We start from the raw sequence: 55,004 nt of genomic DNA on the forward strand, positions 1-55,004 counted from the left end.
CCAGCCGACATGGCTGACGGCGTAGGCACCCGGGTCGCCCCAGGCAGCCAGGTGCTCCCGCATCAGGATGGCGTCGAGTCCCTCGCCTTCCACCGCCACCACATGGTCGTCGCGCAGCACCAGCCGCACCGGCGCTTCGACATACCGCTTGAAGGTCAGGTTCGCGTCGCCCGGCGCCAGCACCAGCGTGCCGTTCACGCTGCCCGCGGCGGGGAAGGACACCACCACGCCGCCCGGCCAATGCGCGATGGTGCCGGGCCGGTCGGTCCAGCCCCAGACGCCGGCACTTGTCGCCCCCGCCATCTCCACCGTCAGGTCGGTGCCGGCGGCGCTGGTCACGCGCATCCGGCGCGCGGCACGCAGGCGCTTCACCGCGGCCTTCACCGGCGCGGCATCCTCCGGCCGCGGCACCAGGCGTTCCAGGATGTCCGGGTGCTCGTCGCTGACCATCAGCACGCGCGCGCCGCTGCCCAGGATCCCCTTCAATTCCGGCGCATGCAGCAGCCCCTCGCAGGTCAGGTCGACGACCAGCGAGGACGCCCCCAGTGCCGCCAAGACCGAAGGATGCCCGGCCAGCGCCCGCGACGCGCCGGTGGAGCGCACCGGCACTGGCGCCGCCTGCCGCGGGGTCGGTACTTCCAGCCGGAAGGGCCGGCAGCCGAGGCGATGGGCGGCGAGTTCCGCCAGGTCGATGTTCAGCCGCCGCGACTGGCTCTCGGACAGCAGGCAGACCGTCTCCCCCCGCTGCGCGGCACACAGCCGCAGCACGGCCTCGAAGGCCTCGATCCAGTGCGGCTCGATCCGGTCATCTCGCATGGGATCGAGCCTAGCGCTGGCACCTATCCATGAAAAGTCATATGTTCGGCCATGGCCGCGCCGCCGCCCTTTGTCGAGGATTATCTTCTCGCCCTGCTGGCGCGCGCCTCGCACGCCGCGTCCTTGGATTTCCACGCGCGGCTGAAGGCACGCGGCGTCGCCGTGCCTGCCTGGCGTGTCCTCGCCAGCCTGTCCGGCCAGCCGAGGCCGGTGGGTGAATTGGCCAAGATCTGCCTGATGCAACAGCCCACCATGTCCAAGCTGCTGGACCGCATGGCGGCCGACGGCCTGGTGCAGCGCGCCCGCGCCGGCCGCGAAACCCGCATCGCGCTGACCGACCAGGGCCAGGCGCTGTCCGACGAGTTGATCGCCGAGGCCCGCGCGCATGAGGCTGCGCTGCTGTCCCGCCATGCGGCCACGGCGCCCGCGCTCAAGGCATTGCTGTGGGACTTGATCCCGACTTCGCCATAGCCACCTGCGGCCGATGCCCCCGATGTCCACTCTCTCCCGCATCGTCATGGTCCTGCTGGTGGTCTCCGCCCTGGTGCAGATCCTGGTGCTCGTCTTGCGCTGAGCCGCCCATCCGGCCAGCGTGTCGAGACGGTGGAGGATGCAACGATGCGCGTGGCAGTGATCGGCCTTGGGGCCATGGGTATGGGGGTGGCGCTGTCCTGCCTGCGCGCGGGGCTGGCGACCTCCGGCTGTGATTTCTCCGACAAGGCGCGCGCCGACTTCACCGCCGCCGGCGGCCAAGCCTTCGGCAGCGGCGCCGAATTGCCGCAGGGCACGGAGGCCGTGCAGATCCTGGTGGTGAATGCCGCGCAGACCGAGGCCGTGCTGTTCGGACCGCAGGGCTGCGCGCCGCGCCTCGCGCCCGGCGCCGTCATCATCGCCTCCGCCACCATGGGACCGGACGACGCGCGGCGGCTGGCGGCGCGGGCGGAGGAAGCGGGCTTCCTCTACCTTGATGCGCCGGTATCCGGCGGCGCCGCCAAGGCGGCCTTGGGTGAGATGACCGTCATGGCCTCCGGCAGCGCCGCCGCCTTCGCCAAGGCGAAGCCGCTGCTGGATGCCGTCGCCACGAAAGTATGGGAATTGGGCGAGGCACCCGGCATCGGCGCCACGGTGAAGGTCGTGCACCAGCTTCTGGCCGGGGTGCATATCGCCGTGGCGGCGGAGGCCATGGCCCTCGGCATCCGCGCCGGCGCGGACCCGCAGAAGCTGTATGACGTGGTAACCAGCGCTGCCGGCAATTCCTGGATGTTCGAGAACCGCATGGCGCGCGTGCTGACCGGGGACGATGCGCCGCGCAGCGCCGTCGACATCTTCGTCAAGGACCTCGGCCTGGTGGCGCAGATGGCGCGCGGGCTGGACCATCCTGTGCCGCTGGCCAGCCAGGCGCAGCAACTGTTCACCGCGGCCAGCGCCATGGGCCATGGCCGTGCGGACGATGGCTTCGTCATCCGCGTCTGGCAGGCTCTGACCGGCATCAAGCTGCCCGGCGACGCGCCCGGCTAGCTGAAGGCAGTGATGACCACCGCGATCAGGATGAACAGGGCCATCAGCATGCCGCCGGCCCGCACGAGTTCGCCGGCCTTCTCCCGGTCCACCAGCGGCCCCGCCTTCGGGCGCGGCGCAGCCTGGGCGTCAGGCTCCGGCGCGCGATAGGGGTCGTGCAGCCCCAGGAATTCGGATCGCGGCTGCCGGTCTTGCGACATGATTCTTTCGCGGATGCAACCATTCAGGTCTACGCCGCCGTCGCCCTACGCAAAAGACACCGCAGGTTGCGTGAAACCGCGCGAAACACATCCTTGGGTTCATTCCTGGCGTGGATAGCTCTCCGCCCGCACTTCCTCCAGGTAGGGCGCGCGCAGGCCGGGCGGGCTTACCAGCTCCGTCTCCACATGGTCGGCATGCAGCGTGTGCCGCAGGAAGCCGCCGATGCGGTCACCCGCCGGCACGCCCGGCTGGATCTCCGGCTCGCAGACGAACGAGGCCGGCGGGCACCAGGCGAACACCACCTCGCCTCGCCGTTCCATGCGGTGCATGTGCAGGTGGCCCGAGGCGACGAGGCGCAGGGCCGGATGCGCCAGCAGCGGCGCCAGCGCGAAGCGGCCCTCCGGCGGTACGGACCAGTAGTCGAAGGGGTCGTCCATCCCGCCGATGAAGGCGGGCTTGTGCAGGAAGGCGGCGATGCGGCGCCGGCCCAGCCCTTCCAGCGCCTGCGCCAGCCATTCCGCCTGCGCGCCTTCCTCCGCCATGCCGGTGCCCATGATCTCGGTGTTCAGGCCGACCAGGCGCCAGGCCTCGCCGCCCGGGCCATCAAGGTCCAGCACGAAGCGGTCCAGCCCGAACTCCGCGGCCCAGCGCGCCATGCGCGCGGCGTCCACCGGCTGGGTGGGCATGCTGCGGGCGTCGCTGCCGACATCGTGGTTGCCCGGCAGCACCAACAGCGGCACCGCCCCGGCCATGCGGCGCAGGGCGGCGGCGGCGAAGGACAGGTCCGCATCCCGGTCGGCGCCATCCAGGGATACGTCGCCGCTGGCCACCAGCGCCTGCGGCGGCGCCGCGTGCAGCACGGCCTCGATCCGGGCCATGTTGGCCTGGAACACGGTGGTGCGCGGGCCGAGGTGCGAGTCGGAAATCTGCGCGACGATCAGCGGCATGCGGAATCCTGTGCAGGGAGAGGCGGCGCCCCATCCTGCCCTGCCGGCCCGGTTTCCGCCACGCCACCAGACATGCGATCCTGCGGAACACTTTCCCGAAGGGCGCCGCCGGCATGTTGTTCCTGATCCAATGCACCCAGGTCGCCGAGGGCGCCGGCATCCGCGCCGCGCATTACGACGCCCACCGCGCCTACCTCCGCGCCAGCCCCGTCGACCTCAAGCTGTCCGGCCCCATGGTGACGGATGAGGAGGAGACGCCGATCGGCTCCGTCTTCATCGTCGACGTGCCGGACCGCGCCGCGGCCGAGGCCTTCGCGGCCGGCGACCCCTTTGCAAAGGCCGGCTTGTTCGAGAAGGTGACGGTCACGCGCTTTCTCGACATCACGCGCGGCAAGCCCGCTTTCGGGCGAAAGGGAGATTAACAAGATGCGCCGCAAGGTCATGCTCACCTGCGCCGTCACCGGCAACATCACCACACCGGAACAGACGCCGCACCTTCCGATCACGCCGGAGCAGATCGCCAACGCCGCCATCGACTGCGCCAAGGCCGGCGCCGCCATCGCGCACATCCATGTGCGCAACCCCGAGACCGGCCGCCCCAGCATGGAAATCCCGCTGTACCGGGAGGTGATGGACCGCATCCGGTCCTCCGGCACCGACGTGGTCATCAACCTGACGACAGGCCCCGGCGGCCGATTCGTGCCCTCCCGCGACGACCCGCGCCAGGCGGCGGAGGGCAGCACGCTGATCTCGCCCGAAGGCCGCGTCGCGCACATCGTGGAACTTAAGCCGGAAATCGCCACGCTCGACATGAACACCATGTGGTCCGGCAGCGGCGTCGTCATCAACGCGCCCTGGTCGATCACCCGGATGGCGGAGCTGATCTATTCCGTCGGCACCATCCCCGAACTGGAAGTCTTCGATTCCGGCGATATCGCATTGGCAAAAAACCTGATGCAGCAGGGCGTGCTGAAGGGGCCCTGCCTGTTCCAGGTCTGCATGGGCATCCGCTGGGGCTTCGACTGGAGCCCGGAGACGCTGCACTACGCGAAGTCCATCATCCCCCAGGGCAGCCCCTGGGCCGCCTTTGCGATCGGCCGGATGGAATTCCCCATGCTGGCGCAGGCCTGGCTGCTCGGCGGCCATGTCCGCGTCGGGCTGGAGGACAACATCTACCTGAACAAGGGCGAACTCGCGGTCTCCAACACCGTGCTGGTGGAACGCGCCGTGCGCATCCTGCGCGAGTTCGGCATCGAGACGATGACGGCCGCCGAGGCACGGGCGGAACTGTCGCAGGTCGGCGGCTGGAGCCGGTAGGCTTCTACCGCCCAGCCGAGAAGCTGTATTTCAGCGCGACGCGCAGCCGGTAGCGGGGCGAATCATCGTTCAGCCCCGCGCCGGCGGCGACTCCCAGCGTGGTATTCTCCCACAGGGCGCGGGAAAAGCCGGCCTCGACCAGGCGCCGCGCCTGTTCCCCGCGGTCCTGGCTTTCCTCGACATAGCCGGCGACCAGCACGGTCTCCGGCGTCACCACATGGCTGATCGCGGCGCCGAGCACATGGCCGTGGCGCCGCTCCCCCTCCTCCGGGTCGGGCCGCGCCACCCAGGCGCCGGTCAGGTGCAGCCCGAAGGCGCCCGGGCCGCGGCCGGTAATCCAGCTCGCGGTGGCGCCGAGATCCGTGGCGATGCTGCCATGGCCGGGCCCGAAGGGCAGGTCCACCCCGGCGACAACGGCCACGCTTGGAATCCAGCCGCTCTGGTCCAGCAGCCGGTAGGTCACGCCCGGCGCCACGCTGCCCTGGTTGGTGCCGCTGGCATCGCCGAAGCCGTAGACGCCGCCGAGGCTGAGCTCCAGCCGGTCCGTCACGCCGTATTTCAGCGTCGGCCCGGCCTCGAACAGGTCGCGGCCCTGGCGTGTGCGCTCGAAGCCGCCTTCCAACTCGAGCTGGAAGTCGCCGCGGCTTTCGGTGAAGGCGTCACCGACCGAAAACGGCGCGCCGGTGTCGGGCGCCGCGGCCTCCTCCTGCGCCTGGGCCGGCGCCAGGCCCAACAACAGCAACGCCGCGCACAGGCCATGCCTTCTAATGCTCATCCACCAATCCCCCCGCTGCGCCGGCACGGCCGGGCTGCGGCGGGCAACGCGCGGTGGTGGCGCCGGTTCGGTCACCACCTCGGCAGCCGTTCGGTCAGCCCTCGCAGCGCAGCAGCACGGTGGCGCGGTTCGCGATGTCCCCGACATCGGCGGCGCTGAGGTCCGCGCCGCGGCTCTCGGCGGTGCGGAAGGAGATCCCAGCGCGGCGCAGGAAGGCCTGCGCGGCCTCCCCCCGCACCGCGAAGTTCACGTTGTCCACGTTCTGCACGCGGCGGCTGTCCAGCTTCGCCACCACCACGCCCACCACATGGCCCTGCATGTCCAGCAGCGGCCCACCGGAATTGCCCGGCTGTACTTCCGCGCTGATCTGGATGGTGTTGGGGTCGTTGCGGATACCGGCCAGGCCGTTGACCTCGCCACGGGTCAGCTTCGGGTCGGCCGAGAGCAGGTTGCTCAGCGGAAAGCCGTAGGCCACCACCCCCTCGCCGCGGCGCAACGTCGGCGCGTTGCGGAACTCCAGCGCCGGGCCGTTGGCGCCCGGGATGCTGAGCACGGACAGGTCCAGCGCCCGGTCCACCCGCGCCGGCGGCACCGCGGCCAGCCAGGCGCCACCCGGCATCCGCGCCAGGATGCGGTCGCAGCCGCCCACCACATGCTGGTTGGTCATCACCAGGCCCGGTGCCACCAGGAAGCCGGTGCCGGTGCTGACGCGGCGGGCATTGGCGTTCGGCCGCGCGGCGGCCACCTGCGGCGCGGCCGGCGGCGTCGGGGCCGCCGCCGGTGCCGCGGCGGTGTAAAGCTCCACCCGCGGCGTCGCGCAGATGTCCTGGTTCCGCGTCACGGCCTCACGCCCATCGGCCAGCACCAGGCGGATGTCGAAGCGGCAGCCGGCCTCGGCGCCGGGGCGCATGGCGAAGGCCGCATTCGTGGGCAGCGGGCCGCGGTTCAGCAGGTTGCCGCCCCAGTCGGTGCGCCCGCTGCGCACCGCATGCAGCGCCGTGGCCGGCTGGCCGGTGCGGTTGACGATGCGCACCGGCTCCGCCGCTTCCGGTGCGGCCTGGGCCCAGGCGGCACCCGGGAGCGGGTTCGGGAGGGGCGCGAGCGCCAGGGCGGGAAGCAGCAGCAGGGCGCGCAGGGTTCGATTCATGATGCTGGCGATGTCGGGCCGCGCCGGGCGCAGGTCAACGGGCGCAGGTCAACCGGCCTGCCTGAAACCTGCGCTGGATCAATGAATTTGCCGGCCGCTCGGGCATTCTCCGGGTCGCCTGAGGCACCCCTTGACGTTCCCATTGTGGGAAACCCCATCTGCCTCGACATGGAAAGCACCACCCTGATGCCCGAGGCGCCCGTCGCCGCCCCTACCCGCCTCACTCTGCCCATCGAGGGCATGACCTGCGCCAGCTGCGCCGGCCGGGTGGAACGCGCGCTGGAAGGCGTGCCGGGCGTGACGGAAGCACGGGTGAATCTGGCCGCCGAGCAGGTCCGCGTCACCGGCACCGCTCCGCCCGAGGCGCTCGCCGTCGCCATCCAGGCCGCCGGCTACGCGGTGCCGCAGACGCGGCGCGAGATCGGCGTGGAGGGCATGACCTGCGCCAGCTGCGCCGGCCGCGTGGAACGCGCGCTGCGGGCGGTGCCGGGGGTGGCGGAAGCTTCGGTGAACCTCGCCTCGGAACGCGCCAGCCTGCGCCTGCTGCTGCCGGTGGAGGATGCGACGCTGGCCGCGGCGCTGTCCCGCGCCGGCTACCGTCTCGCCGCCGTGCAGACGGAGGACCGTTCCGAGGCCGCGGAGGATGCCGCGGCGGCGAAGCTGCGGCGTGAAAAGCGGGACCTGCTGGTCGCCGGGCTGCTGGCGGCGCCCTTCCTGGTCGGCATGCTCGGCATGCCGCTGGGTCAGGACTGGATGCCGAATGGCTGGCTGCAACTGGCGCTCGCCCTGCCGGTGCAGTTCTGGTTCGGTGCCCGCTTCTACCGCGCCGCCTGGGGGGCGCTGCGCGCCCGCACCGGCAACATGGACCTGCTGGTCGCCATCGGCACCACCAGCGCCTTCCTGCTGTCGCTGGTCCTGCTGGTGCAGCACGGTGGCGAACATGCGCACGCGCTGTATTTCGAGGCGGCGGTGGTCGTCATCCTGTTCGTCATGCTCGGCAAGCACCTGGAAGCCCGCGCCCGGCGCGGCACCGGCGCCGCCCTGCGCGCCCTGCTCGACCTGCGCCCCCGCACCGCGCGCCTGCTGGCCGACGATGGCACGGAGCGCGAGGTGCCGGCCGGGTCCGTCATGCCGGGCGACCTCGTCGTGCTGCGCCCGGGCGAGCGCGTGCCGGTGGATGGCATTGTGGAACAGGGCGAGGCCGGGCTCGATGAAAGCGCGCTGACCGGGGAAAGCCGGCCGGTCGAGAAGACACCGGGCAGCAGGCTGGCCACCGGCACCGTGGTGCTGGACGGAAGGCTGGTGCTGCGGACCACGGCGGTGGGCGCGGAAACCACGCTGGCCCGGGTCGCCGCCCTGGTCTCCGCCGCGCAAGCCAGCCGGGCGCCGGTGCAGAAGCTGGTCGACCGCATCTCCGCGATCTTCGTGCCGGTGGTCATCGCCATCGCCCTGGCCGCGCTGGGCGGCTGGCTGCTGGCCGGCGCAGGGTTCGAGACGGCGCTGCTGAACGCGGTCGCCGTGCTGGTCATCGCCTGCCCCTGCGCGCTGGGCCTGGCGACGCCAGCCGCCATCATGGCCGGCACCGGCGCCGCCGCCCGCGCCGGCATCCTGGTGCGCGACGCCGAGGCGATCGAGCGCGGCCAGCGCATCACCCTGGTGGCCTTCGACAAGACCGGCACGCTGAGCGAGGGCCGCCCGCGCCTCGCCGCGCTGCACCCGGCGCCCGGCGTGACGGCGGAGGCCGCGCTGGCACGCGCCGCCGCCCTGCAATCCGGCAGCGAGCACCCGCTGGCCCGCGCGGTGCTGGAGGCCGGCACGGACAAGGGCCCCGCCGCCGAAGGCTTCCGCGCCCTGCCCGGCCGCGGCGTCGAAGGCGTGGTGCACGGCCGCCGCCTGGCACTCGGCAGCCCGCGCCTGCTGGCCGAATCCGGCGCCGAGCCGCGCGAACTCGCGTCGCGTGCGGCGACGGAGGCCGCGTCCGGCCGCAGCCTCGCCTGGCTGCTAGACACCGAGGCGCGGGAAGTCCTGGCGCTGCTGGCCTTCGAGGATGCGCTGAAGCCGGGCGCCGCCGGCGCCGTCGCCGCGTTGGGCGCCATGGGGCTGCAGGTCGCGCTGCTGAGCGGCGACAACCAGCCGGCCGCCGAGGCCGCCGGCCGCGCCGTCGGTATCACCCGCGTCGCCGCCGAGGTCCTGCCGCAGGACAAGCTGGAGCACATCCAGGCCTGGCGGCGGGAGGGATCCCGCATCGCCATGGTCGGCGACGGTGTGAACGACGCCCCTGCGCTGGCCGCGGCCGACCTTGGCATCGCCATGGGCACCGGCACCGATGTCGCCATGGCGGCGGCCGGGATCACGCTGATGCGCGGCGACCCGGCGCTGGTGCCGGCCGCGCTCGACATCACCCGCAAGACCTACCGCAAGCTGAAGGAGAATCTGGCATGGGCCTTCGCATACAACCTGATCGGGATCCCGCTGGCGGCCTTCGGCCTGCTGTCGCCGGCCTTGGCGGGGGGAGCCATGGCGCTGTCCTCGGTTTCGGTGCTGGCGAACGCCCTGCTGCTGGCCCGATGGCGCGTCCCCGCCACGCCGGAGCGAGCGGCATGAACATCGGCGAGGCCGCGGCACAGTCCGGCGTGTCCGCCAAGATGATCCGCCACTACGAGGCGATCGGGCTGATCGACGCGCAGCGTCGGCCGAACGGCTACCGCGCCTATGGCCCGCAGGATGTCGCGGTGCTGCGCTTCATCCGCCACGCCCGCGACCTCGCCTTCCCGCTGGAGGATATCCGCCGCCTGCTGGCGCTGTGGCGCGACCGGTCCCGCGCCAGCGCCGACGTCAAGCGCATGGCGATGGACCATGTGACGGCGCTGGAGACCAAGGCTGCCTCGCTGCAGGCCGTGGCCGAGAGCCTGCGCCACCTGGCGCAGCATTGCAGCGGCGACGACCGGCCGGACTGCCCGATCCTCGCCCAGCTGGAAGGCACGCGCCGATGACCCAGGACCTGCGCGTCAGCGGCATGACCTGCGGCCATTGCGCTCGCGCCGTCACCACGGCGATCCGGGCGCGCGACCCGGCGGCGAAGGTCGAGGTGGACCTGGCGGCCGGCCTGGTGAAGGCCGAGACCAGCCTGAGCCGCGAGGTTCTCGCCGCCGCCATCACCGCCGAGGGCTACGCCGTCACCGGCTGAGGCCGGAAACGCCGCGCTCTCCCCGGCGTTCGCCCCCCGTACCGGAAGGGATGGGCGAATGGCGTTGTTCGGGGCCGGGGCGGCCGACATGTTCAAGTGGCTGGCGACCGGCTGCACCATCCTCGGCGCCGGGATGACCGCGGCCGATCTCGGGCGGCGCGCCACCGGCTGGGGGTTTGCCGTACTGGCCACCGGCTCCGCCTGCTGGCTGGCGGCGGCGCAGATGGAACAGGAAAGCCAGCTCGGCCTGACCAACCTGGTTCTGCTGGTACTGAACGCCGCCGGGGTCTGGCGCTGGTTGGTGCGCAAGGCGCCCGGCCATGCTGCGCCTCAAGGTGCAGGCGATGGGGGGGCCAAGCTGCGCCCGGCCGAATAGGCCGCCGGCACCGCCAGCAGACGGCGGTACAGCCGCACCAGCCGCGCCGCTTCCGGCCCCCAGCCGAAGCGCCGCAGCGCCGCATCGCGGCCACGCGCGCCCATGGCGGCGCGCAGTGCGGGGTCGGTCAGCGATTGCACCGCCGCCGCCAGTGCCCCGGCATCGGCCACGTCCACCGCCAGGCCGCAGCCGGCCTCCGCCACCACCGCCGCCACCTCCTCGGCGAAGTCGGGCACGATGACGGGCAGGCCGGCCAGCATGCAGTCGAACAGCTTGTGCGGCAGCGCCAGCCGATGGTTCTCGACCCCCGGCTGGAACAGCACCAGGCCGATGTCGCACGCCGCCGCCAGGGCCACCGCCGCCTCGCGGTCCATCCAGCCATGCTGCGCGATGCGCCCGGCAACTCCCAGCGCCTGCGCCCGCGCCCGGATTTCCGGCTCGCTGGCATCGGTGAAGCGGCCGACCAGGCAAAGCCGCGCGCCGGGCAGGCCGGACAGCAGCGCCGGCATCAGCAGCGCCCCGCGGGATGCGCCGAGCGCGCCGAGATGCACCAGCGTCACCGGCCCGGCAGTGTGCCGCCGCGGCGCCACGTCCACCGGCGTCGCATAGTTGCGCACCGGCGTGCAGCGCGCCGCGCCGCCGAAATCCCCCGCCAGCCCATCCTTCGCCACCACCACCGCATCCGCCTGCGTCGCCAGCACCCGGCAGGCGCCGCGCAGCGCCGCACGCACCAGCGGCCGCAGCGGCGCCGGCAGCCTTGTGTCGAGGCGGGAGGGGTAGTGCTCGTGCACGTCCAGTACCAGACGTGCGCCGCAGCGCCGCGCCGCCAGCAGCCCGGCGAGCCAGCTATCCGGCTCATGCGCGTGGATCACCGCCGGCCGCGCCGCCGCCGCCCGCCGCGCCAGGGCCGGGATGCCCCGCAGGCGGCCGAGCCAGCCGCGCGGCGGCGCGAAGGTCTCGAGCCCGACGCCATGCAGGCTTTCCGGCACCGTATCACCCGGTGCGAGGTGCCGCACCCGGAAGCCGGCCGCCACCAGCGCCGCACCCTCCTTGGCCACGATCCGCACATCGGTGGGCGGGTGCGCGGCCGAGAGCATCAGGACCAGGCTCAACCGCCCAGGCTTCCCGGGCCCGGCCCGGCCGCAGCGACCCTGCGCGGCACGTGCCCGGCCACCGCCTCCACCACCGCGACCAGCCGCGCGGCGATCCGGCGGCTGTCGAGCCGGCGTTCGGCGACGATGCGGGCGGCGCGCCCCATCGCCGCCCGTCGCGGCGGGTCCGTCGCCATCGCCAGCAGCGCCGCCGCCAGCGAATCCGCATCGCCCGGCGGCACCGAGAGGCCGCAGCCATTTTCCGCCAGCAGCCGGGCAGCACGGCCGGGCACGTTGGCCACCACCGGCAGCCCGGAGGCAAGGGCTTCGGCCAGCTTGTTCGGCGCCGTCCATTCGGCGAATTCCGGCACCGGTGCCAGGCACAGCAGCCCGATATCGGCGCCGGCCAGCAGCCTGGCCAGGTGCGGCTTGGGCAGCGGGTCGAGGAAGCTCACCGGCAGGCGTTCCGCGGCGGCACGAGCCATCAGCGCCGGCTTCTCCGCCCCCTCCCCCACCAGCACCAGCCGCAGCCCGCTGCCGCGCAGGCGGGCTGCGGCATCCAGCAACTGGCCGAGCCCGTTCGCCGGGCCATGTGCGCCGGCATAGACCGCAAGCACCTCCGCCGGCCCGATCTCGGGTGGGCGCCAGGGCGGCGTCGCCGGGTGGAACAGCACCAGGTCGGCGCCCTGCGGCACCACCCGCACGCGGTCCGGATCGGCGCCGCGGTCGAGTGCCGTGCGCGCCATGCCCTCCGTCAGGGCCACCACCGTGGCGGCGCGCCGGCAGGCGGCATCGGCCAGCAGGCCGAGCGCCGACAGCACCGCGCCGGGCACGCCACGTCCGCCCTGCGCCGCGGCACCGCGGGACAGCGCATCGGGCAGTTCCGGCCAGGGGTCGCGGATCTCGAAGATGAAGGGCGTTCCGCGCAGCCGGCGGGCGAGAAGCGCCGGGATGGCGACGGTGGACGGGGTGGAGGAGGCGAGCACAAGATCCCAGCCGCGCCCCCCCGGACGCTCCAGCGCCAGCCGCGTGGCACGGGCGGCGAAGCGCAGGAAGGCCTGCGCGCGGGCTGGCAGGCGCTGGGCGTTGCCGCAGGGAATGTCGAACTCCACCACCTCGAACCCCGCGACCGACCCGCTGCGGCGACCGCGGGCGAAGGGGCCGGACAGGCCGCTGACCGCTCCCGCATAGCGCCCGCAGGCCAGCGTCACCGCATGCCCGGCGGCGGCCAGCGCGGCGGCGTGGTGGTAGGCGCGGGTCGCGGTGGCACCGGCGGGTGTAGAGAAATGCTGGTGCAGGTACAGGATGCGCAGGCTGCCGGCAGGCTCCGGCCCGGTTCGCCTCTCGGTCGCGGTGGTGGCGCCTTCAGGCTCGCGCACAGTGACGCACCGCCTCGATGACGCGGTCCTGGTCCGCGGTGGTCATGGCGCTGCCGGAGGGCAGGCACAGTCCACGCTCGAACAGGGAAGCGGCGACCGCGCCGCCGGCCTGCGGTGCGTCCCGGAACGCCGGCTGCAGGTGCAGCGGCTTCCAGGCCGGTCGGCTTTCCACGCCGGCGGCCTCCAGCGCCCGGCGCAGATGTTCGCGATCCGCGCCAAAAGCGGCCGGGTCGACCAGCGCCACGCTCAGCCAGCGATTGGCGCGGCCCCAGGCTGGCTCGGCGATGAAGCCGAGGCCCGGCAGGTCGCCCAGCCCCTCCGCATAGGCCTCGAAGATCGCGCGGCGACGCGCGACGCGGGCCGGCAGCACGGCCATTTGCGCCAGACCCAGCGCCGCGAGCACGGAGGACAGGCCGTAGGCGTAGCCCGTGGTCTCATGCTGGTAATGCGCCCCAGGCTCCCGCGCCTGGCCCGCCAGGTGGCGGGCGCGGGCGATCAGCGCGGGATCCTCGCTGGCCAAGGCGCCGCCGCCGCCGGCGGTGACGATCTTGTTGCCGTTGAAGGAGAACACCGCGAGCAGCGCGCCGCGCCCGGCATGGCGCCCGCCGCGCTGGGTCGCGCCCATCGCGGCGGCGCTGTCGCACATCACCGGCACGCCCCAGCGATCGCAGGCGGCGATGATGGCATCGAGGTCGCAGCACTGGCCGTACAGATCCACCGGCACCACCACCCGCGGCAGCCGGCCCCGGCGCGCGGCGCGCGCCAGCTCCTCCGCCAGCAGCCCCGGGTCCATGCTCCAGCCGGTCGGCGTCACGTCGAGGAAGCGCGGGGTCGCGCCCATCTGCACCGCCGGAGCCACCGTGGCGACGAAGGTCATCGCCGGCGCCCAGACCTCGTCGCCCGGCGCCACGCCCAGCAGGCGGTAGCCCAGGTGCAGCGCCGCGGTGCCGGAGGTGGTGGCGAGGATATGCGGGAAGCCGGTGGCAGTGGCGATGCCGGCCTCGAAGGCGGCGGGGGCGGGCCCGGCCGGGGCCAGCCAGCCGGAGGCCAGCGTCTGGCGCACCGCCTCCAGCTCGCTGCCCGCCAGATGCGGCGGCGACAGCAGAAGGCGCGGCTGCGGCAGGCGGGCCGGGAAGGGCAGGATGGAGGCCAAAGCCTGCTGATGCGCCGCGGGATGAACCATGGGGTTGATCATTACCGTGCTGGTTCAGCATTTAAGTTGAATTAGTAACGAATGCGCAAGCTTTCCATGTGCAGCGACCGCGGATTGCGGCTGTTTCAGGTCCCAGGACGCTTGGATTCACCACCGGGTGGCAGCGGGCCTTCTTCCAACGGTGGCATGGTTGCATGACCGGGTGCGGCATGTCCCTGCCCGCGCAGCAGCACCAGCAGGCTTCGCGCGGCCAGCACCAAGTCGCGTCCAAGACCCAATGGACCGGCCGCATAGTCGGCGCCGAGTTCCAGACGCTGCGGCCAGGCCACCGCGTTTCGGCCGGCGGCGACTCCCGGCCCGAGCAAGCCCGGCCGCACCCGCAGCCGCTGTGCCTGCCGCGCGGAATAGAAGGCGAGGTAGCCCAGCGGCAGAGGCCGTGGCCCGACCAGGCTCATCTCGCCCCGCAGCACGTTGACCAGCTGCGGCAGTTCATCGAGGCCACTGGCGCGCAGCGCGCGGCCGAAGCCGGTCAGGCGTTCCGCATCGGGCGCCGCGCCCGGTGCCATGGACCGGAACTTCAACAGGGTGAAGGGCCGGCCCCGCCGGCCGGCGCGCGGCTGCACGAACAGCAGCGGCCGGCCGAGCCGCAGCCACACCGCCAGCGCCACCAGCACGAAGACCGGCGTCAGCAGCGGCAGCAGCAGCAAGGCCGCCACCACGTCCAACGCCCGCTTGCCGAAGCGTTCATACATGGGCGGCATGCCCTGGCCATGCCGGCCGCGGTGGGCGCGCCACCACCGCGAGGCTCAGTGCCAGCCCAAGGGCAAACCAAGCCATGCGGTTGCCGAGGTCGGTCGAGACCATGATGGTCAGCGCCACCGGCAGCACCAGCGCCACGATGCGCGCCAGACGCGCCGGCGCCACCACGGCGGCCAGCCGGAACATCACCAGGACAGCGCCGCCGAAGGCACCGAGCCACAGCAGCAGCCCGGGCAGGCCGGCCTCGGCCAGCGCCTCCAGCGCATGGTTGTGCGGATAGCGGCCGCGCCATTCGCCGTATCCCGCGGCAATGCCGAAGCCGCCGGTGCCGAGGCCGAAGGGCGCTGCCTCACCGCCCCAGCGCAGCGCCTCCGCCCACAGGGCACGGCGCGCCTCCAGCCCGGCAGGCTCGGCGGTCAGGCGTTCCAGCGTTCGCAGACCCTCGGCCAGTTCCGGGTGCAGCAGCAGCCAGAGCCCACCAAGCGCCACGAGGGTCGGGACAGCCAGCACCCAGGCCAGCCCCGCGCCGCCGCGCAACCGCAGCGCGGGCGCGACGGCGACGCCGGCAAGCAGCGCCAGCAGCGCCGTGCGCCCCCCCGGAAGCAGCGCCGCCAGCGCCAGCGCCACCACCGCCAGCCACCAGCCAAGGCGCCCCAGCCAGCCCCGCGCCTCCACCGCCGCGACCGCCGCCAGCGCCGCCGCCGTAGCCAGCGCCAGTCCCGCCAACTGGTGGTGCACCGAGCCGCGGACCAGGTCGCGCGCCAGTGCGGCCCAGCCGGCCGAGGCGCCCCAGGCGATCAGCGCCGCCAGCAGCAGGCCGATGCCCAGGCAGAAGCGGCAAAAGCCGCGCCGCGCCGTGTCCTCCGCGCCCACCAGAAGGCCGGCGGCAAGCATTGCGGGGGCAAGGAGCGCGACCTCCGGCAGCTTGGCCTCCGCCACCAGGCTGGAGGATGACCAGGCGCCGGCCAGCACCAGCCACAGCCAGAGCAGCGCCGCCGCCGTGACGGGCAGGGCGAGCGCCGGGGAAACGGTCCAGCGCCGCGTCGCGCCAACCACCGCCAGGGCCGGCAGCAGCAGCGCCAGGCTGGCGGTGGTGAGGTCGAAGGGCAGCGAGTCCAGAAGCGGCGCAGTCTTCAAGGCCCCGGACATCTGCAGCACCGCGGCCAGGCCACCCGCCGCGCCAGCCAACAGGGTGGAGGCGCCCATCACTCGGCCGGCTCCGGATGCAGCGGCTGTCGCCACGGCATGGGCGCCAGCCGCAGCAGCACGCCGGTCGCCACCAGCGCAACGGCAGCCATCGGCACCGTCACCAGCAGGAGCAGCGCCAGCAGCGGCCGGTTCGGCTGCGACGGCCGCAATTCCACCCGGGGGGCGGAGACGATGCGCGCCGCCACCGCCTCATCCGCTGCCACCACCAGCCCGACGCGCTGCTGCTGGGCCAGCATCTCGTAAAGGGACTGGCGCAGGTACAGGTCGGATTCACGGGCCAGCCGCAGTTCCAGCGCGGCGATGCGGCGCTGCGCCAACTCCTCCAGGTCCGCGCGCACCTTGGCCTCGGCGAAGCCGTGCAGGCGCCGCAGCATGTCCAGCGCCTGGTCGCGGTCGGGATGGGCGAGCGCCAGGGTCCAGGTGACGGCGCCCAGCGTCTGCGTCACCGCCAGGTTGCGCTCCAGCCAGAGGCCGGCGTCGTCGAGGTCGGCGGTGATGCGCCATGCCAGCGCCTCGCGCAGAAATCCGAACAGGCCCTCCGCCCGGCGTGCCGTCAGCCCCGCCAGCAGCGGCGTCGCCTCGGCCAGCATCGCCGCCGCCTCGGCGGATCGCAGGGCACCCAGGTAGATCGCGAAGTTGCCGGTCGGCCGCGGGTCGAGCAGCCCGGAGAAGGCCGGGGAGGGCGAGAGCAGGGAGGAGGTGGCGATGCCCGTGGTCTCCGACGGCGCGACCAGCGCCTCCGCCACAAAGCTGCGCGGCAGGGACAGCAACAGCAGGAGTCCCGCGGTGAACAGGGTGGCCGCAAGCAAGACCACGCGCCAGCGGCGTCCCCAAAGCTGAGCGACGAGCATCTCCAGCGGCATGCACGGCCTCCCCAGGACCGCATGATGTTAAACAATTCCAACGAAATCAACCTGGGGTTATGAAGACAGCGTCACGCGCGTCACGATGGTCGAAACGCCGCTGCCGGCATCGATCCGCAATAGGGTCGCGCCGCGGATCTGCCCGTAGGCTTGGCTTTCCCAGCCACGCTCCAGCCCGAGCGTGAGCGGCGCACCCGATGGTTCGGCGAGGACCGCGACGCGGATGGTGCCATCGGTCACGCCGTCTGCCAGCAATCGCCAGGGCCCGGACGGCAGCCTCCAGCACAGCGTGGCGCGGGCGAAGCGGCCGGACAGGCAATCCGTGACGGTCCAGCATCGCCCCGCCACCGCCACCTGCCGCGACTGGCCCGGCCCGGCCGCATCGCGCCGCGCCGCGCCATCCGGCAGCGGTGACAGAAGCGGCCAGCGGGCGAACAGGAAGCGGCCGAGGCGCGGCATCGGCTCTCGGCCATCGAACACCACGGCGTTATGCGCGGCGGCGGAGGCCAGGGCAGCCGGCCACCAAGGCTCGGGCGGGTTGTAGGACCCGGTGCCGGCATCGCGCAGGATGGCGCGCGGGCCATCGCGCAGGGTCAGGTGCAGCAGGTCCGACTGCGCCGGGCGAAATCGCAATCCGCCGCGGAGGTCATCGGTGCCGGTCCGCAGCACGGCGCTGGCGCCGGCCGCCGACCAGCCCATGCTGCCGGCGGACCGCCAGTGCGCAGGGCGGTCCAGCCGGCCCGCCGGCCCAGCCAGGCCAAGCCAGCCAGCGCCCGCATCTTGCGGCAGGTCCGCGCCACATCCGGCGAACAGCCGGGCGGCGCGTTCAACACTGCCGCGCGCATCGGCCGGGCCATACAGGCCGAGATCGGCGAAGGCCGAGCCATCCTCCACCCCCAGATGCGGCGTCGAGCCGTCCTCCAACGCCACCAGCCGGTGCAGCCAGGCGGCCAGGGCAGCGGCGCGGTCGGTGAGTGGCTCCGGAAAGGCTGGCGCAGCGTGCCGTCGGCGCAGCACCTCCGCCACCGACAGCACATCGAGCGCCAGCCGCGCATAGCCCGGCGAGACCTGCGCGAAGCCGCCATCCGGCGCCACGAGCCGCGCCACCGCCGCCGCCAGCTGCCGCGCCGCCCGCGCCGCCACGCGTGCCTCGCCCAGCAGCAGCGCGCAGGCGAAGGCGCCGGCGGGCTCGGACAGGCTGTGGTTGTTGTCCTGCGCCGCGGCATAGGCGGGCGTCGCGGCGATACGGCGGGCGCACAGCCGCAACAGGGCGCGGGCCGCCGGGGGAAGGGATCGGGGCGGGTCGCGGTCCGCGTCCAGCAGCGCCAGCGCCAGCGCAAGTGACAGCGCCCGCAGCGCCGCCTCCTGCCCGCAGGCCCAGGCCGGGCCGCGGAAGGCGGGGTTGGCGGCGCACCAGGCCTGCAGCCGGGCCTCGGCCCGGTCGAGATGGCCGCCGGCAGGGTCGAGGCGCGCCGCCTGCGCCAGCAGCAGGATGTCGGCGAAGCGGCTGGCCTCCCACACCGGGCGGACATCGCCCCGGGCGAACAGGTCCATCCCGAGCGCCGGCGCCAGTGGATCGTAGCGACCGTGCCAGTCTGGTCGTTCCGGCAGCGCCGCCGCCGCGGCCAGGACAGCGTCCGCCGCGCCGTCCGCCAGTGATGGTGCGGCAGGGGCGGACGCTGGCAGGAAGCGGCCGGCCAACGGATGCGTGCCCGCCAATGCCCACTGCGGCAGGCCGGCGGCAAGGCGTGTGCGGTGCAGCAGGATCAGGGCCACCGGGCGGGGACCCAGGCGCCAGGCCGCATCCAGCATCAGCCGCAGCCGCCGCGGGCTGGTGCCGCGCGGCGCCTTCGCGGGTGGGGCATCGGCGGGCTGATCCGGAAACGAGGGCGGCATGGTCATGCGAAGCCACCTGTAGCCGTGAAGTTGGCCGGATGTCGCGCGACAAAACCTGAGGTTGATCCACCTGGGACGCGGTGGCGGGGCCTGCTGTCCAAGGGTCAGCAATGGCAAATTGGGCTGTTGCCAGAACGCCAATCGGCATGCCAACTTGCATACAGATGAGGACACAATACTGGATACCGTAGCCCCCGCCCTGTCGATGGTCGCCTACAGCCGCATCCGCCACATGATCATGGAGGGGTTGCTGAAGCCGGGCGAAATGATCTCCGAGGGCCAGCTCGCGGAGCGGCTGGAGGTCAGCCGCACCCCGGTGCGCGAGGCGGTGCGGCGCCTGGGCGAGCAGGGGCTGATCCAGACGACGCCCCGTGGCCTGCGCATCTTCCGCCCGAGCGCGGAGGACGTCGCGGAGGTCTATTTCCTGCGTGCCGCCATCGAAGGCGCCATCGCCCGCACCGCGGCCGAACTGCTGTCACCGGCAGAGCTGGACCAGCTTCGCGGCTTCCACCGGGACAGCGAGAGGGCCGCCGCGAAGGGCGACATCGCCGAGCTGGTGGACCTCAACGGACGCTTCCACGGCGTCCTCGCCGCCTCCTGCCGCAGCGCCCGGGCGACGGCGACGCTGGCCTCGCTGGAGCCGCTGGTCGCGTCCTACCGCCGGCTTTCGCTGTTGTCGCGCGACCACCAGCTGGGCTCCATCGCCGACCATGCGCGCCTGATCGACCTGCTGGCCGCCGCCGATGGCGAGGCGGCGGAAGCGCTGATGCGCGACCACATCGCCCGTGCCGGACGCCGGGTGGTGGAGGCCGCGCGCCAGATGGAGCCGGCGCAGGGTCCGGGCGAGCCGGACCACCTGCGCAACCTGGACATCCTGGCGGGACGCAAGAACCCGCCCGGCTGACGGCGGCGGATGCCGCCTGGACTGACGGCGGCGGATGCCGCCTGGACTGACGGCGGCGGATGCCGCCGAATAGGAGGAAACTGCATGAACGACCTGACCTATGACGTGGTGGTGGTGGGTGGCGGCGTCACCGGCGTCGCCGCCGGCATCGCCGCGGCGCGCACCGGCGCGAAGACCGTGGTGCTGGAACCGCGCCCCTTCGTCGGCGGCAACGCCACTACCGGTCTCTGCCTGCACAGCTTCCTGACCCGCGACCTGCGCCAGACCGTCTTCGGCATCGCGCAGGAGATGGTGGACCGCCTCATCGCCGTCGGCGCCGCGGTCGGCCACATTCCCTATGGCGGCTTCGTCAGCGCCGTCACGCCGGTGGATGGCGACTGGTTCCGCATCGTGGCGGCGGAGATGCTGTCGGAAGCCGGCGCCCAGGTCATCTACGGCGCCAGCGTGGTCGAGGTGGAGCGCAGCGGCGATGCCATCACAGGGCTGCGCACCGCCATGAAGGGCGGGCTGCGCATGGTGCGCGGCGCATCCTATGTCGACACCAGCGGCGACGCGGACATCGCCGCCTTCGCCGGCTGCCCGACGCGCAAGGGCGAAGCCGGCACCGGCAAGATGCAGCCGGTCTCCATGCTCATGCACTTCCACAACGTCGATACGAAAGTCATCGCCGCGACGCTGGGTGAGGTCGCGCCCGCCATGGCGACGCGGCCGGACCACCCGGAGCCGATCCCGGTCTATTTCAACGGCACCTTCAGCGCCTGGAACGACGTCATCGAGCGCGACGGCATCTTCCCGAACCGCGACCACAAGGTGTTCTTCAACACGGTCTGGCCGAACCGGGTGAACGTGAACACCTCCGCGGTCTTCGGCGTCGACGGCACCGACCCCCTGGCGATGTCACGCGCCATGCAGGACCTGACGCGGCAATGCGTCCGCGCCGGCAACTTCCTGAAGCAGCACGTGCCCGGCTTCGCGGATTCCTACTTCGTGCCGCAGGTCGTCGCCGGCGTGCGCGAATCGCGCAACATCGTCGGCCGCTACGAACTGTCGAAGGAGGATGTCCTGGAGGGCCGCAAGTTCGACGACACCGTCGGGCAGATCTGCTTCCCCGTGGACATCCACCATCCCGACACCGGCCAGGCCTATTTCGTCGACATCGGCGACGACGGCGCCTTCGACGTGCCCTACCGCTCCTTGCTGCCGCAGGGCGTCGACAACCTCGTCGTCGCCGGGCGCTGCCTGTCCGCCACGCATTTCGCCCATGGCGCCACGCGCAACATGGCGCCCTGCCTGGTCACCGGGCAGGCGGCCGGGACCGCCGCCGCGATGGCCGCGAAGCGCAACGCGCCGCTCGCCGGCCTGGATGCCGGCGAGTTGCAGGCGAAGCTGGCGAAGGACGGCGCGTATCTCGGCCGCGCCTTCGAAAGGACCCACGCCGCCGCCTGAGATCCCCGTGACTGCCAAAGGAGGAAACAAGAAATGAATCGTCGCGCCCTGATCGCCCTGGGCGCCGGGGGCCTCGCGCTCCCGGCGCTGCGCAGTGTCCGTGCCAACGAATCATGGCCGACCCGCAGCATCCGCCTGGTCGTACCCTTCCCGCCCGGCAGCGCCTCCGACACCCTGGCCCGCATCGTCGCGGCGCGGATGACGGAGGCCCTGGGCCAGCCGATGGTGGTGGAGAACCGGCCGGGAGCCGGCGGCACCATCGGCACGGATGCCGTGGCCAAGGCAGCCCCGGATGGCCACACGCTGCTGCTGGCGACGGCCGCCCATACGATCACGGCGGCGACCTATGCGAAGCTGCCGTTCGACGCCAAGGCGGATTTCAGCCCGATCACGCGGCTGATCGCGACGCCGCTCGTGCTCAGCGTGCATCCCTCGGTCGAGGCGCGCAACGTGCAGGAGCTGGTGGCGCTGGCCAGGCGCACGCCCGGCTCCATCAGCTTCGCCTCCTCCGGAAACGGCACCTCGCACCAGATGGCCAGCGAGTTCCTGAAGTCGCAGGCGCGGATCGACATCCAGCACGTCCCCTACCGCGGCAGCGCGCCGGCGCAAACCGACCTGCTCGCCGGGCGGGTGCAGATGATGTTCGACAACATCGTGGCGGTGATGGGCCACCTGCGGGCCGACCGGCTGCGGCCGATCGCGGTCTCCACCGCGGAACGCTCGCCCATCCTGCCGGATGTGCCGACCGTGGCGGAGCAGGGCTTCCCAGGGTTCGAGGTCTCCGCCTGGTTCGGCCTGATGGCGCCGAAGGGAACGCCGGCCGCGATCACGGAGCGGGTGGCCGCGCTGGCGCGCGAGGCGGTACGCGAGCCGACAATCGCCGCCCGGCTCGCTGCCGAAGGCGCATTCATCGTGGCCGACAGCCCCGCGGAGTTCCAGCAGTTCCTGACAGCCGACTTCGCGAAGTGGGAAACGGTGGCGCGGGACGGCAACATCAGGCTCGGCGACTGACCGGGCCAGGCCCGGCGGGACATCCGCCGGGCATTCGCCTGGCTCCAGGTTCTTTACCAATGATATTGAAATGACCAGACATGAAGCTCGGCCGCGTGTTATATGCAGGCTGAACAATGTCGCAGAAAATCATCCCAGGGTTGTGGGTCCGCAGCCTCGCCGGCGCCCTCCTCGCGCTCATCACGGTGGCTCCGGGCTTCGCCCAGTTGCCCGTCGGCGTGTCCGACGGCTCCGCCCTGGCGCCGCCGGCGCTGCCCGGTCTGTTGCCCAACGGCCTGGCCGTTCCCAACCTGTCGCCCGAAGCGCAGCAGGACATCCTGCAGCGCCTGCGCGACGCGGCCACCGGACGCACCCCGCCACTCGGCGGCCCGCTGCCCGCGCCCAGCGCGCCGGCCGCGCAGCCCCAGGGCACGCCGCCGCAGGTCCTCTCGACGCAGGCCTATCCAGCCCTGCGTGGCCCGCCCTCCGCCGCCGCGGACGAGCCGCTGTCGCATACCGAGGCGTTCTTCGCCGCGCGCCTCGGCCTGGCGCTGCGGCAGTTCGGCTATGACAGCTTCAGCGCCGGCGCCCGCCCGCCGCCGCTGATCGGCGCGCTGCCGGACGCCTACCTGATCGGCCGCGACGACGAACTGGTGCTGGCGCTGCGTGGCCGCACCCGCGCGACGATGAACCTGCGGGTGCAGCGCGACGGCACCATCCTGACGCCGGACCTGCCGCCGATCCCCGCCGCAGGCCGTACCCTCGGCGAACTCCGCGCCGATCTCGCCGCCCGCGTCGCCCGCGACATGCCGGGCAGCGAGGCCTTCGTCTCCATAGGCCAGGTGCGGCAGATCTCGGTCTTCGTGGCCGGGGAGGTGCAGCGGCCCGGCATGCAGACGCTGACGGCGCTGGCCTCCGTGCTCGATGCGCTGATGCAGGCCGGCGGCCCGCGCCGCACCGGCAGCCTGCGCGGCATCCGGGTGGAAGGCCCGAATGGCGGCCGCACCATCGACCTCTACGCCGTCATCACCGGGGAAGGCGGTGCCGTGGACCTGACGCTGCGGGAGGGCGAGCGCATCCTGGTGCCGCCGCTCGGCAGCGTCGTCGCCATCGCCGGCGAAGTGACGCGGCCTGGCATCTATGAACTGCCGGCCCGCAGCAGCGCCGCGCCGCTTTCAGCCGTGCTGCGCCTGGCCGGCGACCCGCTGCGCCCGGCCGGCAACCGCTTCCTTGTGCAGGGCACCGATGCCGGCGGCCGCCGCAGCTTCGCCGAGATCGGCCCGCGCGACGCGGTACGGCGCGGCGACAGCGTACTGGTGCAGCCGGGCGCCGATGTCATCGCCAACCAGATGCGCCTCGCGGGCCACGTCACCGCGCCGGTCACCCGCGCCGTCGGCCGCGGCGGCGCGACGCTGCGCTCGCTGCTGTCCGACTCGCGGCTGGTGCGGCCAGACCCTTATCCGCGGCTGGCGGTGATCCTGCGGCTGGACCCGGCGACGCGCGGCCGCAGCTTCGTGCCCTTCGATTTGGCGCGCATCCTGCAAGGCGCCGCGGACCTTCCCCTGGCCGAGGGCGACGAGGTGATCGTGCTCGGCAATGCCGACATCGCCTGGCTGGCCAGCCCGCCGGCGCAGCGCGCACTCCGCGGCGAAACCCCCGGCGCCGACGCCTGCCCGGCACTGAGCCAGCTCGCCATCGCCGCCCGCAGCGCGCCGGCCCGCTTCGCCCATGTCCGCGGCGCCGGTTTCCCCGATATCGGCGCACCCCTCTGCCCACAGGTGTTCCTGGACTACCCGCCGCTGCTCGGCTTCCTGCTCGACTCGGCCGTGCTGCTGAGCGGGGAAGTGCGGCAACCCGGGCTGTTTCCGGTGCTGGACGACACCGGCCTGGACCTGCTGCTGGCCGCGGCCGGCGGCGCGACGGAAGGCGCCGACCTGTCCGCGGTGGAGCTGGCAAGGGAGCCGCTGGACCAGTCCGGCGCGCAGCCGCTGTCGCGCCTGCTGCTCGACCTGCGGTCCCGCAACTTCCGCGCGGTGCGGCTTTCGCCGCGCGACGTGCTGCGGGTGCCGCGCGGCTTCAGCGACCGCGAGAGCGGCCCGGTGCGGCTGGTGGGGGAGGCGCTGCGCCCCGGCAGCTATGATATCCGCCGAGGCGAGCGGCTTTCCGAACTGCTGGCCCGCGCCGGGGGCCTGACGCCGCAGGCCTACCCCTACGGCACCGTCTTCACCCGCGACAGCGTCCGCATCCGCCAGCAGGAAGGCTTCGCCCGCACCGCGCGGGACCTGGAGGCCTCGCTGATCCAGGTAGCGGCGGGCCAGGCGGTGGCGGGGGCGCGCGGCGGCGGCGTCGATGTCGGCAGCGCCATCACCGCCGGGCGGCAACTGGCCGACGCGCTGCGCCAGGCGCAGGCCGCCGGGCGGATGGTGGTGGAGGCCGACCCGGTGCAGCTCGCCGCGCATCCGGACCGCGACGTGCTGCTGGAACCCGGCGACCTCATCGTCATCCCGAAGCGCCCGAACGAGGTCACCGTCGTCGGCGCCGTGTTGAACCCCGGCAGCCTGCAATTCCGCAGCGGCTGGCGCGCCAACGACTACGCCCGCGCCGCCGGCGGCCCGCAACGCTTCGCCGATTCCGCCCGCGCCTTCGTCGTGCTTCCGAACGGCCAGGCGGCACCCGCTGGCCTGTCCGGCTGGCAGGCCGGCGGCCCGCCGATTCCGCCCGGCAGCCTGGTGGTGGTGCCGCAGGACCCCTCCCCCTTCGAAACCTGGGGCTTCATCCGCGACCTGACCCAGGTGCTGAGCCAGGTGACGATCTCCTCCGCCGCGCTGGCGGTGATCGCGCGGGAGCTGCGTTGAGGGAGGGTGGCGCGGGCGATTGCAGGGGGACGCTGTCCCCCTGCACCCCCTGCCAGGTGGCAGGGCCACCTGGACCGCCAGGGATTCAATGCGGGCGGGGCCCGGGGGGGCCCTGTCCCCCCGGCGGGGGCGGGGGGGCAGCGCCCCCGCAAAGTCGCCGTCGCCACCCTCCTCATGCTGCTCCTGCCCGCCATTGCCGGTGCGCAGGAAGTGCCCGGGACCGGGTCGAGCTTCGGTGGGGTGGGACTGGTCGAGACCCGCAATGCGCGGTTCCGGCCGGATGGGGTGGTGGAGGCCGGGTCGTCGCTGCGGCACCAGCGGCGCTTCCACTTCATCAACTGGCAGGCGCTGCCCTGGCTGGAGGCGACGTATCGGCTGGCGGAGCGGCTGGACGGCACCACCGGCGCCGGGATGACCAGCGACCGCGCCTTCGACCTGAAGCTGCGCCTCGTGGCGGAAAGCGACTGGCTGCCGGCGGTGGCGGTCGGCTTGCAGGATTTCATCGGCACCGGGCTGTATGCGGCGGAATACCTTGTGGCCTCGAAACGCTTCGGGCGCTGGGATGCGACGCTCGGCCTGGGCTGGGGCCGCATGGGCACTGGGGAGGATGTGTCCAACCCGCTGACGGTGATCTCGCCGCGCTTCGAGGACCGGCCGCGGGAGGTGGGCGAGGGCGGCACGATCAACCGCTTCGCACTGTTCCGCGGCGATCAGGCGGCGCTGTTCGGCGGCCTGGAATACTCCCTGCCGGAGTTCTGGACGCCGCTCGGCAGCGTCGAGGGCCTGCGCGCCAAGATCGAGTTTTCCGGGGATGCGCTGCGCGACGAGCGCGGCGGCTGGCCGGCGCGGCGCACGGGGCTGCGCGGGGAGGCGGCGAGCCGGGTGAATGGCGGGCTGCACTGGTCGAATGGCTGGCTCGATGCCGGGGTGGATTTCGTGCACGGCACGGACCTGCTGTTCCGCGTCTCGGCGCAGCTCGACCCGGATCTGGTGCCGGAGCGGGAGGCGCTGCCGGCGCCCGGCGCCAGGCCGCTGGTACCGAGCGCCGATCCGGAAGCCGCGGTGGCGCAGGCGCTGCGCGGCGCCGGCTTCCGCCCGGTTTCGGTGCGGATCGCGGGCAGCGAGGCCTTCATCGCCGTGGCCGGCGGCCGCCAGCGCCGCCTGGCGGGTGCCGCCGGGCGGGTGCTGCGGGCCGCACAGCCGCATCTGCCGCCGGCGGTGGAACAGGTTCGCCTGTCCTGGCGGCAATCCGGCGTCGAGATTGCCCGAATCGTCCTGCCGCGGCGCGCCATGGAGGCGGCCTCTACCGGCGCCGGCAGCGCGGAGGAAATCTTCTTCGCGGCGACGCTGGAGCCCGCCGGGGCCGATTCGCTTGGGCTGATCGATGGCGGCGCGGGCTTTTCCTGGGGGCTGGAGCCACGGGTTTCCGTGCTGCTTGGCGATCCGTCGCGAACGCTGCGCTGGCAGGTGGCGGCGGTAGCCGGGGCGCGGTGGGAGGTCGGGCAGGGCGTCGCGCTGGCCGGTAGCCTGGCGCAGGCGCTGGGCGGCAATCTTGGCGGTGCCCCGGCCTCCGACAGCGTGCTGCCGCGGGTGCGGAGCGAGGTGGCGCGCTATGCGCGGGAGGGTGAGACCTCGATCCCGGCGCTGTACGCGGAGCGCATCTGGGGCCTCGGCCCGGACATCTTCGCGCGGGTCAGCGCCGGCTACCTGGAGCCGATGTTCGCGGGCGTGGCGGCGGAGGTGCTGTGGCGGCCGCGGGATCGCGCCTGGGCGCTCGGCGTGGATGTCGCGCAGGTGGCGCAGCGGGAGTATGACCAGCGCCTCGGTGTGTTGGGCTATGCCACCACCACCGGCCATGTCTCGGCCTATGCCGACCTGCCCTGGTTCAACCTGTATGGCGTGGTGCGGGCCGGGCGCTACCTCGCGGGCGATTGGGGCGGCACGGTGGAACTCGGCCGGCGCTTCGCCAGCGGCATCGAGATCGGCGGCTTCGCGACGCTGACGGACGTGCCGTTCAGCCAGTTCGGCGAGGGCAGCTTCGACCGCGGCATCTTCATCCGCATCCCGCTCGACCTGTTCGGAATCGAGACGCGGGCGGTGACGCCGGTGGTGGTGCGCGGCGTGACGCGGGATGGCGGCGCGCGGCTGGCGGTGGACAACCCGCTGTGGGAGGTGACCCGGGAGGGCCGCGACAGCGCCCTGCGGGACGGCTTCCGGGACTTCCTGCGGTAGCTCAGACGAACCACAGCAGGTCATCGAACTGGCTCGCGGCCGGCAGGTCCGCGGCGGTGCGGTTGGACCAGGTGACGCTGGCATCGAAGATGCCGTCGGCATTCAGGTCGGCATGGGCGGTGATGCCCTTGTAGCCCTCCGCCCCGGCGCTGGTCGCCCAGGCCAGCGTGCTGGTGCCGGGCCGCCAGCCCCAGAGGCTCAACTGCTCCCCGCCCTGCCAGTCGGTGATGGTACTCCAGGTGGTGGAGCCGCCGCGGCCATCCAGGAAGAACACGTCCTGACCGGTGCCGCCGGTCAGGAAGTTCGATCCGGTACCGCCATCCACCACGTCGTCGCCCGGTCCGGCATCCACCGCATCGTCGCCGGACAGCGGATTGATGAAGTCGTTGGCCGAGGTGCCGATGACCACGTCGCCAGCCGCCGAGCCGAGATACTGGAAGCGGATATGGGCGACCGGGCCGGCATAGACCTCCGGCATCGCCAGGAAGGTCTGCACGATGGTGAAGTCGTCCCGCGCCGCCTCCAGCATCGCCGCCTGTTCCGAGGCGGAGAAGCCGCCGGATTGCAGGTTCTGGTAGAAGCTGGCCGGCGGATTGAAGAAGGTCTGGATCACCCTGATGAAAAGGCTGGTGTCGAGCGCGGTGGCGGAGGCGTTCGACGCCGCCTCGAACAGGCCAGCCTCGTCCAGGAACGGATCTGTGGGCACCAGGGTCATCGCCGCCTTCGCCTCGCCTGCCACATCGGGCGAGCCCTAGCATCGGCGTGGTTGCGGAAGCCTCAACGCGGATCAGGCGGTGCCGGCCAACTCCTCCGGCGTCGCGGCGATGCGGCGGCGGCGCAGCCAGGCGGAAACGCCAGGATCGGCGCTGAGCACGCAGAGCGGAATCGCCATCACCAGGCCGAGGGTGAAGGGCAGCGCCATGGCCAGGGCGGTGGCGGATGTGGCGGCGAAAGCGGCGGTGGCGGCCAGGCCCAGCAGCGTGTGCGGCCACAGCAGCCGCGCCGCATCGGCCCAGGCGACGCCGCGATCCGCGCGGTTCTGCGGCAACCAGCCGGTGCGGGCGCCGAAGGGCAGCGCCGCCAGGAAGATCGCCTTGTTCAGCGTCGACAGCGGCTCGAACAGCTGCATGAACAGGATTTCCGTCAAGGCGCCGCGGGCGAAGGCGGCGCGGCCGCCATAGGTCTCGGCAACCTGGCGCTGCACCAGCGCCTGCGCATATCCGGCAAGCTTGGGCGCGAAGTAGCACAGCCAATGCGCCAGGACGGCCAGCGCCAATGCGCCCATCGGCGTATCCGCGCCGCCACCTGTCACGGCGTTGACCGCCGCCAGCGCCAGCGCCAGGGCATAGAGCGGCGCGCCGAGGAACAGCAGGATGGCCTGCACCAGTTGCAGCCGCCCCAGCGCCGTGAAGGCCGGCAGGCGCAGCAGATGAAAATACTGCATGTTGCCGGCGCCCCAGCGTTCGTCGCGGCGCAGGAATTCCGGCATGGCGGGCGGGTTGGCCTCCAGGCTGCCATCCTCCGCCGGCAGGCAGCGCACCGCCCAGCCGGCCGCCTGCAGGCGCACCGATTCCACCATGTCGTGGCTCAGGATGCGGCTGCCATCCGGCAGCGCCTCCAGCTTCGCATGGTCGCGGAAGGGTGCGGCGCGCAGGATGGCGTTGTGGCCCCAATAGGGTCCGGCATCCATCTGCCACCAGGCCTGCCCGGTAGCCCACGCGCGCATGCCGGCGCGCATGCCGAACTGGAACAGCCGGGGGAAAGCGGCGGTGGCGGTCCGGCCGACGATGAGCTGCTGCACGATGGCAAGCTTCGGCTCGGCCTCCATGATCGCGACCAGGCGCAGCACGGCTGCGGGCGTCATCACGCTGTCGGCGTCGAGCGTCAGGAAATACGCCTCCTCCGTCAGGTGGTGGTCGAGGAAGTCCATCACGTTGCCGGCCTTGAAGCCTGTGTTTTGCACGCGGCGGCGATAGCGGGCGGTGGGGTGGGCGGCGAGGAAGGGGCGGATGGCGGATTCCTCCGCCGCCACGGCTGCCGGGTCCAGCGTGTCGGACAGCAGCCATAGCCGGAACCGGTCGGCGGCGCCGACGGCGGACAAGCCCTCCAGCAGCCGCGCCAGCGGCGGCAGCACCGCACCCATATCCTCGTTGCGCAGGCAGACCAGCAGCGCGGTGGTGTTTCGGGGCGGGCCGGACTTGATGCGCGACAGGGCCGGCAGCACGGCGGCGGGCGGGTCGCGCGCGCCCAGCAGGATCGCAAGGCCGACCAGGGAATTGGCGGCCGAGAGTGCCGCCCAGGGCGTGGTGAGGGCGATGCAGGCCAGGATCAGCGCCTCGATCGCGGAAATCCCGCCGGGCAGCAGCGCCCGCAGCAGCAGCCAGGCCAGCAGCGCAGCGATGAGTGTAACCAGCGCGCCGAAGACGGCACGTCGTAGCAATCGGGATTCGTCGGGCATGGGCTGGATGATACGCGGGATCGTGGCCGGCGTACGGCACGGCGTGCCGCAAGGACGCGCCTATTGCCGCAATCGAAACAATTCCTTGTCCGCTTGTGGCCCGCGAAATGGGTTTGGCCCGTCGGTGACCGACAGTGCGACGCAGCGAGGGCGGAAATGGTTGGATCGAATGAGGCACCGGAGCGGCTCGGCATGGCGGATCTGGCCAGGGTCACCGGCGGTGCGGCGGTTTCCCCGCCGTCGATCTCCGGCAGTGACATCAACTGGTCAACCGGCCCGGCGCCTCCGGTCCTGACGGAGCCGTCGGTGGCGATCGTCTTGTATCCCGGCGGTCCTGCCATTCATCAAGGATCGGAACAGGACGACTCCCTGACCGGCGGCGTGGCCGGAGAAGGTATCCATGGCCTTTACGGAGACGACACGCTTCTCGGCGGCGGAGGCAACGACACGCTCATCGGAGGTGGGGATGCCGGAGACACCCTCGTGCTGCGCAGCGTGACGCTTGATGATTTCATCACCGGACTGAAGCTGCAGAGCAACTTGCTGGACTGGATCCTTCCGGGCGACGAGCCGCCGCAGTTGCATGCCAGGATCGAAGCCGACGGAATCCGCTTCTACGCCGACCAGACCTACATGGCCGGCACAGGCGGAGCGCACACCATGGCCACGGGCACCTTGACCATCGGCGGCGAAACAATCGATTTCCGCTCGATCGCTGTGTTCCGGCTGGAGCCCTGACCGGCGCGGGCGGCGCCGCCCGGAGGCCGGCCCGCCTGCCCGCGGGCCGCCTCACGGCGAAAGCGGCACGCCCGCCAGCGCCAGCGCATAGGCGGCCATGCCGAGCGCCGCCCAGCCGGCGGCGCCCGCCCACACCATGCGCATCCCGGCCCCCAGCAGCGCCAGCGCCGGCAGCGCCTGCATGGCATGCACCGCCAGGAAATGCGCCACGCGCAGGTCGCCGCCGGTGCTGGACCAGTAGAAGGGCGGCAGGCCGCCCGCGCCGCCACCCACCAGCGGCGTCGTCTGGGCCGAGATCGCGATGCCGGTGAAGCCGCCGAGCACGCCGGACAGCACCAGCCCCACCCCCACCGCCAGCCGCCAGGGCCGCGGCTGCGCACGGTCTCCCCGCAGCAGCACCAGCACGCCGAGCAGGACCGCCATCGCCACCAGCAGCACGGCGCCCAGGCCCATCAACTGGTACATGAGGACGCCGAGGGGATCCTCCGCGAAGTGGCTGGGCAGGCCGATGGCAGCGCGCCAGGTGATCCAGCCCTGCTCGTACAGCGCGGCGGCCAGCGTGACCCACAGCACCAGCCCGGCCGCGAAGCCGCGCCGCGCCTCCGGCGCCAGCACGCCCCAGGCCCAGGCCAGCGTCCAGAACCACGGCACGAAGGAGGCCGCGAACTTGGCCGGCTTGGTCCAGACCGACAGGCCGTTGAAGGTCCGCCCGTCCAGGGCCATCGCCACGAGGCACAGGCCCAGCGTGGCAAGTGCGATCCAGCCGGCCCAGGCAAGCAGGGGCTGGCGGCGATGCAATTCGATGAGGATCGCGCTCATCGGCGTGCCCCCGTCACCGTGCGCACCGCGAGGAACAGCAGCAGCCCGGCCGGTCCGGCCAGGAAGGTCGGGGGCAGGCAGAGGCGCACCAGCCAAGGGTTCAGCCCCTCCGCCGCGCCGCGCCGGCAGATCCAGGCGCCGATGAACAGGTCGAAGGCCAGGTAGTGGACCCAGCCGGCCAGCAGCAGTCCGGGTGTGGCGAACAGTTCCGCGACCTCGGCCAGGGAACCGAAGCCACCGGACGCGCCGGGTGCGTGGATGGCCAGCAGCACGACGTACAGCACGGACAGGGCGGCCGGCACCGCGAGGCCGCCGATCCACCAATTCGCCCAGCGCTGCCGCGGCGCCACCAGCAGGGCCAGCCAGCCGGCCATGGCCAGGGCGCCGGCGGCCGAAAACAAAGATTCGATTGGCACAGGCGCCTCTAACTTTCCAGCGGTCAGTTTGTCGCAAGCCGAACTGTCCGTTGTCAAGTTGGAAGTCGCGCGTCACACTTGGTCACATGACCCTCACCCCGAAGCCGCGCGGCCGGCACCATCATGGCGACCTGCGCCGCGCCCTGCTCGATGCCGTGGCCGAAATCGTACTGGAGTCGGGGCCGGAGGCGGTGACGCTGCGCGAATGCGCCCGCCGCGCCGGCGTCTCCCACTCCGCCGCCGCGCCCCATTTCGGCGACAAGCGTGGCCTGCTGACCGCCTTCGCCACCGAACGGTCGAACCGCCTGCGCGCCGCGATGGAGTCCGCCGTCGCCGCCTTGCCGGAGGGCGCCGGTGCCGACGCCGTGCTGGCGGCGACGGGCCACGGCTACATGGCCTTCGCGCGGGAAAACCCGGCGCATTTCCGCCTGATGTTCCGGACGGACCTGATCGACACCTCGGACCCGGCCTGGCGGCAGGCCGCGAACGGTGCGCGCCTGCCGCTGGACCAGGCGATGGCGGCGCTGCTGCCGCAGGCCGACCCACGCGCCCTGCGGGCCAGGCTGGCGCTGGCCTGGGCCGGGGTGCACGGCTTCTGCACGCTGCGGACGGAATTGCCTCGCAACACGCTGTGGTCGGAGGAGGTGGCGGAGGATGTGGTCGCGCTGCTGGTTGAGGCCTGCAAAAGCGAAACCTGAACTCCAGAAATATCGAAGCGACCCAGTCCGAATCGGTAATTGATACAATAATAAAGAATTGATCGTATGCAGCCGCATGAAGCTGTGTTCGGGTTTGCATACGATGTCCACCGCATGGGAGATATCGTTTCGCAACGAAGGGCCAAGTGCGGCGGTGACTGGGCGATGATCGATTTCACCTTTGAGATGACTTCGATTCATCATGATCTGCTGAAATTTACCTTCGTGCACATTCTGGATCGTCCTTGAGGACAGGAGTCGAGAAGACCGTGCACACATTGAAGAGGGCCGTCGTGGCCCTGGCGGCCCTCGCGGCAGCGCCCCCGGCGGCCGATGCCGCAGCCTTCCTGAGCATCAACGACTGGTACGCCGGTGCCGTGGTCCCGACCGTGATGGCGGGCGGAACGCTCACCGCGATGCCGGCCCAAAGCCTCGTCGCCAAGGACTTCTTCGGCTCCTACGCCGCCGCCACCTTCCACGACCCGGTCTATGTCGGCGTTTATGGCCCGATGCAGGACCCGGATTCCTTCGGGTACCGGGGTTACAGCATCCGGCCCTTCCCGAGCGGCGCCGCCGGGCAGATGACCGGCGATTTCGGCTGCCACTCCGCCTATTACCGCTGCCTCGGCGCGCACACCGTGACCTACACGCTGCCCTACGAGATCATCGGGCTGGCCGGCCAGTTGCAGGCGACAAGCGTAACCAAGTTCGGCTTCTTCGGGTTCCCCTGGGACCACCACGACGTCGACACCATGATCACGTACCAGGACGGGGTGAAGCTGCTGGACAGCTATTCGGGCTTCTGGGGCACCACCTTCGCGGCGCCGACCAACACGGTGACCGTCACCTGGGGTCCCGGCCTGATCAACATGGATGACGCGGCTTGGTTCAGGCTGACCGACCTGGTGGCGCTGAAGGCCGCGCCCGGCGTCACGGCGACCCCGGTGCCGGAGCCCGCCTCGCTGGCGCTGTTCGGCCTTGGCCTCGCGGGCATCGCCGTGATCCGCGGCCGTCGCCGCGATACCCGGCGCGCCATGGCCTGACGGGCCGCAGGCGGGCGGCGACGTGCAGCCGGTTTGGGCAGCAGCCCGCGCGGTTCAGCCCGCCCGGGCCGCCGCCCGCCGCGCCCACACCCCATACAGGCGCGGCCCGGCCAAGGCCGCAAGCGCCAGCAGCAGGATCACCAGGCTGATCGGCCGCGTCACGAAGACGCTCCAATTGCCCTCGCTGATGGTCAGCGCCTGCCGCATCGCCTGTTCCGCCATCGGGCCGAGGATCATGCCGATGACCACCGGCGCCACCGGAAAGTCGAAGCGGCGCATGAACATCGCGATGATGCCGATGCCGTACAGCAGCATCAGGTCGATGACGGAGTTGCTGATGCCGTAGGTGCCGATGGTCGCGAAGACCAGGATGCCGGCGTACAATTGCGGCTGCGGGATCTTCAGGATGCGCGCCCACAGCCCGACCAGAGGCAGGTTCAGCACCACCAGCATGACGTTGGCGATGAACAGGCTGGCGATCAGCGTCCACACCAGGTCCGCCTGCGTGGTGAACAGCAGCGGCCCGGGCTGGATGCCGTAGGACTGGAAGGCGGACAGCATGATGGCGGCCGTGGCACTGGTCGGCAGGCCGAGCGTGAGCATCGGCACCAGCACGCCCGCGGCGGCGGCGTTGTTCGCGGCCTCCGGCCCGGCCACACCCTCGATCGCCCCGGTGGTGCCGAACTCCTTCGCATGTTCCGGCCGCACCAGCTTCCGTTCCATGTAGTAGCTCAGCATGGTCGGCATCTCGCTGCCGCCGGCCGGCATGACGCCGAAGGGAAAGCCGATGCCGGCGCCGCGTACCCAGGGCCAGACGGATCGCTTCCAGTCGCTGCGCGTCATCATGATGCGGCCGACCGGGCGCACCTCCACCGGGCCTTCGACGTAGCGCCAGGCGAGGTACAGCGTCTCCCCCACCGCGAACAGCGCGACGGCGACCAGCACCACGTTCACCCCGTCCAGCAGTTCCGGCACCCCGAAGGTCAGGCGAGGCTGCCCGGTCTGCAGGTCCACGCCCACCAGCCCCAGCAGCAGCCCGAAGCCCAGGCTGGTCAGCCCGCGCAGGGCCGAACCGCCGAGCACGGCGGAGACGGTGACGAAGCACAGGATCATCAGCATGAAGTACTCGGCCGGGCCGAGCTGCAGGGCGAGCTCCACCACGATCGGCCCGAGGAAGGCGAGCCCCAGCGTGCCGACCGTTCCCGCCACGAAGCTGCCGATGGCGGACGTCGCCAGCGCCGGACCGGCGCGGCCGTTGCGTGCCATCTTCGCACCCTCCAGCGCGGTGATGATGGAGCCCGATTCGCCCGGCGTGTTCAGCAGGATGGAGGTGGTGGAGCCGCCATACATCGCGCCGTAGAAGATGCCGCAGAACAGGATGAAGGCGCCGGTGGCGGAGACGCTGTAGGTGATCGGCAGCAACAGCGCGATGGTCAGCGCCGGCCCGATGCCGGGCAGCACGCCGATGGCTGTGCCGAGGAAGCAGCCGAGCAGCGCCCAGCCGAGGTTGGACAGCGTCAGCGCATGGCCGAAGCCGAGCATCAGCCCATCGACCGCGCTCATCAGCCGGGGTCTCCGAAGACCAGCGCCTCCACCACGCCCGCGCCGATGTTCACGCCGAGTCCCTTCACGAAAAGCCCGTAGGCGGACAGCGACACCACGAAGGCGATGACGACGTTGCGCAGCCAGGCGCGCGACCCGAAGGCGGCAGCCACCAGCACGAACTGCGCCGTGGCGGCGATGGTGAAGCCGAACGGCTCGATCAGCACCAAATTCACCAGCAGCCCGGCCAGCAGCAGGCTGAGGGAGCGCAGGTTCAGCGGCGGGGCGCCGACCAGTTCCTCGTTGTCCTGCGACCAGCCGCCGCGCAGCGCGACCGCCGTCAGCCCGGCGCCAAGCGCCACCAGGCAGGTGGAGACCAGGTAGGGCACCACCTTCGGACCGACCTGCGCGTAGATGGGCGAGGCCGGGATGATGGTGGTCTGCCACAGCGCCAGCAGCCCCACCGCCAGCACGAACAGCGCCGCGCCCAGGTCGGAACCCGGTCCGGAACCCGGTCCGGAACCCCGGGTCCGCGGGGCGGTCGCTTCGGACATCAGCTGGCGAGGCCGATGTCGCGCAGCACCTGTTCCGTCTCGGTGTGGTCGCGGGTGAGGAAGCTGGCAAAATCGTCGCCGGTCAGGAAGGCGTCGTCCCAGCCGCGGGTCTGCACGACCTCCCGCCACTGCGGCGTCGCATGCAGGGCGGTGACGTAGTCGACCAGGGCCTTGCGCTGGTTGGCGTTGATCCCCGGCGCGCCGAACAGGCCGCGCCAGTTGCCCATGACGATGTCGATGCCGCTTTCCTTCAGCGTCGGCACGCCGTCCAGGCTGCGCGTCTCGCCCGTCGTGGCCAGCGCCCGCATGCGGCCCGCCTTCACCTGCTCGGCGAATTCGGACACGCCGGAAATGCCGGCCTTGACCTGTGCGCCGAGGATCGCCGCCTGGGCCGGGCCGCCGCCGGCGAACGCCACGTAGCTGGCTTCCCGCGCATTGCGGCCGAGCGACTTCAGCATCAGGCCGAGGATGATGTGGTCGATGCCTCCGGCGCTGCCGCCGGCCACTGCGACGCCGCCCGGATTGGCCTTCAGCGCATTGGTGAAATCCTCCAGCGTGCGCAGGTCGCTGTTCGCCGGTACCACGATGATGCCCGGCTCCGTCGTCATGCGCGCGATCGGCACCACGTCGCGGATGCTGACCGGGGTGCGGTTGGTGATGCCGGCGCCCACCATCACGGCGCCGCCCACCATCAGCGCGTTCGGCCGGCCACGGCGCTGGCTGATGAAGCGGGGCAGGCCGACCATGCCGCCGGCACCGCCGACATTCTCGAACTGGAAGTTGCCGACCAGCCCGGCCTGGCGGGAGGCCTGCTCGATGGCGCGACCCAGCCCGTCCCAGCCGCCGCCGGGGCCTGCGGGCACGAAGACGAACAGGCTCTCGAACATCTGCTGCGCCCAGGCGCTGCGGCTGGACAGGCCCGTGGCAAGCCCGGAGGCTGAGAGCGCAGCCGTGGCGGTGAGCAGGGTACGGCGGCTTGTCATGTTTCCTCCGGGGTAGCGTTCGGGGTTCACCTTATCCAGCCGCCCGGCGCGCCGGAAGGCCACACTTGCCGGCGAAAGCCGCCCGGTGGGAAACCTTTCATGATCGTCACGCGTCCTGGTCGCGGCCTGTCGTGGAGCACTGCGGAATGAGCGCGCCCTCCGAACCCAGCCTCGTCCGCGCCATCGGGCCGTTCCAGCTTTTCGCCTACACGCTGGGCGGGATGCTCGGCGCCGGCATCTACGGGCTGGTGGGGCGCGCGGCGGGGGACCTCGGCTCCGCGGTCTGGCTCGGCTTCATCGTCGCCATGGTCGCGGCGCTGCTGACCGGGCTGTCCTATGCCTCGCTCGGCAGCCGCTACCCGCAGGCCGGGGGTGCCGCGACCATCACCCAGCGCGCCTTCGCCCGGCCGCTGTTGACCTGGGTGGTGGGGCTTTCAGTCATGGCCTCCGGCCTCACCTCCGTCGCCACGCAATCCCGCGTGGTGGCGGAGAACCTGCTGCGGCTGTCGGGGCTCGCGGGGGTGCCGGCGCTGGCCATCGCGCTCGGCTTCCTGCTGCTGGTCACCGGCATCGTCATCCGCGGCATCCGCGAAAGCATGTGGGTGAACATCCTGTGCACCACCATCGAGGCCGCGGGCCTGCTGCTGGTGATCGCGGTGGGCATTCCCTACTGGGGCACGGTCAGCCTGATGGAGACGCCAAGCGGCGAGGGCATCGGCGTTTCGTTCCTGATGACCGGCGCGATCCTGACCTTCTTCGCCTTCATCGGCTTCGAGGACACGATCAACGTGGCCGAGGAAGCCCGCAATCCGCGCCGTACCCTGCCGATCGGCATCATCGGCGCCATGCTGGCGGCAACCGTGCTGTACATCGCCGTCGCCGTCACTGCCGTCTCCGTGGTGCCTTGGCGGGAACTCGCCACGGCACCGGGGCCGCTGGCGGAGGTGATGGCCCGCGCCGCGCCCTGGCTGCCGGCATGGGGTTATGTCGCCATCACCATCTTCGCCGTCGCCAACACCGCGCTGCTGAACTACGTCACCGCCTCCCGCCTCGCCTTCGGCATGGCGCGGCACGGGCTGCTGCCGAAGGCGCTGGCGCGGGTGCATCCGGTGCGGCGCACGCCGCATGTGGCGGTGCTGGCGCTGCTGCCGGTGCTGGTGGTGCTGGTGCTGCTGGGCAATATCGGCCAGCTCGCCGCCGCCACCGTGCTGCTGCTGCTGGCGGTGTTCACCGTGGTGAACCTGGCGCTGCTGGTGCTGCAACGCCGCCCCGGCGAGGTGCGCGGCGGCTTCGAGGTGCCCTGGCCGGTGCCGGCCGCCGGTGCCCTGGTGTGTGCCGCCCTGCTGGTCAACCGCGTGGCCGCCGGCGACTGGCAGGCCCCGGCGCTGGCCGGCGGGCTGGTGGTGCTGATCCTGTTCGGCTTCTTGCTGCTGCGGCCGCGGGTGGAGGAGGCGCCCATGCCAGGCTGATGCGGTTGCCTTGCGCGCCGGCGGCCTGCCCGACATGCTCCGGCCTCGGCGACGGGGGTCTCGGGGGATGCAGGGTTCATCGCGTTGGGCGTGGCTTGGCCTGCTTCTCGTGGCGTTCGTGGTTCCTGGGCCGGCGCTGGCCCAGCCGGCACCACCCGCCGGCACGCCGGCCGAGATCACGGTGCAGAACGAGACCGACCTCACCCTTACCTACCTTTACATCGACCCGGCCGGGGCGCGGCGCGGGGAGGACCGGCTGGGGCAGGACACGGTGGCGCCCGCCACCACCTACCGCGCCCGGCTCGGCCGACAGGCGGGGTGCAGCTTCGATGTCACCGCGATCTGGCAGGACCGGACGGAGGAGGTGCGCCGCGCCGTCGACCTGTGCGCCACGCCGCGCCTGGTCTTCGGCGACCCCGCCATGCCGACGCTCGACGTCGCCGTCGGCAACAACAGCGACACCGTGCTGCGCGAGCTTTATGCATCCACGAGCGGGACGTCCGGCGCCTGGGGCCCGGACCGGTTGGGCTCGGAGGTGATCCCCGCCAACGGCGCCTTCCGCATGCGCATCCGCACCCGCGACTGCACCTTCGACATCCGCGCCGTCTTCGCCGATGACCGGGAGGAGGTGAAGGCCCGCGTCGATCTTTGCGCCGAGCGCGGCGTGGTGTTCGACCGCAGCGGCATCCCGCGCCCGGAAAGCCGCAGCCTGGTGCTGGCGAACCGGCATCTCGCGACGGTGGCGCAGGTTTATGTCTCCTCCTCCAGCGATGCCGATTGGGGTCCGGACCGCCTGGGCGCGGAGCTGTTGCCGACCGGGGAGGAAACGACGCTGGCGCTGGAGGTGGAATGCCGGGTGGACATCCGCATCCTGTTCCCCGGCGGCGGCATCGAGGAACGCCGGGCGGTGGACATCTGCGCCGCGCCGCGCCTGGTGCTCACCCCCGGATGGGTCGCCGCCAGCGCGCCGGATGCGGCCGGGCCAAGCGCGGGCACGCCGGAGCCCGGCGAGACCGCCGGCGTGCTGAGCCTGCGCAACGCCGGCCCGCTGCCGATCGTCGAGATCTACGCCTTTCCGCCCGGCGAGCCGCGCGGCACCGACCGCCTCGGCGCCGACATCCTGCCGGTGGGGGAGGTGCTGGACCTCGAGGCGCCAGACGGCGATGCCTGCCTCGCCGATGTGGTGGCGGTGTTCCGCGATGGGCGGGAGGTGACGCACAGCGGCCTCGACCTCTGCAAGGCCGGGGAGATCGAGATCCGATGAAACCGCTTCACGCAGCCTTCGCCGCACTGCTGCTGGCCAGCGCCGCGCCGGCCCAGGCGCAGCCACAGCCGGGCCCGCAGCCACAGCCGGGCCGTCCCGCGCCTGCCACACCTGCCGCGCCCACGGCACAAGGCATCCCGCAGCCGCTGCGTGGCGCCTGGTTCGCCGGCGAATGCACCGACCCCACCGCCGTGCTGGTCGTCACCGCGCGCAGCGTCGCGCGCCTCGATGCGGAGGAACCGGCCCAGCTGTTCCGCTTCCGCGGCACGCGCCGGCTGGGTGGTTGGACTCTCGGCACTGCCGGCGGGGCGGAGGCACCGCGGCTGCTGCTGCGTGCCGTGGGTGCCACGCTGGAGACCGCCGAGCCGGACCCGAAGACCCGCGACGACCGCCTGCCCGGTGAGGTGGAGCCCGAATCCTGGCGCCGCTGCGCCACTCCGCCCCTGGCACTGGCCGCGCTGCACGGGGAGGGCGCGGCCTTCCTCGGCGCGCTGGAGCACATGGAAGCCGCCTGCGGGCCCGCGGCCTCGGGGTCGGGCGCCACCGCATCCGCCTGTGCCGCCGCCATCGTCGCGCAGGCGGATGTCAGCGGCGATGGCCGGCTTTCCTCCGCCGAACTGGCGCGACTGGCGCGCGGCGCGGCCTGGCTTGCCGCGGTGCGGGAAGGTGCGACGCCGGACCTGCTCTCGGCCGCCGTCGGGGCCGGCGGGTTGGCCGGGCTGCTGGCGGCGCGGGTGCTGGTGGAAAGCCTGGACTACGACGGCGACGGACGCGTTTCCGCGGCCGAGCTGGTGCAGGATCGTGGCACGCTGGCCGGCCCGCCGGGGGGGCCGCTCGGCAATGCGGCCGGAAGCCCGTTGCGGCTGGAGGGGCTGGCGGAAGGCGCCGGGCTGCTGCGCGGCCTGGCGGAGGGGCTGTTCGGCGAACAATAGGCGTCGTCGTCCTCCGGCATCCGCAGCAGGAAGGGGCCCGGCGCGCCGGGATGTCGGTCGTGCAGGTCCAGCCGGGGCGCCGTCGCGGTGGCGGGCAGGATGACGGGGCGCGATGGCCCGGCGACCGGCGGCACTGCCGGCTGGATGGGTGGCGCGACCGGGGTCAGGATGGGCGGCTCCACTGGTGGCTCCACTGGTGGCTCCACTGGCGGAACCACGGGCGGCTCGACGGGCGGGGCCTCCGGTGTCCCGCTGCATGTCGCCGCGGACATGACGCAGTTGTTGAACAGGTAGTTGCCGCCCGGCGCCGCCACCGCCACGGCACGCGCCGCCGCCTCCCCGCCCTGGCCGCCGAGCACGCCGAGGATGAAGGCCGACCCGCCCTGGCCGAGCAGGCCGAGCCGCCCGGCCTCGAGCACCCCGAGCGTCGGTGCGTTGTCCAGCAGCAGGAACACTGGCGCGGCGCCGGCATCGAGGTCGAGCACCGCCGCACCCCCCGGCAGCGCGCGCGCCGGGCCAAAATCGGCCAGCTGGGTCGCCTGCCGCGCCGGCGCCAGGCCGGGCACATCGGCCAGCAGCCCCGCCGGCAGCGCCGCCAGCCCACCCTGCCGGCTGTCCAGGATCAGCACAGGCAGCGCCGCCGCATCCCGCGCCAGCAGCCGGCTGGCGGCACCCGCGGTGAAGCCGCCCGGCGCCGCGAGCAGCACGCCGCGCTCGGCCTGCAACGCCGCGCCATCCAGCCGCATGGCCCCGCCGGCGCGCAGTACCAGGTCGGCGCCGGATATGGCACCGGCGAGCGTCAGGTCTCCGCCGGTGGCGAGGCTCAGCGCCCCGGCCGCCGCCCCGCCGGACAGCCGTGCGACCGCGTTGCCCGCAGCGTCCAGCGCCACCTGACCGGCAGCGGACAGGTGCAGCCCGGCCGGGCCCACCGTCAGCTTCGCCTCGACGGCGCCCTGGGTGATGTCGCCGCTGCGCGCCACCAGCACCGCGGAGCCCGCCGCCACGGGAGCCGTCAGGTGCAGGGCGGCGGCGGACAGGTCCAGCGCGCCGGCCGCCTCCAACCGTTCCAGCCGCAACGGGCCGATACTGTCCAGGCTCAGCGAGCCGACCCGGCCGCCCAGGCGTTCGACCGCCTGCGCCGCATCGATCCGTACCGCGCCCGGCGTGTCCAGTTGCAGCAGCCCGGCGGCGAGGCTGCCGCCGGCCTCGTTCCGGATGCCCACCTCGGCGCGCAGGAAGATGGTCGGCGCCGCCAGCGGTCCGGTCAGCCGCAGCACCGCCTCACCCTCCTGCGCCACGGCGAAGGCCACCGCCGCGCCGCCGGGGCCGAGCGCCGCCACGCGGTTGCCCTGGCCATCCAGCAGCACGCTGCCCGCGGCCGCCTCGGCCCGCAGCATCCCGGCCGAGAGGCCGGCGCCGCGCAGGGTCTGGCCGATGTCGCCCACCATCGCCGCCAGTTCCGCCGTCCCGGCCGAGACCGGCGCCAGGAGACCGAGCGAGGCGGCCGAGATAGCCAGCAGCCCCGGCGCGTCCAGCGCCTCCGCCACCAGCAGCCCGCCCTCCTGCGCCAGGGACAGCGCGCCGGCGCTGCCGCCGATGGCGCCAATCCCATGCCGCCCGGCCGCGTCCAGCCGCACCGGCCCGGCCGTGTCCAGCCGCAGCATGGCCCCGCGCAACCCGCCGCCGGCGCCATCATCCAGCCCGGATTGCGTGCGGAAGCGCAGGCTGGGCGCGGTGACCAGGCCGACGAGCGACAGCGCCGCGGCCCCTTCCTGGGCCAGCGAGAATTCGCCCGCCGCGCCGCTGGCACCCAACGCCGCAATCAGGTTGCCGGCACCGTCCAACAACACGTTGCCGGCCAGCGACCGCACCAGCAGCAGCGGTGCCGCCAGCCCCGCGCCGTTGGCGGACTGGCTGATATCCTGGGCCACCTGCAGCGCCAGTGTGCCACCGGCCACGACCGGACCTTCGATGGACAGCGCGCCGCCGGCGGTCAGGCGGATCTCGCCCTCCGCCTGGCCGGCCCCGATTCGGGAAACGGCGTTGCGAGCTTCCTCCAGCAGCACCGAGCCTTCGGTGGCGCTGGCGCGGAGCAGCCCGGCTTGCAGCGCGGCCCCGGGGGATTGCGTGATGCCGAGCGGCGCCGCGAGATCGGCCTCCGCCACCATCACAGGCGCACCCAGACGCAGCGCGCCGGTGGTGGCCAGGAAGAACCGGCCCGGCGTGGCGATGGCGCCAAGTTCCGGGATGCGGTTGCCGGCGGCCCGCAGGTCGACAAGGCCGCCGGCCTGGACCGAGACGATATCGGCCAGCAGCGGCGCCGCGCCGGGCGCCTGCACCAGGCTGCCCGCCTGGACCAGGGAAAGCTGCGCCGCCTCGATCCCCGCCAGCCCCAGGTCGCCCGCGCCGCGCCAGCCGAAGCCGCCCAGCGCCTGCCCGCCCAGGCTGCCCACCCGGTTCAACGCCGCATCCAGCCGCACCGCGCCGGACGGCGCCTGCGCCACCAGGCCGGCGGCGGTGATCGGCGCGGCCGCGGTCTGGCTGAGGTCGCCGGCGGTGGCGCGCAGGCGCGCCGTGGCGGCGGCGAGCGGCGCTTCCAGCGCAAGGCCCGCGGCCTCCAGCGCCAGCGCGCCGCCAGCTGCAAGCGCGCCGTCCAGCCGCAGCGGCGCATCGATGGCCAGGCTGAAATCCCCGGTGGCGCCACCCGTGCCAAGCACGCCGAAGCGGTGGCCCGCGCCAGCGACCCGCACGGAGCCGCCGGTCAACGCGACCCGGTCCGCGACGATGGCGCCATCCGCCGTCAGCGCGCCACCCGCGCGCAGCGTGACACCCGGCGCCTCGACGCGGCCCGGCACGTCCAGCGCGCCGGAGGTGGCCAGGGTGAAGCCGCCATCGGCGCGGATCGTGCCAAGGCGCGCCACCGCATTCCGCGCATCGGCCAGCGTGGCGGCTCCATCGGTCTCAAGGCTCAGCGCCAAGGCCGTCAGCCGCGCACCCTGGTCCTGGGTGATGCCGCCGGCGGCGCGCAGCGCGACCTCCGGTGCCGACAGCGGCGCGGCCAAGCGCAGCGGACCCTGCGTCGCCACCAGCAGCGTGTCGCCAGCGATGCCATGGATCCCGGCGATCCCGTTCAGCGGCGCATCCAGCCGCACAGCCCCATCCGGCACCACCACCTGCAGCGTTTCGACATTGAGCCGCGAGGTGGCCAATTGCGTCAGGTCGCCGCCCGACAGGCGCAGCGAGGCCAGCCCGGCATTGATGCCGCCGACCAGCTCCAGGCTGCCCTGGTTCACCAGGGACAGGCCGCGCGGCACGAAGCTGTCGCCCAGTCGCACCACGCGGTTGCCGGCGCCGTCGAGCGACATCGCGCCCAGCGCCGCATCCAGCCGCAGCGTTCCGGTCGAGACGCCGGCACCGCTGGCCTGCTGGGTAACCCCGCGCAGGGCGAACAGGTCCAGCGTGCCGGTGGCGGTGACCGGGGCGAACAGCGCCAGGGTCTGCGGCGTCTCCAGCCGGATGTCGGTGGCGGCGAGGGCGGAATCCACGCTCATCGCCAAGCGGCTGGTCACGCCGTAATGCCCTGCCGCCCCGCCGCCGGCCAGGGCGCGGATCGTGTTGTTCGCAGCCCCCAGCCGCACCGACCCGCCGGTGCTGCGCGCCTCCAGCGTGCCGAGGTTCAGGTTCGCGCCGCTGGCCGACTGCACGATATCCCCGGCCGAGCGCAGCACCAGGTCGCCGGCGATGGTCATGCCGCGCAGGATGGTGATGCCGGCGGTCGCGGCGTCTGTGGCGGCGGCGCCGGTGGTCTCCAGCGTCAGCGGGCCGGTCGGCTTGCTGACCGCGGCCTCCACACGGATCGCGCGTTCGGCCTGCAAGGTCAGCGCGCCGGTGGTGGCGCCGATGCTGGCGGCGGTGATCTCGGCGGGCTCACCGGCGCCGGACAGGCTGCCGACGATGCGCAGGTCGACCGGGTCCACCAGCACCTCCCGCGCCTGCATCGCGCCATCCAGCGCCAGGCCGCCGCGGGACGAGACCTCGATCCGGTCCGCGACGAGGCTGCCGGACATGGTGGTGTGCTGCGCGGCATGGACGATGACCGTGCCGCCCGCCGCCCGCACCGTGGCGCCGCGTTCCACCACGGTCCGGCCGGCGAGGCGGCGCGGCTGGCCGATGCGGCTTTCGGTGCCGGCGCCGAGCGTGACATGGCCGCCCGGCGCCTCCACCACTGCGCCGGGGGCGAGGCGGACCGTGCCGCTGGCGGTCGCCTCCACCACCGGGGCGCGCAACAGGCCATCGAGGCGGAGGCCGCCGCCCTCCGCCCGCAGCGCCACCTGCGCGGCGGTGGTGGTGCCACCCGAGCTGACCAGGGTTTCCAGCACGCCGGAGGCCGCGCGGGCGGTCAGCAGCACGCTGCCGCCCTCGGCACTGATGGTGCCGGATTGGGTCACCAGCGTCGTGGCGCCGGAGGGTGCGGCGCTGACCTGTCGCGTCACGTCCAGCGCCAGCAGCCCATCGCCGGCGAGGTCGAGGGCGAAGGCCTCCCCACCCGCCAGGGCGACGCGGCCAAGGCGCGCGCGGATGCTGCCCGAATTGGCCACGACCGGCCCGACCAGTGCGGCCAGCCCCTGGTCCGCCACGGTGATGGAGCCCTGATTCTCCACCCGCGCACCGGGCCGCGGCGCACCGTCGAAGACCATGCGGCCATTGACGAAATTCTGGTTGGTGATGTCCGCGGTGGTGGCGATCAGCGCCGCTACGTCCACCTGGGCGCCCTGGTGGAACAGCACGCCGGCCGGGTTCACCAGCGCGACGCCACCATTGGAGGTGACGCGCCCGGCGATGGCGGAGGGGTCGCCGCCCACCACCCGGTTCAGCGACCAGGACCCGGCGCCGGGCTGGCGGATATCCACCTGGTGGTTGGCGCCAACATCGAAGCGCTGCCATTCCAGGATGGCGCGATCACTGCCCTGCAGGACCTGGGTGCGGCCGGGCGTGCGGGTGATGCTGGCCTGCCCGGCGACGACGGCGCCACCCACCGGCCCGGCATCCGGCGCCTGGGCGGCGGCGAGGCCGGGCATCGCCAGGGCGGCGGCCAGCAGGACGGGGCGGTTCGGGCGCATCGCCGCGCATCCTGCCCCACCCCAACCCCAACCGGAAGCTGAATTTCCTGCCCACCATGCACGCGGCTTGCCCACCATACCGCGTTGCGCCCCGTTGCGATGCGCCCCGTTGCGTTGCACCCCGAACCGCGGCGCGACAGGATGCGGCCGAACCGGAGGACGACGCCAAACCATGGATGTGTTCGAGGCGCTGGCGACCCGCCGCAGCATCCGCGGCTTCCGGCCGGACCCGGTGCCGCGCCCGGTGATCGAGCGCATCCTGGCCGCGGCGTCCCGCGCGCCGTCGGGGTCCAACATCCAGCCCTGGCATGTCCGGGTGACCCAGGGCGCGGAGAAGGCGCGGCTTTCGGCGGAACTGCTGGCGGCGCATGAGGCCGGTGCCGCGGTGCCGCGCGAGTATGAGTACTATCCGCGCAGATGGCGGGAGCCCTACCAGGCGCGGCGCCGCAAGGTGGGCTTCGGGCTGTACGAACTGGCCGGGGTGGCGCGCGGCGACGTGGCGGCGGGCAACGCCCAGCGCGCCCGCAACTTCGACTTCTTCGGAGCCCCCGTGGGGCTGTTCTTCACCATCGACCGCGACCTGGAACAGGGTTCCTGGCTCGATTTCGGCATGTTCCTGCAATCCATCATGCTGGCGGCGCGCGGCCTCGGCCTCGACACCTGCCCGCAGGCGGCGTTCTGCGACCACCACGTCGTGGTGCGCCGGGTGCTCGGCCTGCGTGACGACCAAGTGATGGTTTGCGGCATGTCGCTCGGCTTCGAGGATAAGGCGGAGCCCACCAACGCGCTGGTGACCGAACGCGCAAAGCTGGCGGATTTCGTCACCTTCGGGCCGGACGCATGACATCCGATGCCGTTCCGGACGGCAGGCAGGCCTGGATCCGGCTGGCGGCGCTGGTCGGGCTGGCGACGCTTGGGGGGGCCGGGATGTGGTCCGTGGTGGTGGCGCTGCCCTACGTCCAGGCGGAATTCGGCGCGACGCGCGGCGAAGCCTCGCTTCCCTACACCCTGACCATGCTGGGCTTCGCCACCGGCGGCATCCTGATGGGCCGGCTGGCGGACCGCTTCGGGGTGATGGTGCCGGTGCTGATGGGCACGGTGATGCTGACGCTGGGCTACGTGTTGGCAGCGATGGCGCCCAGCCTGTTGGCCTTCGCCCTGGCGCAGGGCGTGCTGATCGGGGCGCTCGGCTCCTCCGCCGCCTTCGGGCCGCTGCTGGCGGATGCCTCGCTGTGGTTCCGCCGGCGGCGCGGCATCGCGGTGGCGCTGGCGGCCTCCGGCAACTACCTGGCCGGCACGGTCTGGCCGCCGATCCTGCAGGCGCTGATCTCGGCGCAGGGTTGGCGCGTGGCGCATCTCGTGGTGGGCGGCGTGCTGCTGGTGACCATGCTGCCGCTGTCGCTGCTGCTGCGCCGCCGCCCCCCCGCCCTGCCGCCGGTGGCGCCGCGGGCGGTCGGCGCGCCGGCGCCGGTGGCGGCGCGGCCGCTCGGAATGGATTCCAATACGCTGACCCTGCTGCTGTGCGTCGCGGGCCTCGGCTGCTGCGTCGCCATGGCGATGCCGCAGGTGCATATCGTCGCCTACTGCGCCGACCTCGGCTACGGCGTTGCGCGGGGGACGGAGATGCTGTCCCTCATGCTTGCCTGCGGCATCGTCTCCCGCATCGTGTCGGGGCTGATCGTGGACCGCATCGGCGGGCTGGCGACGCTGCTGCTGGGCTCCGTGCTGCAGGCGGTGGCGCTGGCCTTCTACCTGTTCTTCGACAGCCTGGTGTCGCTGTACCTGATCTCGGCGCTGTTCGGCCTGTTCCAGGGCGGCATCGTGCCGAGCTACGCGGTGATCGTGCGCGAGTACTTCCCGGCGCGGCAGGCCGGCACGCGGGTTGGCGTGGTGCTGATGGCGACGCTGCTGGGCATGGCGCTGGGCGGGTGGCTGTCCGGCGTGATCTTCGACTGGACTGGCAGCTACGCCGTCGCCTTCCTGAACGGCATGGCCTGGAACGCGATGAACGTCGTCATCGTGTCCTGGCTGCTGTGGCGGGCGCGGCGGGCGGGGCAAACCACCCAGCACTTGAAGCAACCTGCAGCCGCCTTTGGCGGCTGAGGCCGCGAATGCGGCCCGCGGCTCATGCCACGCAAGCCAAGCCTCGGAGCGGCGCTGGCGCTTGAAGTCCTATCAAGGCAGCGCCTGGAGCTGCCGCTCCACAACCGGGCGCCAGGGCGCTTCCGGCCCGGCGTCCGCCAGCAGCGCCTGCCAGGTGCGGCGGGCATTGTCGGCGCGGCCGGCTCGCGCCTCGGCGAGGCCGGCGAGGAAGCGCAGCCGCGGCTCGCGCGGTGCGGACCCCAGCGCGCGGGCGATGAGCGCGGCGGCGGCCTCCACCTCGCCACGCTCGATCTCGAGTTCGGCGAGGTCGCCGGCCAACTCTACCTCGAAGCGTGAGTCGAGGGCGGCGCGGTAGGCGGCGGCGGCCTCGGCGAGGCGGCCGCGGGAGCGTTCGGCGTTGCCGAGCAGGATCTGGCCTTGCCGGGCAGTATCGGTCGCCGGGTCCAGCATGGCGACGCGGGCGCGCAGCATCTCCAGCATCCGGTCCTCGGTCGCCATCTGCTCCTGCCGCGCGGCGAAGGGGGCGGCGGGCATGTCCGGCGTGCCGCGCGTCATGTACAGGCCGATCGCCGCGGCCGGTAGCAGGAAGACCAACGCGCCGAGCAGGCCGGGGGTGCGGCCGGACCTGTCCTCGGCGGCGTCCTCCGCCGGAGCGGCCAGGATGCGGCGCTGCACCTCCAGGCGCGCGGCCTGATGCTGGGCGGCGTCCAGGCGGCCGGTCTCAAGCTCCCGGTCGAGTTCCGCCAGCTGCGCGCGGTACAGCGCCAGGTCGGCCTCGCTGCGGCCGCGCAGGCGGGCGGGGCGCAGCAGCGCCCAGGCCAGCGGCGCCAGGGCGAGCGCCGCGACGCCACCAAGCAGAAGCCAGATCACGCCCTGTTTCCATCCTGTGATTCAAGCTGCGCCAACCGGCGCTGTTCCTCCGCGCTCAGCGGCGGGGGCGGCGGGATCTGCGCGGTGGTACGGCGGGCCATCAGGATCAGGCCGAAGCCGAGCAGCAGGGCGACGAAGGGGGTCGCCCACAGGATCAGCGTGTTCCAGGCGAAGGGCGGCCGCAGCAGCACGAAGTCGCCGTAGCGGGCGTGCAGGAAGTCCTTCACCTCCGCATTGGAGTCACCGGCGGTGATGCGCTCGCGGACGATCAGGCGCAGGTCGCGGGCGAGGCTGACCTCGCTGTCCTCGATCGACTGGTTCTGGCAGACCATGCAGCGGATCTCGCGGCCCAGCGCTCGGGCGCGTTCTTCCTGCGCGGCGTCGGGCAGCATGTCGGCGGGGCTGGTGACGGCCAGGGCGGGGGTTGCGAGGAAGACCAGCACCAGAAGGCGGACCGCGAAGCGGGCCGAGCGCGCGAAGGCGCGCCGCGCCCAGACCATCCGCCCAGCAGGGCGCACCAGTGCAGGGCGCGAAGCCAAGCCTGCGGAGCAGGCGCCCGGCGTCTGAGGGTCTGTCATGAATACCTGCGCATCAGCACACGGAGATCGAGGTTCAGCACCTCCTCCGTGATCGGCCCGGCATAGCGCCAGCGGATGATGCCCTGGCGGTCCAGCAGGTAGCTTTCCGGCACGCCATAGACGCCCCAGTCGATCGCGACGCGGCCCGGCGCGTCCTGCGCCAGCCGTCCGAACGGGTTGCCGTGGCGACGGATGAACTGGAGGCTGTCGGCGGGCTTGTCCTTGTAGGCAATGCCGTAGATGGGCATGCCTTCGCGGGACAGCTTCATCAGCTGCGGATGCTCGATGATGCAGGGCACGCACCAGCTCGCCCAGAAATTCACCAGCGCCGGGCCGGGCAGGTTCGCCAGATCGGCGGACCCGAACGCCTCGACGCCGCTCTCGGGCAGCGCCGGCAGGCTGAACTCGGGCGGCTTCTGGCCGATCAGGGCCGAGGGCACGCCGCGCGGGTTGTAGGCGCCCGTCCGCTGGCGTTGCAGCGCCGTGTAGAAGCCGATGCCGCCCACCGCCGCGGCGGCGAAGGGCAGGCCAAGCAGCAGGCGGCGCGAGGTCGGTGTCATGCCCTTCCTCTCACGCCGGCTTCGGCTGGCCGCGCACCGCGGCGCGATTGGGCGCGGAGACGCGGACACGGCGATCGGCCAGCGAGAGCGCGGCGCCCAGCGCCATGATGGCGGCGCCGAGCCAGATCCAGGGCGCCAGCAGGTTGAAGTGCACGCGGATCACGGCCTTGCCAGTCGCCGCCTCCTCCTCCCCGATCACCGCATAGAGGTCGGCCATCAGGTTGGTGCGGATGGCAACTTCGGTGGTGTGCTGGCTGGCCAGCGGGAAATGGCGCCGGGCCGGCGTCATGACGTGCAGTTGCCGGCCGTCACGCAGCACGGTGATGGTGGCGCGGCGCGCCGTCCAGTTGGGGCCGACCTCGTCCCGCACCGCGTCCAGGCGCCACTCATAGCCGGCGAGCGTGGTGGATTCGCCCGGCGACAGCGCCACCAGCCGTTCCTGCGCCAGCCCCATGCCGGCGATGCCGGCAGCGGTGATGCCGATGCCGGCATGGGCGATGGCCGCCCCCCAGGCGGCGCGCGGCAGGCCCCGCGCGCGGTTCCAGGCGTTGCGCGGGTTGGTGCGGAACAGCGCGGTGCGGTCCGCGATGTCGGCGAAGGCGGCGCCCACCACCCAGGCGGCGAAGGCGAAGCCCACCGCCGGCAGCACGCGCTGGCCGGACGCCAGCAGCGCCACGAAGAAGGCCGCGAAGCCGATGACGGCGACCCACCACAGCTTCATCACGATCGGGACAAACTGCGCCCGCTTCCACGGCATCAGCGGCCCCGCCGCCATCGCCAGCAGCAGCGGCACCACCAGCGGGAAGCTGGCCGAATTGAAGAAGGGCGGCCCGACGGAGACCTTGCTGCCGAACAGCGCATCCGCGAACAGCGGCCACAGCGTGCCGACGAAGACGACGGCGGTGATGGAACAGATCAGCAGGTTGTTCAGCACGATGGCGCCTTCGCGCGACACCGGCGCGAAGATGCCGGTCGGGATCATCGCCCGCGCGCGGAAGGCGAACAGCAGGAAGGCGCCGGCCAGGTAGAACATCAGCAGGCCGAGGATGAACAGCCCGCGCTCCGGGTCGTTGGCGAAGGAATGCACGCTGTTCAGCACGCCCGAGCGCACCAGGAAGGTGCCGAGGAGGGACATGCCAAAGGCGATGATCGCCAGCAGGATGGTCCAGGTCTTCAGCGCCTCCCGCTTCTCGACCACGATGGCGGAATGCAGCAGGGCGGTGCCGATCAGCCAGGGCAGCAGGCTGGCATTCTCGACCGGGTCCCAGAACCAGTAGCCGCCCCAGCCGAGTTCGTAATAGGCCCACCAGGACCCCAGCGCGATGCCCATGGTCAGGAAGGACCAGGCGGCCAGCGACCACGGGCGCACCCAGCGACCCCAGGCGGCATCCACCCGGCCCTCGATCAGCGCGGCGATGGCGAAAGCGAAGGTGACGGCGTAGCCGACATAGCCGAGGTAGAGCAGCGGCGGGTGCAGCGCCAGGCCGATATCCTGCAGGATCGGGTTCAGGCCCTGACCATCGGGGGCCGGCGGCCACATCCGATCGAAGGGATTGGAGGTGCGGATGGTGAAGATGAGGAAGCCGACCGAGATCAGCCCGAGCACGCCGAGCACCCGCGCCCGCAGCGCCGTCGGCAATTCGCGGCCGAAGGCGGAAACCGCCGCGCCGCAGATGCCCAGGATCATGATCCAGAGGACCAGCGAGCCCTCATGGTTCCCCCAGGTGCCGGTCAGCTTGTACAGCATCGGTTTGGCCGAATGGCTGTTCTGCACGACGTTGACGACGCTGGTGTCGTTGATGGCGTAGGAATACATCAGGCAGCCGAAGGCCGCGACGATGGCAAGGCATTGCCCGAGCGCCAGCGGCGCCCCCGTCGCCATCATCCGCCCGTCGCGCATCTCCGCGCCCAGCAGCGGCAGGGTGGACTGCGCCAGCGCCAGGATCAGCGCCAGGACCAGGGCGAAATGGCCGACTTCCGCGATCATCCGCCGGTGTTCCGAGTTACAGCCGCCGGCTGTGTGGGGTTGAGCGTGTTCCAGGTGGCAGGCGGCGGCGGTGCGCCCTGCGCGGGTTGCCACTGGCCGGCGCGCTTCAGCGCATCAGCGACCTCGGGCGGCATGTAGGTCTCGTCATGGCGCGCCAGGACTTCCGTGGCGCGGAAGGTGCCATCAAGGCCGAAGCGGCCGGCGGTGACCACGCCCTGGCCTTCCCGGAACAGGTCCGGCAACACGCCCTGGTAGGTGACGGGTACGGTATGGGCGCCATCGGTCACCCGGAAATGCACGGTGGGCCGGGCGCCGGAGGCGGTTTCCTCCCGCGTCACGCTGCCGGCCTCGACCAGCCCGCCAAGGCGGAAGGATCGCTCTGGCGCCGGTCGCTCCGCAACGATATCGGAGGGCGAGCGGAAGAAGACGATGTTGTCCTGGAACGCGGTCAGGGTCAGCGCCGTGGCACTGCCCACGCCAACTCCGCACAGCACGAGAATCCAGAGGCGGCGGCGCTTGCGCGTCATGGGTTCCTCTCACCCCGGGGGTCGAGCCTTTTCAGTTTCGCCACGGCCTGGCGCTGGCGCAGCACGGCGGAGATGGCCAGCGCCGCGAAGACCGCCAGCGTGCCGGCCCAGCTTACCGAAATATGGACCCAATGCGTTGTCATGCCGCAACTTCCGCACGCCGCGCCCGGGCGGTTTCCAGCGCCCGGATGCGGCGTTCCATAACCGCGCTCCGGGTCCGCGCCAGCACCACGGCGCCGAACAGCAGGGAGAAGCCCAGGGCGCAGACCAGCAGCGGGTACAGCATGTCCACATGCATGCCCGGCGCATTCAGGCGGGTGACGCTGGCCGGCTGGTGCAGGGTGTTCCACCAGTCGACCGAGAACTTCACCACCGGCAGGTTCACCAGCCCGACCAGCGCCAGGATGGCACCGGCGCGCGCGCCGCGTTCCGTCTCGTCGAAGGCGCGCACCAGCGCGGCGTGGCCGAGCCACAGGAAGAACAGCACCAGCACGCTGGTCAGCCGCGCATCCCAGACCCACCAGGTGCCCCACATCGGCTTGCCCCACAGGCTGCCGGTCGCCAGGCACAGCGCGGTGACGGCGGCGCCGACCGGCGAAAGCTCCCGCGCCGTGAGGTCGGCCAGCGGGTGCCGCCAGATCAGCGACATCAGCGACAGGATGCCGAGGCCGAGGTAGCCGCCCATGGCCAGCCAGGCCATCGGGACATGCACATACATGATCCGCACCGTCTCGCCCTGCTGCCAGTCGGCCGGTGCGTAGAACAAGGCCCAGGCGGTGCCAAAGGCCGTGACGCCGAGCGCCAACGCCCAGAGCCACGGCATCAGCCGCCCGCTCAGCCGCAGGAAGCGGCCGGGATTGGCGAAGCGGTGCAGGCTCCGCGCGCTGGGGGGCGCAGGGCTTGCGGGGGAGCCCGGCGTGGCGGGCGTTATCGGTCTGGCGTCCACGTCCCTACACTAGGGGTCCTTCGCGCCGGATTGAAGCCGGTGACCAGGAGCGTTACGTCCCTTTCTCCGCGACGCGACCTCGATAGGGACGAAACACCATGATCTTCGCCATCTCCTGCACCGACAAGCCGGGCTCCCTGGAGCTGCGCATGGCGACCCGGCCGACGCACCTGGCCTACCTGCAGGAGCACATGGCGAACTTCGTGCTGGTCGGCCCGGTGCTGGACGGCGAAGGCAAGCCCTGCGGCAGCCTGCTGGTGGTGGAGGCCGCCGACCAGGCTGCCGCCGAGGCCTTCGCGGCCGGTGACCCCTACGCCAAGGCCGGCCTGTTCGAGACCGTCACCGTCCGCCCCTTCCGCACCGTCTTCAAGGACGGGGCGCAGGTGTAATGGCTCATCCTGCGGATCGTGGCCGATCCTTCCTCAGGCGCCGGCGCTGCGCTTGGCTGCGCCGCAGCGGCGGCGGCGGCCGTTCGGCCGCTCGCCCGCCTTTGGCGGGCGCAGGTTGCAGGGACCGCCAATGGTAGTCCGCGCACGCCACTACTGGCTGGTGAAGTCGGAGCCCGATGCCTTCTCCTGGGATCAGCAGGTGGCGAACGGCACGGAGCCCTGGACCGGCGTGCGCAACCACATGGCCAAGGCGAACCTGGTCGCCATGAAAAAGGGCGACCTCGCCTTCTTCTACCACTCCAACATCGGCAAGGAGATCGTCGGCGTGGTGGAGGTGGCCCGCGAAGCCTATCCGGACCCGAGCGTCGAGCCGGGCACCAAGGGCGAGTGGGTCTGCGTCGACATGAAGGCGGTCTCGCCGCTGCCGAAGCCGGTGACGCTCGCCGAGATCAAGGCGGATCCCGACTTCTCCGAGCTTGCTTTGGTGCGGATGTCGCGGCTTTCGGTGATGCCGGTCTCGGCCGAGCATTGGAAGAAGCTGTGCAGGCTGGGCGGCTGGAAGGCCCCGAAGGAGTAGCGCGATGCGGCTGGAAGGATCCTGCCACTGCGGAAAGGTTGGGTTCCGGGTGGAGAGTGCGCACCCCTATCCCTACCAGCGCTGCTACTGTTCCATCTGCCGCAAGACCCAGGGTGGCGGCGGCTTCGCCATCAACCTGTCCGGCGATGCGGCAACCCTGAAGGTGCGCGGCGCGAAGCACCTGAAGGTGTACCGGGCGGTGATGCGGGAGCCGGGCCAGCGGTCCCGCAAGAGCCCCGGCCAGCGGCATTTCTGCGCCGAATGCGGCAGCGCGCTGTGGCTGTTCGACCCGCGCTGGCCGGAGTTGGTGCACCCCTTCGCCTCCGCCATCGACAGTGAATTGCCGGTGCCGCCGGAGCACACCCACCTTATGCTGGGCTCGAAGCCCGGCTGGGTGGAGCCCTGCTTCGCGAAGCGGGACCGGCGGCACGACGAATACCCGAAGGAAAGCATCGCCGAATGGCATGCCAGGCTGGGACTGACGGATGAGTGAGGTCGCGGCGGATGAGCGGGTGTTGTGCCGGCTGGAGGAAATTCCCGATGGCGAAAGCCGCGGCTTCGCCCCGGCCGCCGGCGCCTTCACCGGGCTGTTCGCGGTGCGCCGCGGCGGGCAGGCCTTCGTCTATGTGAATTCCTGCCCGCATGTCGGCCTGCCGCTGGACCCGGCGCCGCACCGCTTCCTGGATGCGAAGCGCAGCGCCATCGTCTGTTCGGCACATGGCGCGCGCTTCCGGATCGAGGACGGGCTGTGCACCTCCGGCCCCTGCTATGGGGAGCACCTGGAGGCGGTGCCCGCCCGGGTGGATGGCGAGGGGCGGGTGGTGGTGCCGGCGAAGGCCGGGCTGTAGGCGGCACGGTCCCCCTCACCCAATTCTCCGCCCCCCTAGGGGAGCGGGCTTAAAGCATCGCGGTCGGCGCCACGGTGCTGCCGCTGCCGCCCTGGACCTTCAGCGGCTGCATGACGAAGGCGAATTCGCGTTCCGGCCGCCGCGCCATCTCATCCAGCTTCATGTTCTCCAGCAGGTGCACGCCATGCGCCACCAGCGCCAGCTGGTGCACGGGCAGGGAGGCGTCGGGCATGGTCTTCGACGGCGCGCATTCCACCGGCCAATTGTCCGAGCCCATCAGGATCGGGTTGCGCTGGATGATCCATTCCGCCGCCGCGACGCCGATGCCCGGGCAGCTACGCACGTAGCGCGCATTGTCCCGCCCCCACAGCGTGCCCCAGCCGGTGTGGATGATGACGGCATCCCCCTCCGCGATCTGCATGTTCTGGCGGGACAGCGCCTGTTCCAGGTCCGCCACCGTGATCTCGTAGTCGTCGCCCAGCACCGGCACGCCCTTCGCGCCCGCCACGTCGATCAGCACGC

At 72.4% G+C, this 55,004-nt stretch carries 53 protein-coding genes (2 of these 53 running past the window's edge); 25 read left to right on the plus strand and 28 right to left on the minus strand.

Annotated elements, in window-relative coordinates; translation table 11 throughout:
• Positions 1–816: the 5' portion of a 2,5-dihydroxypyridine 5,6-dioxygenase gene (locus ACLF3G_RS16785; protein ID WP_430670547.1), read on the minus strand. 222 nt of this gene lie to the left of the window's left edge; only the first 816 of its 1,038 coding nucleotides appear in the window; it begins with the start codon at positions 814–816; the stop codon falls past the left edge of the window.
• Between the two features lie 51 nt (positions 817–867).
• On the opposite strand from ACLF3G_RS16785, the gene ACLF3G_RS16790 reads away from it, so the two are divergent.
• Complete coding sequence (locus tag ACLF3G_RS16790) at positions 868–1,287, plus strand: MarR family winged helix-turn-helix transcriptional regulator (RefSeq protein ID WP_430670548.1); 420 nt, start codon at positions 868–870, stop codon at positions 1,285–1,287.
• 147 nt (positions 1,288–1,434) lie between these two features.
• Complete coding sequence (ltnD, locus tag ACLF3G_RS16795; RefSeq protein ID WP_430670549.1) at positions 1,435–2,334, plus strand: L-threonate dehydrogenase; 900 nt, start codon at positions 1,435–1,437, stop codon at positions 2,332–2,334.
• On the opposite strand, the gene ACLF3G_RS16800 is transcribed toward ltnD, so the two are convergent.
• Both ACLF3G_RS16800 and ACLF3G_RS16805 read right to left on the minus strand, forming a co-directional pair.
• The gene (locus ACLF3G_RS16800) at positions 2,331–2,534 is read right to left on the minus strand and encodes a hypothetical protein (RefSeq protein ID WP_430670550.1); all 204 of its coding nucleotides are present in this window, start codon (positions 2,532–2,534) and stop codon (positions 2,331–2,333) included. The two genes, ltnD and ACLF3G_RS16800, sit on opposite strands and share 4 nt — an antisense overlap.
• A gap of 99 nt (positions 2,535–2,633) precedes the next feature.
• Entirely contained in the window at positions 2,634–3,482 is an 849-nt protein-coding gene (locus ACLF3G_RS16805; protein WP_430670551.1) for a metallophosphoesterase family protein, read from the minus strand.
• A 113-nt stretch (positions 3,483–3,595) separates the two neighbouring features.
• Here ACLF3G_RS16805 and ACLF3G_RS16810 point away from each other — a divergent pair, with 113 nt between their 5' ends.
• Together ACLF3G_RS16810 and ACLF3G_RS16815 are read left to right on the plus strand one after the other, a co-directional pair.
• Complete coding sequence (locus tag ACLF3G_RS16810) at positions 3,596–3,904, plus strand: YciI family protein (protein WP_430670552.1); 309 nt, start codon at positions 3,596–3,598, stop codon at positions 3,902–3,904.
• A gap of 4 nt (positions 3,905–3,908) precedes the next feature.
• A complete protein-coding gene (locus ACLF3G_RS16815; protein ID WP_430670553.1) occupies positions 3,909–4,799 on the plus strand; it encodes a 3-keto-5-aminohexanoate cleavage protein in 891 nt (296 codons plus the stop codon).
• A gap of 4 nt (positions 4,800–4,803) precedes the next feature.
• On the opposite strand, the gene ACLF3G_RS16820 is transcribed toward ACLF3G_RS16815, so the two are convergent.
• Both ACLF3G_RS16820 and ACLF3G_RS16825 read right to left on the minus strand, forming a co-directional pair.
• Entirely contained in the window at positions 4,804–5,574 is a 771-nt protein-coding gene (locus tag ACLF3G_RS16820) for a hypothetical protein (protein WP_430670554.1), read from the minus strand.
• Between the two features lie 94 nt (positions 5,575–5,668).
• The gene (locus ACLF3G_RS16825) at positions 5,669–6,721 is read right to left on the minus strand and encodes a S1C family serine protease (protein WP_430670555.1); all 1,053 of its coding nucleotides are present in this window, start codon (positions 6,719–6,721) and stop codon (positions 5,669–5,671) included.
• 168 nt (positions 6,722–6,889) lie between these two features.
• Here ACLF3G_RS16825 and ACLF3G_RS16830 point away from each other — a divergent pair, with 168 nt between their 5' ends.
• From ACLF3G_RS16830 to ACLF3G_RS16845, 4 genes are read left to right on the plus strand one after another with little or no spacing between them, the layout of a single operon-like run.
• Positions 6,890–9,325, plus strand: a complete 2,436-nt coding sequence (locus tag ACLF3G_RS16830) for a heavy metal translocating P-type ATPase (protein ID WP_430670556.1) — start codon at positions 6,890–6,892, stop codon at positions 9,323–9,325.
• A complete protein-coding gene (gene cueR, locus ACLF3G_RS16835; RefSeq protein ID WP_430670557.1) occupies positions 9,322–9,714 on the plus strand; it encodes a Cu(I)-responsive transcriptional regulator in 393 nt (130 codons plus the stop codon). Before ACLF3G_RS16830 ends, cueR begins: the two co-directional genes overlap by 4 nt.
• Positions 9,711–9,908: a heavy-metal-associated domain-containing protein gene (locus tag ACLF3G_RS16840; protein WP_430670558.1), complete on the plus strand. Its 198-nt coding sequence runs from the start codon at positions 9,711–9,713 to the stop codon at positions 9,906–9,908. The genes cueR and ACLF3G_RS16840 overlap by 4 nt, the downstream gene beginning before the upstream one ends.
• A 58-nt stretch (positions 9,909–9,966) precedes the next feature.
• The gene (locus ACLF3G_RS16845) at positions 9,967–10,284 is read left to right on the plus strand and encodes a hypothetical protein (RefSeq protein WP_430670559.1); all 318 of its coding nucleotides are present in this window, start codon (positions 9,967–9,969) and stop codon (positions 10,282–10,284) included.
• Here the strand turns inward: ACLF3G_RS16845 and ACLF3G_RS16850 are convergent.
• From ACLF3G_RS16850 to ACLF3G_RS16880, 7 genes are all read right to left on the minus strand, one after another.
• Positions 10,239–11,396 carry a glycosyltransferase gene (locus ACLF3G_RS16850; RefSeq protein ID WP_430670560.1) on the minus strand — a complete coding sequence of 386 codons (1,158 nt, stop codon included), beginning with the start codon at positions 11,394–11,396 and terminating at the stop codon, positions 10,239–10,241. The genes ACLF3G_RS16845 and ACLF3G_RS16850 overlap by 46 nt on opposite strands.
• Positions 11,393–12,754 (minus strand): glycosyltransferase family 4 protein, encoded by a 1,362-nt coding sequence (locus tag ACLF3G_RS16855; protein ID WP_430670561.1) that lies wholly within the window; start codon positions 12,752–12,754, stop codon positions 11,393–11,395. The genes ACLF3G_RS16850 and ACLF3G_RS16855 overlap by 4 nt, the downstream gene beginning before the upstream one ends.
• Positions 12,741–13,949, minus strand: coding sequence for a DegT/DnrJ/EryC1/StrS family aminotransferase (locus ACLF3G_RS16860; protein WP_430670562.1), 1,209 nt, complete (start codon positions 13,947–13,949; stop codon positions 12,741–12,743). The genes ACLF3G_RS16855 and ACLF3G_RS16860 overlap by 14 nt, the downstream gene beginning before the upstream one ends.
• An 83-nt stretch (positions 13,950–14,032) precedes the next feature.
• Positions 14,033–14,659: a sugar transferase gene (locus ACLF3G_RS16865; protein ID WP_430670563.1), complete on the minus strand. Its 627-nt coding sequence runs from the start codon at positions 14,657–14,659 to the stop codon at positions 14,033–14,035.
• A complete protein-coding gene (locus tag ACLF3G_RS16870; protein WP_430670564.1) occupies positions 14,652–15,872 on the minus strand; it encodes an O-antigen ligase family protein in 1,221 nt (406 codons plus the stop codon). The genes ACLF3G_RS16865 and ACLF3G_RS16870 overlap by 8 nt, the downstream gene beginning before the upstream one ends.
• Positions 15,872–16,738: a hypothetical protein gene (locus tag ACLF3G_RS16875; protein WP_430670565.1), complete on the minus strand. Its 867-nt coding sequence runs from the start codon at positions 16,736–16,738 to the stop codon at positions 15,872–15,874. The genes ACLF3G_RS16870 and ACLF3G_RS16875 overlap by 1 nt, the downstream gene beginning before the upstream one ends.
• Before the next feature lie 57 nt (positions 16,739–16,795).
• The gene (locus ACLF3G_RS16880) at positions 16,796–18,640 is read right to left on the minus strand and encodes a heparinase II/III domain-containing protein (RefSeq protein ID WP_430670566.1); all 1,845 of its coding nucleotides are present in this window, start codon (positions 18,638–18,640) and stop codon (positions 16,796–16,798) included.
• Positions 18,641–18,788: 148 nt separating this feature from the next.
• Here ACLF3G_RS16880 and ACLF3G_RS16885 point away from each other — a divergent pair, with 148 nt between their 5' ends.
• From ACLF3G_RS16885 to ACLF3G_RS16905, 5 genes are all read left to right on the plus strand, one after another.
• Positions 18,789–19,538: a GntR family transcriptional regulator gene (locus tag ACLF3G_RS16885; protein ID WP_430670567.1), complete on the plus strand. Its 750-nt coding sequence runs from the start codon at positions 18,789–18,791 to the stop codon at positions 19,536–19,538.
• An 84-nt stretch (positions 19,539–19,622) separates the two neighbouring features.
• Complete coding sequence (locus tag ACLF3G_RS16890; protein ID WP_430670568.1) at positions 19,623–20,984, plus strand: FAD-dependent oxidoreductase; 1,362 nt, start codon at positions 19,623–19,625, stop codon at positions 20,982–20,984.
• A gap of 33 nt (positions 20,985–21,017) precedes the next feature.
• A complete protein-coding gene (locus tag ACLF3G_RS16895) occupies positions 21,018–21,995 on the plus strand; it encodes a tripartite tricarboxylate transporter substrate binding protein (RefSeq protein ID WP_430670569.1) in 978 nt (325 codons plus the stop codon).
• A 116-nt stretch (positions 21,996–22,111) separates the two neighbouring features.
• Positions 22,112–24,829 carry an SLBB domain-containing protein gene (locus tag ACLF3G_RS16900; protein ID WP_430670570.1) on the plus strand — a complete coding sequence of 906 codons (2,718 nt, stop codon included), beginning with the start codon at positions 22,112–22,114 and terminating at the stop codon, positions 24,827–24,829.
• 174 nt (positions 24,830–25,003) lie between these two features.
• The gene (locus ACLF3G_RS16905) at positions 25,004–27,061 is read left to right on the plus strand and encodes a YjbH domain-containing protein (RefSeq protein ID WP_430670571.1); all 2,058 of its coding nucleotides are present in this window, start codon (positions 25,004–25,006) and stop codon (positions 27,059–27,061) included.
• 1 nt (position 27,062) lies between these two features.
• Here the strand turns inward: ACLF3G_RS16905 and ACLF3G_RS16910 are convergent, their stop codons facing one another.
• Together ACLF3G_RS16910 and mdoH are read right to left on the minus strand one after the other, a co-directional pair.
• The gene (locus ACLF3G_RS16910; RefSeq protein WP_430670572.1) at positions 27,063–27,776 is read right to left on the minus strand and encodes a hypothetical protein; all 714 of its coding nucleotides are present in this window, start codon (positions 27,774–27,776) and stop codon (positions 27,063–27,065) included.
• 72 nt (positions 27,777–27,848) lie between these two features.
• Complete coding sequence (mdoH, locus tag ACLF3G_RS16915; RefSeq protein ID WP_430670573.1) at positions 27,849–29,519, minus strand: glucans biosynthesis glucosyltransferase MdoH; 1,671 nt, start codon at positions 29,517–29,519, stop codon at positions 27,849–27,851.
• Positions 29,520–29,711: 192 nt separating this feature from the next.
• On the opposite strand from mdoH, the gene ACLF3G_RS16920 reads away from it, so the two are divergent.
• A complete protein-coding gene (locus tag ACLF3G_RS16920; protein WP_430670574.1) occupies positions 29,712–30,257 on the plus strand; it encodes a hypothetical protein in 546 nt (181 codons plus the stop codon).
• A 51-nt stretch (positions 30,258–30,308) separates the two neighbouring features.
• Here the strand turns inward: ACLF3G_RS16920 and ACLF3G_RS16925 are convergent, their stop codons facing one another.
• Positions 30,309–31,076, minus strand: a complete 768-nt coding sequence (locus ACLF3G_RS16925) for a hypothetical protein (RefSeq protein ID WP_430670575.1) — start codon at positions 31,074–31,076, stop codon at positions 30,309–30,311.
• Complete coding sequence (locus ACLF3G_RS16930) at positions 31,073–31,492, minus strand: ABA4-like family protein (RefSeq protein ID WP_430670576.1); 420 nt, start codon at positions 31,490–31,492, stop codon at positions 31,073–31,075. The genes ACLF3G_RS16925 and ACLF3G_RS16930 overlap by 4 nt, the downstream gene beginning before the upstream one ends.
• A gap of 86 nt (positions 31,493–31,578) precedes the next feature.
• Between ACLF3G_RS16930 and ACLF3G_RS16935 the strand changes: the two genes are divergently transcribed.
• From ACLF3G_RS16935 to ACLF3G_RS16945, 3 genes are all read left to right on the plus strand, one after another.
• Positions 31,579–32,190: a TetR/AcrR family transcriptional regulator gene (locus ACLF3G_RS16935; RefSeq protein ID WP_430670577.1), complete on the plus strand. Its 612-nt coding sequence runs from the start codon at positions 31,579–31,581 to the stop codon at positions 32,188–32,190.
• 66 nt (positions 32,191–32,256) lie between these two features.
• Positions 32,257–32,439: a hypothetical protein gene (locus tag ACLF3G_RS16940; protein WP_430670578.1), complete on the plus strand. Its 183-nt coding sequence runs from the start codon at positions 32,257–32,259 to the stop codon at positions 32,437–32,439.
• Positions 32,440–32,459: 20 nt separating this feature from the next.
• Positions 32,460–33,233, plus strand: a complete 774-nt coding sequence (locus ACLF3G_RS16945) for a PEP-CTERM sorting domain-containing protein (RefSeq protein ID WP_430670579.1) — start codon at positions 32,460–32,462, stop codon at positions 33,231–33,233.
• 54 nt (positions 33,234–33,287) lie between these two features.
• On the opposite strand, the gene ACLF3G_RS16950 is transcribed toward ACLF3G_RS16945, so the two are convergent.
• The 3 genes from ACLF3G_RS16950 to ACLF3G_RS16960 are packed head-to-tail and all read right to left on the minus strand — an operon-like array spanning position 33,288 to position 36,312.
• A complete protein-coding gene (locus ACLF3G_RS16950; RefSeq protein WP_430670580.1) occupies positions 33,288–34,796 on the minus strand; it encodes a tripartite tricarboxylate transporter permease in 1,509 nt (502 codons plus the stop codon).
• The gene (locus ACLF3G_RS16955; protein WP_430670581.1) at positions 34,796–35,329 is read right to left on the minus strand and encodes a tripartite tricarboxylate transporter TctB family protein; all 534 of its coding nucleotides are present in this window, start codon (positions 35,327–35,329) and stop codon (positions 34,796–34,798) included. Before ACLF3G_RS16955 ends, ACLF3G_RS16950 begins: the two co-directional genes overlap by 1 nt.
• The gene (locus ACLF3G_RS16960) at positions 35,329–36,312 is read right to left on the minus strand and encodes a Bug family tripartite tricarboxylate transporter substrate binding protein (RefSeq protein WP_430670582.1); all 984 of its coding nucleotides are present in this window, start codon (positions 36,310–36,312) and stop codon (positions 35,329–35,331) included. The genes ACLF3G_RS16955 and ACLF3G_RS16960 overlap by 1 nt, the downstream gene beginning before the upstream one ends.
• Before the next feature lie 146 nt (positions 36,313–36,458).
• Here ACLF3G_RS16960 and ACLF3G_RS16965 point away from each other — a divergent pair, with 146 nt between their 5' ends.
• On the plus strand, positions 36,459–37,781 hold the full coding sequence (locus ACLF3G_RS16965) for an APC family permease (RefSeq protein ID WP_430670583.1): 1,323 nt from the start codon (positions 36,459–36,461) through the stop codon (positions 37,779–37,781).
• A 67-nt stretch (positions 37,782–37,848) separates the two neighbouring features.
• Positions 37,849–39,045: a hypothetical protein gene (locus ACLF3G_RS16970; RefSeq protein ID WP_430670584.1), complete on the plus strand. Its 1,197-nt coding sequence runs from the start codon at positions 37,849–37,851 to the stop codon at positions 39,043–39,045.
• Between the two features lie 754 nt (positions 39,046–39,799).
• On the opposite strand, the gene ACLF3G_RS16975 is transcribed toward ACLF3G_RS16970, so the two are convergent.
• Positions 39,800–45,097 carry a filamentous hemagglutinin N-terminal domain-containing protein gene (locus ACLF3G_RS16975; RefSeq protein ID WP_430670585.1) on the minus strand — a complete coding sequence of 1,766 codons (5,298 nt, stop codon included), beginning with the start codon at positions 45,095–45,097 and terminating at the stop codon, positions 39,800–39,802.
• A gap of 172 nt (positions 45,098–45,269) precedes the next feature.
• Between ACLF3G_RS16975 and ACLF3G_RS16980 the strand changes: the two genes are divergently transcribed.
• Together ACLF3G_RS16980 and ACLF3G_RS16985 are read left to right on the plus strand one after the other, a co-directional pair.
• Positions 45,270–45,941 (plus strand): nitroreductase, encoded by a 672-nt coding sequence (locus ACLF3G_RS16980; RefSeq protein WP_430670586.1) that lies wholly within the window; start codon positions 45,270–45,272, stop codon positions 45,939–45,941.
• Positions 45,938–47,200, plus strand: coding sequence for an MFS transporter (locus ACLF3G_RS16985; protein WP_430670587.1), 1,263 nt, complete (start codon positions 45,938–45,940; stop codon positions 47,198–47,200). The genes ACLF3G_RS16980 and ACLF3G_RS16985 overlap by 4 nt, the downstream gene beginning before the upstream one ends.
• 72 nt (positions 47,201–47,272) lie before the next feature.
• Here ACLF3G_RS16985 and ccmI read toward each other — a convergent pair whose 3' ends face one another.
• From ccmI to ACLF3G_RS17020, 7 genes are read right to left on the minus strand one after another with little or no spacing between them, the layout of a single operon-like run.
• Positions 47,273–48,070, minus strand: a complete 798-nt coding sequence (ccmI, locus tag ACLF3G_RS16990; protein WP_430670588.1) for a c-type cytochrome biogenesis protein CcmI — start codon at positions 48,068–48,070, stop codon at positions 47,273–47,275.
• A complete protein-coding gene (locus tag ACLF3G_RS16995; protein ID WP_430670589.1) occupies positions 48,067–48,648 on the minus strand; it encodes a cytochrome c-type biogenesis protein in 582 nt (193 codons plus the stop codon). The genes ccmI and ACLF3G_RS16995 overlap by 4 nt, the downstream gene beginning before the upstream one ends.
• Positions 48,645–49,208 (minus strand): DsbE family thiol:disulfide interchange protein, encoded by a 564-nt coding sequence (locus tag ACLF3G_RS17000; protein ID WP_430670590.1) that lies wholly within the window; start codon positions 49,206–49,208, stop codon positions 48,645–48,647. Before ACLF3G_RS17000 ends, ACLF3G_RS16995 begins: the two co-directional genes overlap by 4 nt.
• Positions 49,209–49,218: 10 nt before the next feature.
• Positions 49,219–51,195, minus strand: a complete 1,977-nt coding sequence (locus tag ACLF3G_RS17005; RefSeq protein WP_430670591.1) for a heme lyase CcmF/NrfE family subunit — start codon at positions 51,193–51,195, stop codon at positions 49,219–49,221.
• On the minus strand, positions 51,192–51,722 hold the full coding sequence (gene ccmE / locus ACLF3G_RS17010; protein WP_430670592.1) for a cytochrome c maturation protein CcmE: 531 nt from the start codon (positions 51,720–51,722) through the stop codon (positions 51,192–51,194). The genes ACLF3G_RS17005 and ccmE overlap by 4 nt, the downstream gene beginning before the upstream one ends.
• Positions 51,719–51,865, minus strand: coding sequence for a heme exporter protein CcmD (ccmD, locus tag ACLF3G_RS17015; RefSeq protein WP_430670593.1), 147 nt, complete (start codon positions 51,863–51,865; stop codon positions 51,719–51,721). Before ccmD ends, ccmE begins: the two co-directional genes overlap by 4 nt.
• On the minus strand, positions 51,862–52,653 hold the full coding sequence (locus ACLF3G_RS17020; protein WP_430670633.1) for a heme ABC transporter permease: 792 nt from the start codon (positions 52,651–52,653) through the stop codon (positions 51,862–51,864). Before ACLF3G_RS17020 ends, ccmD begins: the two co-directional genes overlap by 4 nt.
• Before the next feature lie 113 nt (positions 52,654–52,766).
• On the opposite strand from ACLF3G_RS17020, the gene ACLF3G_RS17025 reads away from it, so the two are divergent.
• The 4 genes from ACLF3G_RS17025 to ACLF3G_RS17040 all read left to right on the plus strand — a co-directional run bounded on the left by ACLF3G_RS17025 (position 52,767) and on the right by ACLF3G_RS17040 (position 54,482).
• Positions 52,767–53,057, plus strand: coding sequence for a YciI family protein (locus ACLF3G_RS17025; RefSeq protein WP_430670594.1), 291 nt, complete (start codon positions 52,767–52,769; stop codon positions 53,055–53,057).
• 130 nt (positions 53,058–53,187) lie between these two features.
• Entirely contained in the window at positions 53,188–53,634 is a 447-nt protein-coding gene (locus ACLF3G_RS17030; protein WP_430670595.1) for an EVE domain-containing protein, read from the plus strand.
• A gap of 4 nt (positions 53,635–53,638) precedes the next feature.
• Positions 53,639–54,127, plus strand: a complete 489-nt coding sequence (locus ACLF3G_RS17035) for a GFA family protein (RefSeq protein WP_430670596.1) — start codon at positions 53,639–53,641, stop codon at positions 54,125–54,127.
• A complete protein-coding gene (locus tag ACLF3G_RS17040) occupies positions 54,120–54,482 on the plus strand; it encodes a Rieske (2Fe-2S) protein (protein WP_430670597.1) in 363 nt (120 codons plus the stop codon). The genes ACLF3G_RS17035 and ACLF3G_RS17040 overlap by 8 nt, the downstream gene beginning before the upstream one ends.
• A 49-nt stretch (positions 54,483–54,531) precedes the next feature.
• Here the strand turns inward: ACLF3G_RS17040 and ACLF3G_RS17045 are convergent, their stop codons facing one another.
• Positions 54,532–55,004, minus strand: partial view of a cyclase family protein gene (locus ACLF3G_RS17045; protein ID WP_430670598.1) — the 3' end only. It continues 514 nt past the right edge of the window; the window shows 473 of its 987 coding nt (coding positions 515–987); its start codon lies off the right edge, out of view — the gene reads right to left on this strand; its stop codon occupies positions 54,532–54,534.

Source organism: Falsiroseomonas sp. HC035, assembly GCF_050563525.1.
Classification (GTDB): Bacteria; Pseudomonadota; Alphaproteobacteria; order Acetobacterales; family Acetobacteraceae; genus Falsiroseomonas.

Coding starts and splice junctions, on each gene's coding strand:
- ACLF3G_RS17035 (WP_430670596.1), top strand. CDS start 53,639: ATGCGGCTGGAAGGATCCTGCCACTGCGGAAAGGTTGGGTTCCGGGTG.
- ACLF3G_RS16870 (WP_430670564.1), bottom strand. CDS start 15,872: ATGGGCGCCTCCACCCTGTTGGCTGGCGCGGCGGGTGGCCTGGCCGCG.
- ACLF3G_RS16860 (WP_430670562.1), bottom strand. CDS start 13,949: ATGATCAACCCCATGGTTCATCCCGCGGCGCATCAGCAGGCTTTGGCC.
- ACLF3G_RS16820 (WP_430670554.1), bottom strand. CDS start 5,574: ATGAGCATTAGAAGGCATGGCCTGTGCGCGGCGTTGCTGTTGTTGGGC.
- ACLF3G_RS16995 (WP_430670589.1), bottom strand. CDS start 48,648: ATGACAGACCCTCAGACGCCGGGCGCCTGCTCCGCAGGCTTGGCTTCG.
- ACLF3G_RS16950 (WP_430670580.1), bottom strand. CDS start 34,796: ATGAGCGCGGTCGATGGGCTGATGCTCGGCTTCGGCCATGCGCTGACG.
- ACLF3G_RS17025 (WP_430670594.1), top strand. CDS start 52,767: ATGATCTTCGCCATCTCCTGCACCGACAAGCCGGGCTCCCTGGAGCTG.
- ACLF3G_RS16975 (WP_430670585.1), bottom strand. CDS start 45,097: ATGCGCCCGAACCGCCCCGTCCTGCTGGCCGCCGCCCTGGCGATGCCC.
- ACLF3G_RS16960 (WP_430670582.1), bottom strand. CDS start 36,312: ATGACAAGCCGCCGTACCCTGCTCACCGCCACGGCTGCGCTCTCAGCC.
- ACLF3G_RS16825 (WP_430670555.1), bottom strand. CDS start 6,721: ATGAATCGAACCCTGCGCGCCCTGCTGCTGCTTCCCGCCCTGGCGCTC.
- ACLF3G_RS16875 (WP_430670565.1), bottom strand. CDS start 16,738: ATGCCGCTGGAGATGCTCGTCGCTCAGCTTTGGGGACGCCGCTGGCGC.
- ACLF3G_RS16865 (WP_430670563.1), bottom strand. CDS start 14,659: ATGTATGAACGCTTCGGCAAGCGGGCGTTGGACGTGGTGGCGGCCTTG.
- ACLF3G_RS16840 (WP_430670558.1), top strand. CDS start 9,711: ATGACCCAGGACCTGCGCGTCAGCGGCATGACCTGCGGCCATTGCGCT.
- ACLF3G_RS16925 (WP_430670575.1), bottom strand. CDS start 31,076: ATGAGCGCGATCCTCATCGAATTGCATCGCCGCCAGCCCCTGCTTGCC.
- ACLF3G_RS16815 (WP_430670553.1), top strand. CDS start 3,909: ATGCGCCGCAAGGTCATGCTCACCTGCGCCGTCACCGGCAACATCACC.
- ACLF3G_RS16985 (WP_430670587.1), top strand. CDS start 45,938: ATGACATCCGATGCCGTTCCGGACGGCAGGCAGGCCTGGATCCGGCTG.
- ACLF3G_RS16955 (WP_430670581.1), bottom strand. CDS start 35,329: ATGTCCGAAGCGACCGCCCCGCGGACCCGGGGTTCCGGACCGGGTTCC.
- ACLF3G_RS16935 (WP_430670577.1), top strand. CDS start 31,579: ATGACCCTCACCCCGAAGCCGCGCGGCCGGCACCATCATGGCGACCTG.
- ACLF3G_RS16970 (WP_430670584.1), top strand. CDS start 37,849: ATGCAGGGTTCATCGCGTTGGGCGTGGCTTGGCCTGCTTCTCGTGGCG.
- ACLF3G_RS16900 (WP_430670570.1), top strand. CDS start 22,112: ATGTCGCAGAAAATCATCCCAGGGTTGTGGGTCCGCAGCCTCGCCGGC.
- ACLF3G_RS16805 (WP_430670551.1), bottom strand. CDS start 3,482: ATGCCGCTGATCGTCGCGCAGATTTCCGACTCGCACCTCGGCCCGCGC.
- ACLF3G_RS16910 (WP_430670572.1), bottom strand. CDS start 27,776: ATGACCCTGGTGCCCACAGATCCGTTCCTGGACGAGGCTGGCCTGTTC.
- ACLF3G_RS16830 (WP_430670556.1), top strand. CDS start 6,890: ATGGAAAGCACCACCCTGATGCCCGAGGCGCCCGTCGCCGCCCCTACC.
- ACLF3G_RS16895 (WP_430670569.1), top strand. CDS start 21,018: ATGAATCGTCGCGCCCTGATCGCCCTGGGCGCCGGGGGCCTCGCGCTC.
- ACLF3G_RS16880 (WP_430670566.1), bottom strand. CDS start 18,640: ATGACCATGCCGCCCTCGTTTCCGGATCAGCCCGCCGATGCCCCACCC.
- ACLF3G_RS16890 (WP_430670568.1), top strand. CDS start 19,623: ATGAACGACCTGACCTATGACGTGGTGGTGGTGGGTGGCGGCGTCACC.
- ACLF3G_RS16980 (WP_430670586.1), top strand. CDS start 45,270: ATGGATGTGTTCGAGGCGCTGGCGACCCGCCGCAGCATCCGCGGCTTC.
- ACLF3G_RS17040 (WP_430670597.1), top strand. CDS start 54,120: ATGAGTGAGGTCGCGGCGGATGAGCGGGTGTTGTGCCGGCTGGAGGAA.
- ACLF3G_RS16810 (WP_430670552.1), top strand. CDS start 3,596: ATGTTGTTCCTGATCCAATGCACCCAGGTCGCCGAGGGCGCCGGCATC.
- ACLF3G_RS17005 (WP_430670591.1), bottom strand. CDS start 51,195: ATGATCGCGGAAGTCGGCCATTTCGCCCTGGTCCTGGCGCTGATCCTG.
- ACLF3G_RS17000 (WP_430670590.1), bottom strand. CDS start 49,208: ATGACACCGACCTCGCGCCGCCTGCTGCTTGGCCTGCCCTTCGCCGCC.
- ACLF3G_RS16920 (WP_430670574.1), top strand. CDS start 29,712: ATGGCGGATCTGGCCAGGGTCACCGGCGGTGCGGCGGTTTCCCCGCCG.
- ACLF3G_RS16905 (WP_430670571.1), top strand. CDS start 25,004: ATGCTGCTCCTGCCCGCCATTGCCGGTGCGCAGGAAGTGCCCGGGACC.
- ACLF3G_RS16965 (WP_430670583.1), top strand. CDS start 36,459: ATGAGCGCGCCCTCCGAACCCAGCCTCGTCCGCGCCATCGGGCCGTTC.
- ACLF3G_RS16940 (WP_430670578.1), top strand. CDS start 32,257: ATGCAGCCGCATGAAGCTGTGTTCGGGTTTGCATACGATGTCCACCGC.
- ACLF3G_RS16790 (WP_430670548.1), top strand. CDS start 868: ATGGCCGCGCCGCCGCCCTTTGTCGAGGATTATCTTCTCGCCCTGCTG.
- ACLF3G_RS16845 (WP_430670559.1), top strand. CDS start 9,967: ATGGCGTTGTTCGGGGCCGGGGCGGCCGACATGTTCAAGTGGCTGGCG.
- ccmD (WP_430670593.1), bottom strand. CDS start 51,865: ATGACAACGCATTGGGTCCATATTTCGGTAAGCTGGGCCGGCACGCTG.
- mdoH (WP_430670573.1), bottom strand. CDS start 29,519: ATGCCCGACGAATCCCGATTGCTACGACGTGCCGTCTTCGGCGCGCTG.
- ltnD (WP_430670549.1), top strand. CDS start 1,435: ATGCGCGTGGCAGTGATCGGCCTTGGGGCCATGGGTATGGGGGTGGCG.
- ccmE (WP_430670592.1), bottom strand. CDS start 51,722: ATGACGCGCAAGCGCCGCCGCCTCTGGATTCTCGTGCTGTGCGGAGTT.
- ACLF3G_RS17030 (WP_430670595.1), top strand. CDS start 53,188: ATGGTAGTCCGCGCACGCCACTACTGGCTGGTGAAGTCGGAGCCCGAT.
- cueR (WP_430670557.1), top strand. CDS start 9,322: ATGAACATCGGCGAGGCCGCGGCACAGTCCGGCGTGTCCGCCAAGATG.
- ACLF3G_RS16800 (WP_430670550.1), bottom strand. CDS start 2,534: ATGTCGCAAGACCGGCAGCCGCGATCCGAATTCCTGGGGCTGCACGAC.